General features: G+C 70.8%; 41 protein-coding genes and 2 pseudogenes (2 of these 43 cut by a window edge). 15 read left to right on the top strand and 28 right to left on the bottom strand.

Annotation, left to right across the window (positions count from 1 at the left end):
• Both MUY22_RS02055 and MUY22_RS02050 read right to left on the bottom strand, forming a co-directional pair.
• On the bottom strand, positions 1–277 hold the 5' portion of the coding sequence (locus MUY22_RS02055) for a nitroreductase family deazaflavin-dependent oxidoreductase (RefSeq protein WP_247056409.1). The gene continues 149 nt to the left of window position 1, outside the view; the window shows 277 of its 426 coding nt (coding positions 1–277); the start codon lies at positions 275–277; its stop codon lies off the left edge, out of view.
• 17 nt (positions 278–294) lie between these two features.
• Positions 295–1,017 carry an SDR family NAD(P)-dependent oxidoreductase gene (locus MUY22_RS02050; RefSeq protein WP_247056407.1) on the bottom strand — a complete coding sequence of 241 codons (723 nt, stop codon included), beginning with the start codon at positions 1,015–1,017 and terminating at the stop codon, positions 295–297.
• A gap of 134 nt (positions 1,018–1,151) precedes the next feature.
• On the opposite strand from MUY22_RS02050, the gene MUY22_RS02045 reads away from it, so the two are divergent.
• Entirely contained in the window at positions 1,152–1,745 is a 594-nt protein-coding gene (locus MUY22_RS02045) for a TetR/AcrR family transcriptional regulator (protein WP_247056405.1), read from the top strand.
• A 170-nt stretch (positions 1,746–1,915) separates the two neighbouring features.
• Positions 1,916–2,844, top strand: a pseudogene (locus tag MUY22_RS02040) (fatty acid desaturase).
• On the opposite strand, the gene MUY22_RS02035 reads toward MUY22_RS02040, so the two are convergent.
• Positions 2,836–3,279, bottom strand: coding sequence for a DUF5994 family protein (locus tag MUY22_RS02035; RefSeq protein ID WP_247056403.1), 444 nt, complete (start codon positions 3,277–3,279; stop codon positions 2,836–2,838). The pseudogene MUY22_RS02040 and the gene MUY22_RS02035 overlap by 9 nt on opposite strands.
• 148 nt (positions 3,280–3,427) lie before the next feature.
• Between MUY22_RS02035 and MUY22_RS02030 the strand changes: the two genes are divergently transcribed.
• The 5 genes from MUY22_RS02030 to MUY22_RS02010 all read left to right on the top strand — a co-directional run bounded on the left by MUY22_RS02030 (position 3,428) and on the right by MUY22_RS02010 (position 7,026).
• Positions 3,428–4,579, top strand: coding sequence for a N(5)-(carboxyethyl)ornithine synthase (locus MUY22_RS02030; RefSeq protein WP_247056401.1), 1,152 nt, complete (start codon positions 3,428–3,430; stop codon positions 4,577–4,579).
• A 112-nt stretch (positions 4,580–4,691) separates the two neighbouring features.
• Positions 4,692–5,411, top strand: coding sequence for a GAF and ANTAR domain-containing protein (locus MUY22_RS02025; RefSeq protein WP_247056399.1), 720 nt, complete (start codon positions 4,692–4,694; stop codon positions 5,409–5,411).
• Between the two features lie 51 nt (positions 5,412–5,462).
• Positions 5,463–6,197, top strand: coding sequence for a GAF and ANTAR domain-containing protein (locus MUY22_RS02020; protein ID WP_247056396.1), 735 nt, complete (start codon positions 5,463–5,465; stop codon positions 6,195–6,197).
• A gap of 130 nt (positions 6,198–6,327) precedes the next feature.
• Entirely contained in the window at positions 6,328–6,558 is a 231-nt protein-coding gene (locus tag MUY22_RS02015) for a hypothetical protein (protein ID WP_247056394.1), read from the top strand.
• 135 nt (positions 6,559–6,693) lie between these two features.
• Positions 6,694–7,026, top strand: a complete 333-nt coding sequence (locus MUY22_RS02010; RefSeq protein WP_247056391.1) for a hypothetical protein — start codon at positions 6,694–6,696, stop codon at positions 7,024–7,026.
• A 519-nt stretch (positions 7,027–7,545) separates the two neighbouring features.
• Here MUY22_RS02010 and MUY22_RS02005 read toward each other — a convergent pair.
• The 3 genes from MUY22_RS02005 to MUY22_RS01995 form a co-directional block, all read right to left on the bottom strand.
• Positions 7,546–8,181, bottom strand: a complete 636-nt coding sequence (locus MUY22_RS02005) for a PaaI family thioesterase (RefSeq protein ID WP_247056389.1) — start codon at positions 8,179–8,181, stop codon at positions 7,546–7,548.
• Positions 8,182–8,307: 126 nt separating this feature from the next.
• Positions 8,308–9,798 carry an alpha/beta fold hydrolase gene (locus MUY22_RS02000; RefSeq protein ID WP_371827646.1) on the bottom strand — a complete coding sequence of 497 codons (1,491 nt, stop codon included), beginning with the start codon at positions 9,796–9,798 and terminating at the stop codon, positions 8,308–8,310.
• 163 nt (positions 9,799–9,961) lie between these two features.
• Positions 9,962–10,924 carry a ferritin-like domain-containing protein gene (locus MUY22_RS01995; protein WP_247056385.1) on the bottom strand — a complete coding sequence of 321 codons (963 nt, stop codon included), beginning with the start codon at positions 10,922–10,924 and terminating at the stop codon, positions 9,962–9,964.
• Between the two features lie 265 nt (positions 10,925–11,189).
• Between MUY22_RS01995 and MUY22_RS01990 the strand changes: the two genes are divergently transcribed.
• Both MUY22_RS01990 and MUY22_RS01985 read left to right on the top strand, forming a co-directional pair.
• Entirely contained in the window at positions 11,190–12,161 is a 972-nt protein-coding gene (locus MUY22_RS01990; RefSeq protein WP_247056382.1) for a hypothetical protein, read from the top strand.
• Positions 12,162–12,218: 57 nt separating this feature from the next.
• Positions 12,219–13,964, top strand: coding sequence for a hypothetical protein (locus MUY22_RS01985; protein ID WP_247056380.1), 1,746 nt, complete (start codon positions 12,219–12,221; stop codon positions 13,962–13,964).
• Positions 13,965–14,721: 757 nt separating this feature from the next.
• On the opposite strand, the gene MUY22_RS01980 is transcribed toward MUY22_RS01985, so the two are convergent.
• The 5 genes from MUY22_RS01980 to MUY22_RS01960 form a co-directional block, all read right to left on the bottom strand.
• Entirely contained in the window at positions 14,722–15,114 is a 393-nt protein-coding gene (locus tag MUY22_RS01980) for an STAS domain-containing protein (protein WP_247056378.1), read from the bottom strand.
• 63 nt (positions 15,115–15,177) lie between these two features.
• Positions 15,178–15,651: a sigma factor-like helix-turn-helix DNA-binding protein gene (locus MUY22_RS01975; protein ID WP_247056376.1), complete on the bottom strand. Its 474-nt coding sequence runs from the start codon at positions 15,649–15,651 to the stop codon at positions 15,178–15,180.
• A complete protein-coding gene (locus MUY22_RS01970; RefSeq protein ID WP_247056374.1) occupies positions 15,648–15,827 on the bottom strand; it encodes a hypothetical protein in 180 nt (59 codons plus the stop codon). Before MUY22_RS01970 ends, MUY22_RS01975 begins: the two co-directional genes overlap by 4 nt.
• A gap of 101 nt (positions 15,828–15,928) precedes the next feature.
• A complete protein-coding gene (locus tag MUY22_RS01965; protein WP_247056371.1) occupies positions 15,929–19,399 on the bottom strand; it encodes a ricin-type beta-trefoil lectin domain protein in 3,471 nt (1,156 codons plus the stop codon).
• Positions 19,400–19,779: 380 nt separating this feature from the next.
• The gene (locus tag MUY22_RS01960) at positions 19,780–20,733 is read right to left on the bottom strand and encodes an alpha/beta hydrolase (RefSeq protein ID WP_247056369.1); all 954 of its coding nucleotides are present in this window, start codon (positions 20,731–20,733) and stop codon (positions 19,780–19,782) included.
• Between the two features lie 77 nt (positions 20,734–20,810).
• On the opposite strand from MUY22_RS01960, the gene MUY22_RS01955 reads away from it, so the two are divergent.
• Entirely contained in the window at positions 20,811–21,374 is a 564-nt protein-coding gene (locus tag MUY22_RS01955) for a TetR/AcrR family transcriptional regulator (protein ID WP_247056368.1), read from the top strand.
• A gap of 56 nt (positions 21,375–21,430) precedes the next feature.
• Positions 21,431–22,924, top strand: a complete 1,494-nt coding sequence (locus tag MUY22_RS01950; RefSeq protein WP_247056367.1) for a serine hydrolase — start codon at positions 21,431–21,433, stop codon at positions 22,922–22,924.
• Between the two features lie 6 nt (positions 22,925–22,930).
• On the opposite strand, the gene MUY22_RS01945 is transcribed toward MUY22_RS01950, so the two are convergent.
• From MUY22_RS01945 to MUY22_RS01920, 6 genes are all read right to left on the bottom strand, one after another.
• Positions 22,931–24,145 (bottom strand): cytochrome P450, encoded by a 1,215-nt coding sequence (locus MUY22_RS01945; protein ID WP_247056366.1) that lies wholly within the window; start codon positions 24,143–24,145, stop codon positions 22,931–22,933.
• 45 nt (positions 24,146–24,190) lie between these two features.
• Positions 24,191–25,204 carry an ABC transporter substrate-binding protein gene (locus MUY22_RS01940; RefSeq protein WP_247056364.1) on the bottom strand — a complete coding sequence of 338 codons (1,014 nt, stop codon included), beginning with the start codon at positions 25,202–25,204 and terminating at the stop codon, positions 24,191–24,193.
• Positions 25,205–25,598: 394 nt separating this feature from the next.
• Positions 25,599–28,316 carry a hypothetical protein gene (locus MUY22_RS01935; RefSeq protein ID WP_247056362.1) on the bottom strand — a complete coding sequence of 906 codons (2,718 nt, stop codon included), beginning with the start codon at positions 28,314–28,316 and terminating at the stop codon, positions 25,599–25,601.
• A 139-nt stretch (positions 28,317–28,455) separates the two neighbouring features.
• Positions 28,456–31,242 carry a hypothetical protein gene (locus tag MUY22_RS01930; RefSeq protein ID WP_247056360.1) on the bottom strand — a complete coding sequence of 929 codons (2,787 nt, stop codon included), beginning with the start codon at positions 31,240–31,242 and terminating at the stop codon, positions 28,456–28,458.
• A gap of 69 nt (positions 31,243–31,311) precedes the next feature.
• Positions 31,312–31,710 carry a DUF5684 domain-containing protein gene (locus MUY22_RS01925; protein WP_247056358.1) on the bottom strand — a complete coding sequence of 133 codons (399 nt, stop codon included), beginning with the start codon at positions 31,708–31,710 and terminating at the stop codon, positions 31,312–31,314.
• 150 nt (positions 31,711–31,860) lie between these two features.
• Positions 31,861–32,418 (bottom strand): ester cyclase, encoded by a 558-nt coding sequence (locus MUY22_RS01920; RefSeq protein WP_247056355.1) that lies wholly within the window; start codon positions 32,416–32,418, stop codon positions 31,861–31,863.
• A gap of 105 nt (positions 32,419–32,523) precedes the next feature.
• Here MUY22_RS01920 and MUY22_RS01915 point away from each other — a divergent pair, with 105 nt between their 5' ends.
• On the top strand, positions 32,524–33,147 hold the full coding sequence (locus MUY22_RS01915) for a TetR/AcrR family transcriptional regulator (RefSeq protein WP_247056353.1): 624 nt from the start codon (positions 32,524–32,526) through the stop codon (positions 33,145–33,147).
• 276 nt (positions 33,148–33,423) lie between these two features.
• On the opposite strand, the gene MUY22_RS01910 is transcribed toward MUY22_RS01915, so the two are convergent.
• Genes MUY22_RS01910 through MUY22_RS01900 form a run of 3 tightly spaced genes read right to left on the bottom strand, consistent with a single transcriptional unit; the run spans position 33,424 to position 37,306 of the window.
• The gene (locus MUY22_RS01910) at positions 33,424–35,454 is read right to left on the bottom strand and encodes a hypothetical protein (RefSeq protein ID WP_247056351.1); all 2,031 of its coding nucleotides are present in this window, start codon (positions 35,452–35,454) and stop codon (positions 33,424–33,426) included.
• Complete coding sequence (locus tag MUY22_RS01905; protein ID WP_247056349.1) at positions 35,451–36,578, bottom strand: 5'-methylthioadenosine/S-adenosylhomocysteine nucleosidase; 1,128 nt, start codon at positions 36,576–36,578, stop codon at positions 35,451–35,453. The genes MUY22_RS01910 and MUY22_RS01905 overlap by 4 nt, the downstream gene beginning before the upstream one ends.
• The gene (locus MUY22_RS01900; RefSeq protein ID WP_247056348.1) at positions 36,575–37,306 is read right to left on the bottom strand and encodes an NUDIX domain-containing protein; all 732 of its coding nucleotides are present in this window, start codon (positions 37,304–37,306) and stop codon (positions 36,575–36,577) included. The genes MUY22_RS01905 and MUY22_RS01900 overlap by 4 nt, the downstream gene beginning before the upstream one ends.
• Before the next feature lie 318 nt (positions 37,307–37,624).
• On the opposite strand from MUY22_RS01900, the gene MUY22_RS01895 reads away from it, so the two are divergent.
• Complete coding sequence (locus MUY22_RS01895; RefSeq protein WP_247056346.1) at positions 37,625–39,556, top strand: hypothetical protein; 1,932 nt, start codon at positions 37,625–37,627, stop codon at positions 39,554–39,556.
• Here the strand turns inward: MUY22_RS01895 and MUY22_RS01890 are convergent.
• From MUY22_RS01890 to MUY22_RS01860, 8 genes and pseudogenes are all read right to left on the bottom strand, one after another.
• Positions 39,490–41,679, bottom strand: a complete 2,190-nt coding sequence (locus MUY22_RS01890; RefSeq protein ID WP_247056344.1) for a DEAD/DEAH box helicase — start codon at positions 41,677–41,679, stop codon at positions 39,490–39,492. The genes MUY22_RS01895 and MUY22_RS01890 overlap by 67 nt on opposite strands.
• A complete protein-coding gene (locus tag MUY22_RS49430; protein WP_256475371.1) occupies positions 41,654–42,250 on the bottom strand; it encodes a BREX system ATP-binding domain-containing protein in 597 nt (198 codons plus the stop codon). The genes MUY22_RS01890 and MUY22_RS49430 overlap by 26 nt, the downstream gene beginning before the upstream one ends.
• A gap of 113 nt (positions 42,251–42,363) precedes the next feature.
• A pseudogene (locus MUY22_RS49425) lies at positions 42,364–42,993 on the bottom strand (BREX system ATP-binding domain-containing protein); the annotation flags it as partial.
• Positions 42,990–45,161, bottom strand: coding sequence for a TerB N-terminal domain-containing protein (locus MUY22_RS01880; protein ID WP_256475984.1), 2,172 nt, complete (start codon positions 45,159–45,161; stop codon positions 42,990–42,992). The pseudogene MUY22_RS49425 and the gene MUY22_RS01880, both read right to left, overlap by 4 nt.
• A gap of 290 nt (positions 45,162–45,451) precedes the next feature.
• Positions 45,452–45,841, bottom strand: coding sequence for a hypothetical protein (locus MUY22_RS01875; RefSeq protein WP_247056340.1), 390 nt, complete (start codon positions 45,839–45,841; stop codon positions 45,452–45,454).
• A 73-nt stretch (positions 45,842–45,914) separates the two neighbouring features.
• On the bottom strand, positions 45,915–47,006 hold the full coding sequence (locus tag MUY22_RS01870) for a Dyp-type peroxidase (protein ID WP_247063571.1): 1,092 nt from the start codon (positions 47,004–47,006) through the stop codon (positions 45,915–45,917).
• A gap of 5 nt (positions 47,007–47,011) precedes the next feature.
• The gene (locus tag MUY22_RS01865; protein WP_247056338.1) at positions 47,012–47,668 is read right to left on the bottom strand and encodes a hypothetical protein; all 657 of its coding nucleotides are present in this window, start codon (positions 47,666–47,668) and stop codon (positions 47,012–47,014) included.
• Positions 47,665–54,939 (bottom strand): RHS repeat-associated core domain-containing protein, encoded by a 7,275-nt coding sequence (locus MUY22_RS01860; RefSeq protein ID WP_247056336.1) that lies wholly within the window; start codon positions 54,937–54,939, stop codon positions 47,665–47,667. The genes MUY22_RS01865 and MUY22_RS01860 overlap by 4 nt, the downstream gene beginning before the upstream one ends.
• A gap of 184 nt (positions 54,940–55,123) precedes the next feature.
• On the opposite strand from MUY22_RS01860, the gene MUY22_RS01855 reads away from it, so the two are divergent.
• The gene (locus MUY22_RS01855) at positions 55,124–55,909 is read left to right on the top strand and encodes an AfsR/SARP family transcriptional regulator (RefSeq protein ID WP_247056333.1); all 786 of its coding nucleotides are present in this window, start codon (positions 55,124–55,126) and stop codon (positions 55,907–55,909) included.
• Positions 55,910–56,023: 114 nt separating this feature from the next.
• Positions 56,024–57,671: the 5' portion of a glycoside hydrolase domain-containing protein gene (locus MUY22_RS01850; RefSeq protein ID WP_247056331.1), read on the top strand. Its footprint extends 653 nt past the window's final position; 1,648 of the gene's 2,301 nt are visible here — the first part of the coding sequence; it begins with the start codon at positions 56,024–56,026; its stop codon lies beyond the right edge, outside the window.

Here is a 57,671-nt window from a genome sequence, read left to right as displayed (position 1 = left end):
CGTCGTGGTCCTGCACGCGCACGAGCGGATCGGCGAGGATGTTCCGGTACCAGGCGGGGTGCTCGGGCGCACCCCCGGCGGACGCGACCACGGCGTAGACACCGTCGTGCTCGATCCGGATCAGCGGGGTCTTGCGGACCTTGCCGGTCTTGGCACCGGTGGTGGTGAGGATGACGACGGGCCGGCCTTCGAGCGTCCCGCCCTCGCGGCCACCGGTGGCTTCGTACCGCTCGACCTGCTCGCGGACGCGCTCACTGGGGCTGGGTGCGTAGTCCATGGTTCGTGCTCCTGTCTTCAGATGGCGGTGCGGCCGCCGTCGGCGGCGATGGTCGCGCCCGTGACGTAACTCGCCTTCGGGGACGCCAGGAACGCCACCACCTCGGCGATCTCCGCCGGGTCGGCGGCCCGCTTCATCGCGGTCGTCCCGGCGAGCGCGTCGAACAGGTCGCGGGCCTCCGGGCGGGTGTACACCGGGCCCGGCGCGACGGTGTTGAAGCGGACGCCCCGGCCGCTGTACTCGGCGGCCCAGCCGCGGGTCAGGGCGGCGAGCGCCGCCTTGGTCGCGCCGTACGCGGCGCCGTTCACCAGGCCGACGCTGCCCGCCATGCTGCCCAGCGAGATCACGCTGCCCGACCCCCGGGCCGCCATCGCCGGGGCGAACGCGGCCACCAGCAGGAACGGCGCGCGGACGTTGCCGGCGAACATCGCGTCGTAGTCGGCGAGCTTCAGGTCCTCGGTCGGCGCCCAGACCGACTGGCCGGCGTTGTTGACCAGGACGTCGATCTCGCCGACGCCGGCCGCGAGCCGCTCGATGGCGGCCGGGTCTTCGAGGTCGGCCTCGACGAACCGGGCCTGACCACCCGCGGCGGTGATCTCCTCGACGGTCTCGGCGCCGCGGCGAGCGTTGCGGCCGACCGCGATGACGGTCAGCCCGTCGGCGGCCAGCTTCTTCGCCACCGCTTTGCCGATCCCGGACGTCGCGCCGGTGACCAGGGCGGTAGCAGGTTGTACGGACATGATCGGCACCTTCCGGAGTTGTCATCCAGACCGGTCTGTCTGGCAAGAATCAACCTAGACAGACCGGTCTGGATGCGTCAAGGGTGACGCTCGCCTCAGCCCAGACAGACCGACCTGTCTGCTATGGTGTGCGCATGTCCGATAAGGCGCCGTCACCCCGGGAACGCAGCGCGGCCGCGCGAGCGCGGCTGCTGGCCGCCGCCGACGAGCTGTTCTACGCCGAGGGCGTCCAGTCCGTCGGGATCGACCGGGTCATCGAGCACGCCGGCGTCGCCAAGGCGACGCTCTACAGCGCGTTCGGCAGCAAGGACGGCCTCGTCCGCGCGTACCTGGAGGCGCGGCACGCCGCCACGGCCGACCGGATGGCCCGCGAGCTCGAAACCCGTTACGTCACACCGAAAGAGCGCCTCGTCGGCGCCTTCGAAGTGCAGGGGCTGTCGTTCACCGAGCCGGGCTTCCGGGGCTGCGCGTTCGTCAGCGCGAGCGCCGACGCCGCGCCGGGCGGCGTGGTCGAGGAGACCGCCGCCGACTACCGCACCTGGCTGCACGACCTGTTCTTCGACCTCGCCCAGCAGGCGCACGCGACGGACCCGAAGCTGCTCGCGCGACAGCTGGTGCTGCTCTACGACGGCGCCGGGATCAGCGCGTGGATGGACCGCGACCCGAGCGCGGAATCGGCCGCCCGCGGCGTCGCGGCCGCCTTGGTGAGCGCCGCCGTCCCGGACTGACCAGGCCGGCCGGAACCGTCGGCGGCGCAACGGCCGCCGCACGTTACGCGCGTGTGGAAACGATCCGGGACCACCCGCCTGGCCGAGCGCGGGCGCGGTGCGCGCGCCTACGCTGGGGGCGCGCCCCGGACCCAGGTGACCGCAGCCGAACGGCCCGAGGAGATCCGCCGATGACCACCACGCACCGGGAGCTCGACCCCGTCGAGATCGAGCAGATCGGCACGGAGCTGGACAAGCTGCGCACCCGCGTCGCCGGTGAGCTCGGCGCGGAAGACGCCGACTACATCCACAACGTCGTTGCCGTGCAACGGTTCTGCGAGATCGCCGGCCGGGTGCTGTTGTTCGCCGGCTGGTTCCCGCCCGCCTGGGCCGGCGAGGTCGCGGCGCTGACGCTGTCGAAGATCCTCGACAACATGGAGATCGGCCACAACGTCATGCACGGCCAGTACAACTGGATGAAGGACCCGGCGCTGAACTCGCGGACCTTCGAGTGGGACATGGTGTGCCCGGGCGAGCAGTGGCGCAGGCGGTGTTCTTCGAGTACGGGATCATGCTGCACGACCTCGAAGTCGACCGGATCGTGCAGGGGCGCCGAGGCTGGCGTGACGTCCTCCCGCTGCTGAAGCCGATGCTGCACAAGACGGCGCGCCAGGCCGGGCGCGACTACGTCGTCTACCCGCTGCTCACCGGGCCGCTCGCGCCGCTGACCCTGACGGCGAACGTCACGGCCAACGTGCTCCGCAACCTCTGGGCGTTCTCGATCATCTTCTGCGGCCACTTCCCCGACGGTGCCGAGGTTTTCGCCGAGGAGGAGAGCGCGAACGAGAGCCGCGGCCAGTGGTACCTGCGTCAGATGCTCGGGTCGGCGAACATCACCGGCAGCCCGCTGTTCCACGTGCTCTCGGGCAACCTCAGCCACCAGATCGAGCACCACCTGTTCCCGGACCTGCCCAGCCACCGCTACCCGCGGATCGCCGCCGAGGTGCGGGAGATCTGCGAGCGGCACGACCTGCCGTACAACACGGGATCGCTGTCCCGGCAGCTGGGCTCGGTGGTCCGCAAGATCTTCCGCCTCGCGCTCCCGGGGCGTCTACTTTAGACGGTCCAGCAGCGTGTCGACGGTGTCGGTGCCGTCGCGGTGCGCCGCCGCCATCTGCACGTCGTGCGCGGCTTCCGGGTTCGCGTCCGGGGGAACGGTCAGCAGGGTCACGCGGTGGCGGTCCGACGCGCCGATCACGGTGAGCGTGCCGGCTCGCTGCGAGCGGAACCCCTCCAGCCGGACCCGCTCGCCGTCGTACTCGATTCGCCTTGGCGGGTCGGCGAAATCGCCGAGGTGGAAGGTGACGCGCTCGATCCGGCCCAGCCGGACGGCCAGTACGGCGAACAGCTCCGGCAGCTCGCCGACCAGGTCGGCCGAGCGTGGCCACCACGCGCCGTCGACGTAGCCCGTCGTGGGTCCCTTCGGCTTCAACCGAAGCCGGAGGGCGTGCTCCTCCGCCGCGGGGGTGGTGACAGTGCTGGGGGCCGACGTCATGCCGGGACTCCCGTCCCCGGCCGCCGATCGCGACCGGTACGCGCCCGAGGACGGCGCGGGCTCGAGCGCCCGCGCGCGAAATGCTCTCGGTCACCACAGACACTACACGCACTGTGTGTTAAGACTGGGGTCTACCGAAGGGGCCCTCGTGGACCAGCTCACCCTCGGCGTCGTCTCCCGTTCACGGAAAGAGAACGAACGCCGGCTTCCCATCCACCCCCGCCACTTCGAGCGGATCGATGCCGATCTGCGCGAACGCATCTTCCTCGAACACGGCTACGGCGAGAACTTCGGCGTCGCGGACGAACAGCTGGCCGGCCTCGTCGGCGGCCTGCGCACCCACGAGCAGCTCGTCGCCGAGTGCGACGTCCTGTTGCTCGCCAAGCCGTTGCGGGAGGACGTCGCCGAGCTGCGCCCCGGCCAGGTGCTGTGGGGCTGGCCGCACTGCGTCCAGGACACCGGGCTCACGCAGCTGGCGATCGACAGCAGGCTGACGCTGATCGCGTTCGAGGCGATGAACCACTGGAACCGCGACGGCTCGTTCGGGCTGCACGTCTTCCACAAGAACAACGAGCTCGCCGGCTACTGCTCGGTGCTGCACGCGCTGCAGCTGGCCGGTGCGACCGGGGACTACGGCCGCCGGCTGAACGCGGTCGTGATCGGTTTCGGCGCGACGGCACGGGGTTCGGTGACCGCGCTCAACGCGCACGGGGTGCACGACGTGCACGTGCTCACCGGCCGGGGGATCGCCGCGGTCGGCTCGCCGATCCACTCCGCCACGATGGTGCACTTCGAGCACGACGAGAACAACCCGGGTGACCTCCGGCGCAGCCACGCGCTGACCGAGCGGGGCCGAGTTCCGCTGGCCGGGTTCCTCGCCGAGCACGACATCGTCGTCAACTGCGTGCTACAGGACACCGCCGAGCCCCTGACGTTCCTCATCGAGGAAGACCTCGCCGCGTTCGCGCCGGGCAGCCTCATCGTCGACGTCTCCTGCGACGAGGGCATGGGCTTCAGCTGGGCGAAGCCCACCACGTTCGCCCGGCCGGCCTTCACGGTCGGCGACGGCATCACCTACTACGCCGTCGACCACAGCCCGTCCTACCTGTGGAACTCGGCCACCTGGGAGATCAGCGAGGCGCTGCTGCCGCTGCTGCGGCCGGTGCTCGGCGGACCGTCCGAATGGGACGGTCACGAGACCGTGCGGCGCGCCGTCGAGATCCGCGACGGCGTCATCGTGAACCCCGCGATCCTGGCCTTCCAGCACCGGTCGGCGGCGTACCCGCACGTAGCGGGGTAGGGTGCGGTGCGGCCGCGATTGCGGAGCTGATCCGGACCCAGTCCTTTCCGAGTCGGTGTGGCGGTGCAGGACACCGACCCGGAGGAGGCCCGCATGTGCCGGCGTGTGGTGGTTGGCTGAACTCGACGCCTTGCGCAGCGGCGTCCTGGCCGCGCTCGCGGACGGCCGGGCGGGCAGCGGCGTCGACACGGTCGGCCGGGTGTGCCGGGCGTGCGTCGAGCTGCTCCCGGTCGACGGCGCCGCGGTATCGGTGATGGCCGGCGCCGGGCACCGCGAAGTCGTCTACACGAGCGACGAGGTGAGTTCCGTGCTCGCCGAAATGCAGTTCTCGCTCGGCGAAGGCCCGTGTTTCGAAGCGTTTTCCCAAGGCGGGCCGGTGCTCCACCCCGACCTCGCCGCCGGGCTCCCGCCGGCTTGGCCGGTGTTCGCCGCCCAGGCCGCCGAACACCCGGTGGCGGCGTTGTTCACCTTCCCGCTGCAGATCGGGGTCGTGCGCGTGGCGACCCTCGACACCTACCGGTCGACCCCGGGCTCGCTCACCGCCGTCGAGCTCTCGACGGCCCTGCAGGTGGCCGACATCGCCGCGCTGGCGCTGTCCGGCCTGCTCGGCGGCGACCGGTGGCTCGACGGTGACGGCCGGTGGATGGAGGGCGCGGGGATGCGGCACCGGGAGGTCCACCAGGCCACCGGGATGCTGATCGCGCAGCTCGACGTGCCGGCCGAGGCGGCGCTGGCCCGGATGCGCGCGCACGCCTTCGCCGACGGCCGCCCGCTGCTCGACGTCGCCGCCGACATCGTGGCCGGCCGGCTCCGGCTGGACCGGGAGCCCTGATGAGGACCACCACTGTGAAGACATCCGACGAGCAACCAGGAGATGCCGGCCATGCCCGACCGTGAACGACAGGTGACCCGGACGTTCGTCGCACTGGCCGACACGCTCGTCGACGATTTCGACGTCGCCGACCTGCTGCACACGCTGGTGCGACGGTGCGTGGACCTGCTCGACGTCGCCGCGGCCGGCCTGACGCTGGTCGACGAGCGCGGCAGCCTGCAGGTGCTCGCGTCGTCGACCGAGCAGGCCCGCCTGCTCGAACTGTTCCAGCTCAGCAGCGACGAGGGCCCGTGCGTGGAGTGCTTCGCGAGCCGGACGCCGGTGCTCGTCGCCGACGTGGCCGCGCAGGCCGCCCGCTGGCCGCGGTTCGCCGCCGAAGCCGGCCGCCAGGGGTTCGCCTCGGTGCACGCCCTGCCGATGCGGCTGCGCAAGCAGACCATCGGCGCGCTGAACCTGTTCGGCTCCCGGCCGGGCGAGCTCGGGGCCGACGACGTCTACCTGGCGCAGGGGCTGGCCGACACCGCGACCATCGGCATCCTCCAGGAACGGGCCGTCCGGCAGGGGGAGACGATGTCCGAGCAGCTGCAGACCGCGTTGAACAGCCGGGTGACCATCGAGCAGGCGAAGGGCGTCCTCGCCGTGACCGGCGGGCTCACCATGGACGACGCCTTCGCCGCGTTGCGGGGTTACGCGCGCAGCAACAACCTCCGGCTGAGCGACGTCGCCCGCGCACTCGCCGAACGGGCGCTGGACCCCGGCCTGGTGCTGGCGCGCCGCAAGGCCTGATCACCGGCGGGTGCGAGCGACCGGCGGAACCACCCGGCTGGAGCTGCCGCGGTGCCGCGGCGCTCACGTAGGCTGGATCATCGCCCCGGACCTCGGCGACGAGAGTTCGTCGACGAATCGGGGCTGTGCGGTGGAATCGGCAAAAGCGTTGGACGACGAGTACCCGGTGGGCTGGGTCCTCACCTACCGGGACCGGCGGGTTCCCGGCTGGTCGGCCGGGGTGGTGCTCGGGTCGCCGGTGCGGGATCCGCGCACGGGCCTGGAAACGATCCCGCTGGCCCCGCTGGGCGACGGCCCACCGGTCTGGGTGCCGGACGCCGACGTCGTCGGCATCGAACCCCGGCGCCCACCATCCGGGTGACGTCCGTCCTCAATGGACTGTCCCGGGATGGAACCACCCACCTGGCCGAGCCCGCCGAGCCCCGCCCGGGCTTAGGCTGGACGCCGCGCCCCAGCCCCCGGCGCCCTTCGACGTTCGAGCGAGCGGGGTGACGAGATGGCCACGGCCGAGGATGCCGAACCCGGCGTGTACCCACCGGGCTGGCAGGTCCGCTACCGCGGCCGCCGGGAGCCGTCGATGCCCGGGTTGCGAACGTCGCGGGAACGCATCGGCACGATCGCCGGCCCCACCCTGCGCGACGAGCACACGTGCACGACGTGGGTCCGGGTCAGACCGTTCCGCGCGGCCCCCGGCACCCCGCTGAGGCTGGTGCGCTCGACGGACATCCTCGACGCCCGCCCCCCGGGCGAACCGATGCCCCCAACCCCCGCGAACGACGACGACGAAGGCCGCACGGTGGTCATCGAACTACCGGACCGCGGCCCGTGAGCTGTCGGTCGGTCGCTGCCGCGTGAGCTGATGACGCGGGCACGTAAGCGCTGGCGCAGGCGGCCGGTGGTCGCCGGGCCTTCGGAGCCGGGCCCGGGGCCAGGTCGCGTGCCGAGAGGGTCGGCTCACGTACTCGGACGGTCGGCTCACGTACTCGGAGGGTCGGCTCACGTACTCGGAGAGTCGGCTTGCGTCCTTGGAGGGTCGGCTCACGTACTTGGAGGGTCGGCTTGCGTCCTTGGAGGGTCGGCTTGCGTCCTTGGAGGGTCGGCTCGCGGCACGGGAGGCCGGGACTCGCGTGATCTGGGCCGGGACTCGCGTGATCCAAGTCGGACTCGCGTGACCAGAGTCGGGACTCGCGTGATTCGGGCCGGGACTCGCGTGATCCGGGCCGGGACTCGTGTGATTCGGGCCGGACTCGTGTGATCTGGGCCGGGACTCGTGTGACTGAAGGCGGGATTCGCGTGATGGGGAGCCGACTCGTGTGATTGGAGGGGCGACACGGTGGGGCGTGGCGGGTTAGGGAGGTGTGGGGAGGTGGCCGGGGCGGAACTGGACCAGCAGGGCCGTTGCCGTTGCGCAGACCACCTCGCCTGCTCGGAGTTCGCCGGTGGCGTGGAGCTTGCGGCCGTCGCGGCTGGTGAAGCGGCCCTCCGCCGTCAGCGGGACACCGTAGGGCGTGCCCTGGTGGTAGTCGACCGTCAGGGAGGCCGTCATGCCGGGGAAGCCCGCCGCCGCGGTGGCGCGGCCCAGTACGTGGTCCAGGACCGCCGCTACCCAGCCGCCGTGCACCCGGCCGGGTGGTCCCTCGTGCGCCGGGCCGAGGAGCAGCTCCGCCCGCACCGAGTCCGGCCCGACGTGCACCCACGACAACGGTGGCGCCAGCGGGTTTCCCGGCCCTTCGACCGGGTTGTTGATGCTCAGGTGCCCGCCACCCTCGAGCGCGGCCAGCAGCAACGGCGACGCGCCGCCGGCGGCGCGCAGGGCTTCGGTGACGGCCTCGATCCGGTCCGCCGCGGCGACCAGGTCGGCTTCGTCGTCGCGCACGCACACGGCGGCCTCGATCAGGTCCCGGATCCGCGAGCCGAGCAGGGCCCGCGCGGGTGGGACGCCGGGGACCACCGGGTACGCGCTCCTGAGCTGCGGTTCGGCCATCGTCCTCCTGCCGCCGGAACTAGAACACGTTCCACATTAGCAGGATCTTCACCGGCCGCTACGGCGCCAGGTGACAAGGCACGGACGGAGGCGGGCAGGCCGACACCGGCCTGCCCGCCGACGGACTCACCCCGTGACGAACGGGTTCGCGTCCAGCCCGCAGGTCTTGCCCGCCGCCGGGAACGTGCCGGCGATCAGGTAGTTCCGCTTGACCTGCTCCGTGCACGTGCTCGGCGCGTACATCGACGAGTGCCCGAAGCCGTCGGTCACGAACACCTTGGCGCGCGCCAGTTCCGCGGCGCCGTCCTGCGCGCCGTGCAGCGGTGTCGACGGGTCGTACCGGTTGTTGACCACCAGGATCGGCGCCGACGTCCAGCGGTTCCACGGCCCGGTGTACCGGTCGGTGTCCTTGGCCTTCCAGTAAGCGCAGCTCATCATGTCCAGCGCGCCGATCCGCCCGAAGTACGGCACCCGCTGGTCTTCCGACGCGGCGTACCGGCTGTAGATCGCCGGATCGGTGGGGACGTCGCTGTCGGTGCACTGGATCGCGTTGAACGCCTCGGTGCGGTTCGAGGTGTACTGCTCACCGGTGGCCGCCGACAGCCGCGCGACCGTGTTCTTGGCGTTGTACAGGCGCTGCAACAGGTCCGCGATGTCCGGCCAGCCACGGAGGTCCGAAAGGTCGCCCGCGGTGTTGATGATCCCGGAGTACGTCCAGGTTTCCGGGCCGTCGGCCCCCGGGACGGTGATCGGGCCCTGCTTCGCCCGCGCCATGATCGCCGTCCACTTCGCCTTCGGGTCACCCGAGGAGAACGCGCAGTCCGGCCCGGCCGCGGTGCACTGCTTCAGGAACTGGTCGAACGTGTCCGCGATGCCGCGCGGGACGTCCTGCCGGGTGTCGAGCGGGACCGTCGGCCCGGTGCCGTCGTGGCCGGTGGCGCTGCCTGCGAAGTCCATCGACCCGTCGAAGACCATGGCCCGGATCCGGTCCGGGAACAGGTTGGCGTAGACGGCGCCGAGGAACGTCCCGTACGAGATCCCGTGGTAGGTCAGCTTCGGGTCACCGACGGCGCGGCGCAGCAGGTCCAGGTCCCGCGCGGTGTTCGCCGTCGAGACGTGCTGGAGGATGCTCCCCGCCTGCCGTCCGCACCGGTCGGCGAGGTCCTTCGAGGCGGCGTAGAACGGCGCTTCGCCGCTCGGGTCGCCGGGCATTTCCGGGAACGAACCGAAGAACGCCTGCTGGCCGGCTTCGGTGTCGAAGCACCGCACGGCCGTGCTGTTGCCGATGCCCCGCGGGTCCCAGGACACGACGTCGAACCGGGACCGCAGCTCGTCGGAGAACAGCCACGGCCACTTGCCGCGCTCGCGCAGCCGCTGCAGCCCGGACGCGCCGGGGCCGCCGAAGTTGACGAACAACGTCCCGATGCGCTTCGCCGGGTCGGGTGCCGGGAGCTTGATCAGCGCCAGCTGCACCTGGGCGCCGGTGGGCTGGTCGTAGTCCAACGGCACCGGCGCCGTCGAACACTGGAAGCCGTCCTGGCAGTCGGACCAGGTCAGCTGCGGTGCCGCCGGTTCCCGTGGGGTGGCGGCGGTGGCCGGTACGCCGGGCAGGGCCAGGGCGGTCGCCAGCACGGCGACCACGAGCCGGCGCGCACGGCGGGGGAGAAGGGTGGGCAAGGGGGAGTCCTCCAGTTTTGCCGCTTGTGTGTCGCCTCCTCTTGCCCGCAGCCGTGAAAGGTGTTCACGCGGGTGCCGGACCGCCCGGCACCCGCGTCGGAGATCAGTTGGCGGCGCTGGTGTTGACCTCGCCGTTGACGCCCTTGGGGAAGAAGCCGCCGGACTTGGCGGCCTTGTTCGTCAGGTAGACGATGTTGAGGACCTGACCGGGTGAGCGGCTGTAGGCGATGCCGTTGGCGTCGGTGGGGACGATGTTGGCGTTGCCGTGGCTGTCGATGACGCCCTGGTCGTCGTCGGTGGGGCCGTCGAGGCTGTCGCGGGCGGCCGAGAGCTTGACGGTGGCCTTGCCCTCGCCGCGCTGGTAGAGCGCGCTGCGGATGTTCGCCGCGTGGTACGCCTCGACGGCGAGGATGCCGGCGGCGGCTTCGAGGTAGGTCTTGTTGGTGATCAGCGGCGCGGCGCCCTTGTAGGCCGTGACGCCGACGTCTTCGAAGAGGAACGCGGCGAGCAGGAAGTTCTCCTCGCAGGAGAACGCGTCGAAGCCCTGGCCGGGCTTGACGAGCCCGGCGGCCTGGGCGGCGGCGGTGAAGCTGGAGCGCAGGTCGATCGCGGGGCGGCTGACGGCGGCGGAGCCGAGGGCGGAACGCAGGAACTGGACGTGGGCCTTCTCGTCGCCGGCGATCTCCTGCGCGTACTGCTTCGCGGCCTTGGTCTGGAAGCGGACGGCCCGGCCGCCGGTGACACCGCCGCGGGCGCCGGTTCCGGTGGTCATGGCGTCGTCGAGGCCGCGGCCGGTGACGGCGTGCAGGTAGAACTCGGCTTCGAGGTACTCGAGGTTGAGGGCGAAGTTGAGGACGGCGGCGTCGCTGACGCCGCTCGGTGCGGCGGCCGCGGCGGCGGGCCGGGCGGTGGCCGCGGACGCGGTTCCGGCGGTGAGACCGCCGAGGGCCCCGGCGCCGACGACGCCGAGCCCGGTCATGCCCGCCGCTTTGAGGAAGCGGCGGCGGTCCTGGTCGTTCTCGGCACTGCGGTTGATCATGGCTGCGGCGTAGCGTTTGCCGAACACGGGCGAACTCCTCCCCGCCCGCACGCGTACGGCGGGCGAAACCCGCTCGCCGGGCCTCCCGGCGGCGGGGCGGATCCTTCGTGGACATTGCGCTTTCGAGGCCGTCGGCGCCGCGGATGGGTCGGAAATCCGCCCCACTACCCGCTACTCAGCGGTAGGAAACCCTTTCGGGTAAAAGAAAATAACTGGGATCTACCCCAATCCGGTGATGACGTTCGCCCCGAAAGACGACTGACGGTGAAGTCGCCACTCGAAAGGGGGTGAGATGATGGATACTTCCCTGACGGACACAACGCCGGCCCCGCACCCGTTCGTGCTGCGGATGCTGATCTTGGCCGGCGCGTTGTTCGGGTTCACCGTGCTGGCCCTGCTCGTGTCGGGCACCGCGAACGCTGCCGAAGGTTCGCCGCCACCCGACCGGCCCGGCCTGCTCGACCAAGCCGGGCAAACCGTGCACGGCGTGCTCGAGCCCGTGGAACCGGCCCTCAAGCCGGTGACGGGCACCGTGCACGCGGTGACAACGCAGGCGGAACCGGTGCTCAAGCCGGTGACGGGCACCGTGCACACGGTGACGTCGCAGGTGGCGCCGGTGCTGAAGCCGGTGACGGACACGGTGCACGCCGTGACGTCGCAGGTCGCGCCGGTGCTGAAGCCGGTGACGAGCGGGCTCGAGCCCGTCGTCGCGCCGCTGATCCACGCGGTGAAGCCGGTGACGAGCCCGGTGCTCTCGGCCCTGCGGCCGGTGACCCAGCCGGTGCTGCACGCGCTTTCTCCGGCGACGGAGCCGGTGCTGCAGTCGCTGTCGCCGGTGACGGAGCCGGCACTGCACGTCACGGCGCCCGTGGCCGCCCAGCCGGTCCGTCCGATTCGGACGGACCAGGTGGTCCCGGTCGTGACCGGGCAACCGGCCGTGCCCCAGCCGCGTGAGGGTGCCAGTGCCTCGCCGGTGCAGGCGCGGGTCTTCGCGGTGGTCCACAGCGGTTCTCCCCGGGCGGTCGCGAAGACCGCCGGCACCGCGGTTCCGATGTCCGGATCCGGCGGTGGCGGGTTGCCCGCCGACGTGTCCGGCACGAGCGGTGCGATGTCGGCGAGCCCGGGTGGTCAGCACGGTGGTGAAAACGCCGTGACGTCCGCCGGTTCGCGGGTGCTCGGCACCGACCGGGCCTGGCGCGCGCCACCGGGCGCCGCGTGGTCGTTGTACTGGCTGGTCTTCTACGGAAACGACCATCCGAGCTGACTTTCCCTTTCCACCTCCGGAAATCCATAAAGGACAGATGGTAAGGAAAGGGAAGTCATGCACAAGTACGTGCGACGCGGCCTGACCGCCGCATTCATCTCCGGCGGGTTCGTCCTGCTGGGCAGTGCGGTGGCCAGTGCGGACACCGGCACCACGAACCCGCTCGGCGGGCTCGGCAACACGCTGCACTCGGTCGTGACCGGCACCGCCACCGGCGGCAACGGCGGGACCTCGGGCAACGGCGGCAACGCGACCAGCGGCAACACCGCTGTCAGCGGGAACTCCGGCAGCTCGGGCAACTCCGGTTCCACCGGCGGCAACAGCGCCTACGGCGTCTGTGTGCTGGCCAAGTGCAACACCACGGTGTCCTCGGGCAACTCCGGGAACACGGGCGCGACCGGCTCGACCGGGAACGCCTCGAACACCAGCACCACCACCGGTGGTCACTCCGGGAACGCCGGTAACGGCGGCTCCGGGACGTCGGTGGTCTCGGGCAAGAACACCGCGGACTCGCGGGGCGCCCGCGGTGTCGGCAAGGTGCTCGGGACCGTCACGGGTACCGCGAAGGGCGGCAACGGTGGCAACTCCGGCGACGCCGGGAACGCCACCAGCAGCAACTCCGCGACGTCGGGGAACTCGGGCAACTCCGGGAACTCCGGCTCGACCGGTGGCAACAGCGCCTACGGCCTGTGCCTGCTGGCGCAGTGCACCACTTCGGTGACCTCGGGTGACTCCGGGAACACCGGCGCCACCGGTTCGACCGGCGACGCCACGAACACCAGCACCACCACCGGCGGGAACTCGGGCGGCGCGGGCAACGGTGGCGACGCCACCGCGGCCGGCACCGGCCACAACTCCGCCACGAACAACGGTGGGCACGGCTGGGGCTGGAACCGTCAGGGCGGCGACACGGGCGTCCTGGGTTCGGTCACCGGCACCGCCAAGGGTGGCAACGGTGGCGGCTCCGGCGACGCCGGGAACGCCACCAGCCACAACTCCGCGGTGACCGGGAACTCCGGCAACTCGGGTGACTCGGGCTCCACCGGCGGCAACACCGCCATCGTGTGGACCCTGGGCGGCCAGGACAACGGCCGCGGCCACCAGAACGGCGGCTGGAACCACGGCGGCTGGAACAACGGTGGCTGGGACAACGGTGGCTGGGACAACGGTGGCTGGAAGCACGAGGGCACGAAGTCGGCCACCACGGTGACCTCGGGCAACTCGGGTGACACCGGCGCCACCGGCTCGACCGGCGACGCCACGAACACCAGCACCACCACCGGCGGGAACTCGGGCTGGGCGGGCAACGGTGGCGACGCCACCGTCGTGAGCACCGGCAAGAACTCCGCCACGAACAACAACGGTGGGCACCGCTGGAACCGTCACAACCAGGGCGGCACCAGCAGCGTCTCCGGCACGGTCACCGGCACCGCGACCGGCGGCAACGGTGGCAACTCCGGCGACGCCGGCAACGCCACCAGCGGCAACGACGCGGTGAGCGGCACGTCCGGCAACTCGGGCGACTCGGGCTCGACCGGCGGCAACACCGCCGTCACGTCGACCCGTGGACACGAGCAGCAGGGCCGCCACCACGGTGGCTGGAACGACGAGAGCGGCACGAAGTCGGCCACCACGGTGACCTCGGGCAACTCGGGTGACACCGGCGCCACCGGCTGGACCGGCGACGCGGGCAACACCAGCACCACCACCGGCGGCAACTCGGGCTGGGCGGGCAACGGCGGCGACGCCGGCGTCATCGCCTCGGGCTGGAACACCGTCGCGCACAGCCCGCACACCGTCTGACGGACGCGGGAGAACGACCGAGCGGGGGCACCGGAATCCGGTGCCCCCGCTCCGTGCGTGTCAGGGTGTCGGCCGCACCGAGCCTGGCCACACTGACTCTGGCCGCATCGAGGCCGGTCGCGCCGAGTCTGGCCGCACCGAGTCGGGCCGCATCGAGTCTGGCCGCATCGAGGCCGGTCGCGCTGAGTCTGGCCGCATCGAGGCCGGTCGCGCTGAGTCTGGCCGCATCGAGGCCTGGCCGCACTGAGCCTGGCCGGCATCGAGGCCTGGTCGCATCGAGCTTGGCTGCGCCGAGTCTGGCCGCATCGAAGGCGGTCGCATCGAGCCTGGCCGCATCGAGGCTGCCGCACCAAGGCCGGTCGCACCGAGCCTAGCCGTAGCGAGGGCGGTCGCATCGAGCCTGGCGGCACCGATCCCGGTCGCATCGAGGCCGGTCGCGCCGAGGCTGCCGCACCAAGGCCGGTCGCGCCGAGCCCGGCCGCGCCGAGGCCCGGTGCATCGAGCCTGGCGGCACCGATCCTGGTCGCATCGAGGCCGGTCGCGCAGAGCCTGGTCGCACCGAGACCAGGTGCACCGAGCCTGCCGCGCCGAAGCCGGTCGCATCGAGCCTGGCCGTATCGAGCCCGGCGGTACCGAGCTTGGCCGCACTGAGCCCGGCCGCGCCGAGCCCGGCGGCATCGAGGCCAGCCGCACCGACGCCGGCCGCGCCGAGCCTGGCCGCGCCGAGCCTGGCCGCACCGATCGCGTCAGGGCCGGGTCAGGGCAGGGCCAGGGCGTCGTCGACCGTCGGGACCAGGGTGATCAGTTCGTGCGCGCCGGCGAGCTGGATGGTCTTGAGGACCGTCGGGCCGTCCGCCACCACCCGTAGCCGCGTGGGGTTGTCGTCGGCGTCGCGGCTGGCGCGGACGATGGCGTTGATGCCGCTCGAGTCGAGGAAGGTCACCGCCGTCAGGTCCAGCACCACGGGCCCGGCCGCGGCCGCCTGGATGGCGGTCAGGGTCCTGCTGAACTCCGGGACGGTCAGGAGGTCGAGCTCGTCGGCCACGGCGACGACGACCGCGCTGCCACGGCGGCTGACACTGCACTGCAAGGCCGGCTGCTCGTCGGGGATCACCAGCGGCGGCGGCTCAGAGGGTTCGTTGCTGGACACGGGTCAAGTCTCTCCCGGCCGTCCGGCGTCCGCAGCGTGGTCCCCGAGGTCGAGTGCCGGTTCTCACTCCGGGAGCGTCGCGCTCGAGGTCACGGTCCGCAGCGCGGCCCGCAGCAGCCGGGCGATCTGCGGCGGCGTCCAGCCCGTGCGCGTGGCGAGTTCGGCGGTCGTGAGGCGGTCGACGGCGGTGGACCACAGGGCGAACCGCTGCCGCGGCGGCAGCTGCGTCACCTCGTCGAGCAGGACGGCGTCGCGCAGGGCCGCGTCCAGCGTGGCGCGCTCGATCCGCGGCGCCAGGTCCGCCCGCAGCACCACCAGCACGCGGGCCCGCACCTGCCGCTCGGCGGCCGCGTCCCGGCACCGCCGGTCCACCTCCGGGGCCGCGGCCAGCACCCGGCGGCACAACGCCGTGCTCGTGCGCTGGGAGCGCCCGGTCTGCTTCGCGACGCGGTAGACCAGCGTCAGCATCCGCCCGGGAAGATCGGTTTCGGCGGACTGCCAGGTGAGCACCGGCCGCGTGCGGCTGTCGGTCGTCATCCGTCCACCTCGGCGCCGGTCCGGTCGGCCGGAACGCCGGGCAGGTGGCTCAGCAGCCAGACGAGCTCGGCGGCGTCGATCAGCCCGGCGTCGGCCGCGCGGATCCAGGCGCCGGCGGCCCGGCGGGTGAACTCTCGCGTGAGGAGGGGTCTGGTCGCGTGCTGAACGCTGTTCATCAGCTGCTCCCGATCGGCGAGTGGTGCGTGTTCGGCCACCGGGGTCCGGGGGTGCCGCGACTTGGTGTGATTCTAACCCGCGCCGGTCGCCGCCGCAGTGGTCAGGACCCCAAACCGAACCGTTGCGCGGCGGAGGAGTTGCAGTCGTAGATCCGCAGCCGGTCACCGGCCTTCCCGGCGTTGTCCGGGTCGTCGAGGCACCGCCCGGAGCCGACGTTGCGCAGCGCCCCGCCCGCACCCGCGACCCACTGCTGCGCGGCGCTTCCGTTGCAGTCCCACAGCTGGACCGGGGTGGTGTTCGCGGTGCCGGCGTTGACGACGTCGAGGCACTTCCCCAGCGTCCGCAGCGACGCATCACCCGGCGCGGACCACCGCTGCGCGTCGGTGCCGTTGCAGCCGTAGAGCTGCACCCCGCTGCCCGACGCGGGGTAGGCGTCGACGACGTCGGCGCACAGCCCGGCCGGCCCGGTGACCGGCGCCGGCGGGAAGCGCCAGGCCTGGTCGGCGGTGTCGGCGCAGTCGGCCAGGCGCATCCCGTCGCCCGCCGTCGTGGCGGCCAGGCACCGGCCGGCGTTCAGCAGCTTGCCCGCCGTGGTCAGGCTCCACGCCTGCGCGGCCGTCCCGTTGCAGGTGTAGAGCTGGACCGGCGTGCCGGCGGCCGTCGAGCCGCCGGCGAGGTCGAGGCACTTGCCGAGCACGCGCACCGTGCCACCACCGCTCGGCGGGGTGAGCTGCTGGCCCGCCGAGTGGTCGCAGGCGGCCAGTTCCAGCGCCGTGCCGTCGGCCGACGCGCCGCCGTGGACGGCGAGGCACAGGCCGCCGCGTCCGGTCACCTGGCCCGCCGCCGGGTTGTCGGCGGCGGTGCCGGTCAGGGTGACGGTGTGCCGGGCGTTCGACGGCAGGCTCGCCGTCGTCACGGTGACCGTGCGGGAGTGCGCGTTGTACGCCCACGCCGTCTCGGGCAGCCGCTGCCCGTCGACCGAAACCGCCGTCGGCGCGGCCGTGTTGGCCAGCCGCAGGGTGTAGGCCTTGGCCGGGGAGGTGCCGGCGGCCGCGTCGACCGTCAGCGTCTTCGCGGCGTCCTGCCAGCCGAACCGGGTCGTCGACGACGCTCCGGCGCCTTCACCGGAGTCCTCGTACAGCGAGAAGTTCCCGTCGGCGCCGGCCGTCACGTTCAGCGTGAGCTGGTCGAGCGGCGCGGCGGCGTTGTCGGCGTAGTTCGTGCGCAGCGGCACCACGCCGCCCGCCTTGACGAGCACCGGCATCTCCGACAGCGGCTTGGTGATCGTCGCCGTCGACGGTCCCGTGTAGACGGTCCCGGTGAAGTAGTCGGTCCAGGTGCCCGGCGGGATCCACGCGGAGACCGAGCCGCTTGCGGTGGTGATCGGCGCGACGAGGACGTTGTCGCCGTACAGGTACTCCTGCGGGTGGGTGTAGGCCGCGTCCTGGTCCGGGTAATTCAGGTAGAGCGGCCGGGTGATCGGCACGCCGGTCTGGTTCGCCTGCTTGGCGAGGGTGTAGGTGTAGGGCACCAGCGATTCGCGCAGCCGCAGGAACTTCTCCGCGCTGTCGCCCGCCGCGCCGGGGTAGTCCCACGGCAGCCGGTCGCCGTGGTCGGAGTGCAGCCGGTCGATCGGCTGGAACGCACCCAGCTGCAGCCACCGCGCGTAGAGGTCGTCGGGCAGGTGCCCGCCGTGGAAGCTGCCGATGTCGTGGCTGACGTTGCTGAGCCCGGCGGCCGCCTCGTCCGGCGTGAAGCGGGCTTCGTAGGCGAGCATGTCCCAGCTCAGCGGGGTGTCGCCGGTGAACTGGAGGGTGTTGCGGCGCTCCGACCACGGGCCGAGCGGGTAGCTGCTGTGGATGCCGCCCTGTTCGGCGCCGCCGATGCGGCCGAAGGAGAAGCCGCGCAGGCCCTGGGCCGCCGCGTGGTCGGCGTAGGCCTGGTTGATGAAGTTGTCCGGCGCGACACCGGTGTCCGACGCCGTCGACCGGCCGCAGCCGGAGCAGTAGTCCAGCCACCACGTCCGGACGCCCTGGGCGTCGAACGGCTTGTGCAGGTCGAAGTAGGAGCGCAGGTGCGCCGGGTTCGACCAGTCCCACACGTAGTTCGAGCCGTCGGCGATCAGGCCGCCCGCCGTGGCGTTCGCCGCCGCGAAGCGCGGGTCGTTGCCCGCGATGGACGTGTGGATGTTGAGCGAGACGGCGAGGCCCTGCTGCTTCGTCCAGTTCAGGAACCCTTGCGGGTCCGGGAAGAGCCCGGTGTTCCAGTTCCAGCCGTTCCACTGCGACGGCGACTTCCAGTCGGTGTCGACGACCAGCCAGTCGATCGGGGTGAAGCTCGAGCGGAACTTCGGCAGCAGCGAGGTGCGGTAGTCGTTGTCGGAGTAGGCGAAGTAGCGGGAGAACCAGACGCCGTAGGCGGACCGGGGCAGCAGCGCCGTGCCGCCGGTGAGGGCGTTGAGATCGCCCAGGCCCTGCTTGAAGTCCTTGCCGTAGCCGAAGAAGTAGCCGTCCTGGTAGGGCTGCGCGCCGTGCGACGCCCGGTCCGTGACGGTGCGGTCGGCGTTGAGGACCGCCGAGCGCGTGTCGTCGAGCAGGTACCAGCCGTCGCGGTCGAGCAGGCCCGGGTGCTGCGGCGTCGGGACGGCCTCCGGGTTGTCCAGCGAGCGGTCCCAGCCGCCGAGCACGGACTTGGGGCCGGCGCCGTAGGCCGTGGTGAGCAGCGAGGTGTCGGCGGCGGGGTAGGCCCCGGTGGCCGTGGTGACGGCGAGGCTGTCGAGGTTGACGTTGCCCGAGTCGCCGGATTTGCGGTCGATCCGGACGGCGTTCGTCCCGGCGTTCAGCGGGACCGTCACCGACGCGGTCACCCAGGTGTTCCAGGACGACGTCGCCGGCAGCGAGAGCTTCGGCCCGGGCGCGCCGTTGACGGTGGTGGACAGCGTGCGCGTGGTGGTCTGGCCGTCGCCGCCCTGGGCGTTCGCGTAGCGGACGGTGAGCCGGTACTGCCCGGCCGACGGCACCGCCGAGACGTCCTGGGCGAGCGACGCCCCGACCGAGGTGAAGCCGGCGAGGAAGCCCGAGCCGGTGTTGCCGGTGTGGTCGTAGGCGGTGGCCGCCGACCCGCCCGGGACGCCGTTTTCGGCTTCGCAGGCCGTGCCGAAGGCGCAGTAGGACGGGAACAGGGGAGCGACGGTCACGTTCGTCGTCGTGAGCAGCACCGACGTGTTGTCGCGGGTGAACGGGCCGCTGTTCTGCCGGTACCGCAGGGTCAGGCCCGCGGTCCTGATCTCGCGGACGCCGCCGGTCACCGTGGTCGTGTAGGCCGGTGCGGGGAAGGACCGGTTGACGGCGTTGAAGGTGGTCAGGTCCTGGAACCGGTCGTCGCCCGCGTATTCGAGCCGGATCAGCGTCGGCGTCAGCACCTCGAACCGCGCGTGCCCGTCCTGGACGACGGCTTGGTCCACCTGCTGGGGTCCGAGGTCCTGGGCGGCGGCGACACCGGTGACCGTGGCGACGCCCGTCACGACGGCGACCAGGGTGTGGATCAGCTTCAGCGACGGTGATCGGAACACGCGCACTCCCTTGTCCACGCAGACCTGCTGATCCACTGTCAACGTTGTCCACCGGACATGTCAGCCGCCGAATGCAGCAGAACCGGCCGGAGCGTCCACAATGGACGGACCACGGCGGGGCGCTGGTCCGGTGCGGTGAACTCTTTCGGGTACCGGCGGTTCGCCCGGGCCCGTGCGGGGTAAGCCGGGGGCGAGACGGTCTTCGCCGGTCAAACAGCCGGCCGGTGAAGACCGTCTCGGCCGCTCCGGTCAGGCCGCCGCCACGACAGCGTCACGGCCGGGAGCGCGCTGCTCCGGTCCAGCTCAGCGGCGGCGCAAGCTTGTGTCGCCGGAGGTGTCCTCAGCGCGAGACGGCCGAGCCGCCCCGCGCTCGGTGCGGGTCACCGGTCCGCTCCCGCGTCGAGGGCAGTGCGGAGGAACTCGAGGATCTCCGCCCGCGCGGCCCCGGCCTGCGGCGCCACGCCCGGCATGCTGAGGAACGCGTGCCCGGCGCCGGGGTATTCGCTGAGCCGCACGGAAGTCCCGGCCGCGCGCAGCCGCCCGGCGTAACGACGGCCGTGGTCGGCCACCGGGTCGTCGGTCGGCACCACCACGAGCGCCGGCGCCAGTCCGTCGAGGTTTTCGGCGTACAGCGGGGAAACCGCGCGGGCGTCGGCGCCCGGCGGCACGGCGAGCCGCTGGAACAGCCGCAGCTGCCCGGTGGTGAGCGTCGGGCTGCCGTCGTACTCGGTGGCCGACGGGTAGTCGAGCATCGTGGCGGTCGCGTCGACGGCGGGGTTGACCAGCACCTGCGCCCGCAGCGGCAGGCCGGCGTCCTCGGCCCGGATCGCGGCCAGCGCGCAGATCAAGGCACCGCAGCTCTCGCCGAAGACGGCGGTCCGCGCCGGGTCGATCCCCCACGGCCCGGCGTGGTCCAGCAGGTGCCGCAACGCGTCCCAGCCGTCGTCGACGGCCGCCGCCAGCGGGGTGACGGCGTCGAGGAGCCGGTGCTCGACCGAGACGACGACCGCGGGCAGCCGGGCGGCGACGTGGCTGGTGACCCAGTCGCACTGCGCCGCCGTGCCCACGAAGCCGCCGCCGTGCACGTGGAGCACGAGCGGCAGGACGTCGTTGCCCGCGACCGGCCGGTGCACCCGGACCGGCAGGTCGCGGCCGGGCAACGCCAGTTCCTGCCACGCGATCGCGGCGCCGGGATCCGGTTCCCCGGTGATCACCCGCGCCGCCGCGGACGCCCGGACGCGGTTCTCCGCCTCGCGGTAGGCAACCAGTTCCTCGTCGGTGATGGCCGACCAGTCGGGCTCGGGCGGCCGCTGGGCCAAGGTGGTTTCGCTCATGCGCTTCTCCTCGCTTCGCCAATTACGCTACCTCAGGTATCGATACCAAGGGTAGCGAAAACCGGTATCGTCCGGCCATGAATTCCGCCCGGCCCCCCGGCCGCCCCCGCACCGGCGTCAACGAGGTGGTCTTCGCGGCCACCTTGCGCACGGTCCACGCCCTCGGCTACGCGGCCACGGTGGAGCGCATCGCCACCGCGGCCGGCGTCGCCAAGACGACGATCTACCGCCGCTGGCCCTCGAAGGGCGAGCTGATCGTGGACTGCCTCCTGGACGCGTTCGGCCCGCTGCCCCTGACGGGCGCGAGCCGGGTGGAGCTGATGGCGTCGTCGATCCGCTGGATCGCGGCGAAGATCGCCGAGCCCGGGGTGGGCGACGCGTTCGCGGGCGTGTTCAGCGACGCCGTCAGCGACCCGGCCCTGCGCGAGATCCTGGCCGCCCGCCTGCAGGACCCGTACCGCGAGGCGCTCCAGGACGCCCTCGACGAGCCGGCGAACCGGGTCCTGTTCTTCATCGACGTCGTCGTCGGCACCCTGCTCCACCGCATGGGCATGACCGGCGAACCCATGGCGGACAACGACGTGGCGGCCCTGGTGGAGATGGTCCTGCCCCACTTCACCGCGGGGAAGCGCACCGGATGATCACCTTCCGGACGGGCCGCGACTAGGGCATCCTTGGCGGCCTGACGAGGAGGATCATGCTCGACGATGTGATGACGGCGCTCGACTCCGTCCTGCCGCGGCTGGCGGCGGTCACCGGCACGCCCGGGGTCGCCGTCGCGGTGGCGACGAGCACCGAGCTGCGCACGGCCGCGACCGGGTTCGCGGACCTGGCCGCGGGCGCGCCGATGACCGCCGAGACCGTGGCGCCGGCGGGGTCGCTCACCAAGCCCGTCACGGGACTGGCCTTCATGCAGCTGGTCGAGGCGGGCGAAGTCGGCCTGGACACGCCGATCGACGCGCTGCTGCCCGCGGGGCTGCGCGGTCCCGGCGCGGCGCCCGTCACCACGGCCATGCTGGCGGCCCACCAGGGCGGCTACTACAACGACATCGTCACGGCCACGGCGTTCGAGGCGCCGGCCGAACCGGTCCTCGACTACGTCCGCCGTCGCCACGAAGCCGGGCGCGCGGTCGAGTACGGCGGGGCGCTGCCGCTGGTGACGACGCCGGGTCCGTACTCGTACTCCAGCTTCGGCGTCGGCGTGCTGGGCGGTGCGCTCGAGCACCTGACCGGGGACGCCTACGGCGCGCGCGTCCACCGGGACGTCTTCGCCCCGGCCGGGATGACCGGCACGAGCATCGACGACGGCACGCGGAACCCGTGGGCGACCGGGGCGCCGGGCCGGGGCACCGACCGGGCGACGGGGTACATGGCCTTCGGCGACTGGTGCGTGCCGAGCCCGCCGCTGCGCACCTCGGCCTACCCGGGCGTCGGGATGCACACCAGCGCCGCGGACGCCGGGCGGCTGCTGCAGTCCTTGCTGCGCACCGCCCGCGGCGACCGCGGACTCGTCCGGCCGGAGTCGCTCGCGGCCATGGTGACGCCGCGGGTCGCCCGGCCCAGCCACGGCGCGCCGTCGTTCTCCGGCCTGACGCTCGAGCTCGCCGACCCGGCGCTGGGTGACGACTGGTGGTGGGGCCACACGGCGGCGTTCCCGTGGGGCTTCTGGTGGGAGGCGCGGGTCTGGCCGCACCGCGACCTCGCCGCCGTCGCGGTCGGCACCCGGTGGGACATGGCCCGCTTCCACAACCCCGCCACCCGCAGCGCCCCCGGCCTGGCCGTCGAGTGGGCCGGCCGCTGGGCCGTGTCCGGCGTCCCCGAAACTCTCCCGGACATGGACGCGCGCCCCCGCTGGACCGGACCCAGCCCGACGCCGGACACCTCGCGCTGGATGGGGGTGCTGGCCGGGGAGCGCACCCACGGCCTGCTCGGCGTCACCGACCCGCTACCGGCCGCGAAGCTGACCGCGATGACCGAGGGAGCGCGCTGCCTCGGCGACGCCGTCCCGGACGGCTGGGACCCGGACGCGTTCACGCGCGGGGTGGCGCAGGCGCGCGCGGTCGCCCCCGATCCGGACGCCCTCGGCGCACTGGGCCGGGACCTCGGGCCCGCCGCGGCGCTGTGGATGCTCGAGTGCGGGGCGTCGAGCGCCGAGGTGACGATGCCGGTCGGCTTTTACGCGCGGGCGTAGCGACGATCAGCGCAGGCGGACGTCCAGGTTGACGCGGTGGCGCCCGCGCGGCAACGGCACCCACGCCGGCTCGGTCACCGGGGACACCTCGGGAAAGCGGGCGAACAGGGTGCTCAGCGCGACCTCGGCTTCCAGCTTCGCCAGCGCGACGCCGAGGCAGAAGTGCGGCCCCCAGCCGAATCCGACGCTGCCCTCGCGGCCGCCGTACAGAGCCTGCCACCGCACGTCGGTGTCGTGGGGGTGGGCGAACTGCGCGGGATCGCGGTTGGCCGCCCCGAGCACCGCCTGCACGGCGTCACCCGCGCTGATCCGCACGCCGCCGACCTCGAGGTCGGTCGCGGCGTAGCGCAGCCGGGCGAGCTGCACCGGGCCGTCGGTGCGCACCAGCTCGCGCACCGCGGCCGGCCAGAGCTCGGGCTCGGTACGCAGCAGCTCCCGCTGGGCGGGGTCGCGCATCAGGGCGAGCGCCGCGTTGGACAGCATGTGCGCCATGGTTTCGTGCCCGGCGAGCACGAGGAACACCAGGACGGCCACGGCGTCGACGTCGGTCAGGTCGTCCTTGGCGACGACCTGGCTGATCAGGTCGTCGCGCGGCTCGGCGCGGCGCCGGTCGATCAGCGCGTGGCAGAAGGCGAACATCTCGCCCAGCGTCGGCGTGATCTGCGCCGGGTCGCCGCCGACGAGCACCTTGCCCCAGCGCCACCAGTCCGCCCAGTCGGCTTCGGGGACCCCGACCAGTTCGCAGACCACGGCCATGGCCAGCGGGTAGGCGTACTCGTCGAGCAGGTTCACCGTCTCCGCCGCGGCGAAGCCGTCGAGCAGCTCGTCGACGATCTCCTGCACCCGGGGCCGCAGCGTGGCGACCTGGGCGGCGCCGAAGGCGTGGCTGATGCTGCGGCGCAGCCGGGTGTGCTCGGCACCGTCCAGGCTGAGCAGGCTCGCCCGCAGGTAGGGCAGGTGTTCCGGGGGCGTGCCCAGCGCGAGGAACGCCTGCTCCTGCGTCTGGGCACCCACCCCCGGCAGGCCGGTGGGATCGTTGCGCACGGCCGGGTCGGAGAGCACGGCGCGGACGTCGTCGCTCCGGGTGACCAGCCAGCCCTCCTCGCCGCCGGGCAGCCGGGCCCAGCAGACCGGTGACTCGGCGAGGATGCGGTCGTAGCCGGACAGGGGGTCGTCGAGGATGGCCGGATCGCGCAGGTCCACAACGGGTTCGGGCGGCACCCGGCCATCCTGCCACGAAGATCGCCCCGGGCGGAGCGGCCCGCGTCACTTGCCCGGCTGTGGCCCGAGCATCGTGTTCACGTCGATGGGCGACGGGATGGCGCCGAGCTGCAGCAGCAGGTCCGGCACCCGCTGCAGCCGCCGTGAGTCCAGGCTCGACCCGTAGCCCGGCAGGGTGAGCAGCTTGGCCGTGTCCTCGTCGATCTTGGCGAACCGCACCAGCAGCGGCTCGACCTTGGCGCGGTCGTTGGTGGCCTCGTGGGTGGCCTTCTGCATCGCCCGCTGGAACGCGGCCAGCGTCTTCGGGTTTTCCCGCACCCACTTCTTCGTCGCGCCGAAGCCGGTCAGCGGGAAGTCCTGGGTCGCGCCGGTGTTGATGTCGATCACCGGGATCGCGCCGGCCGTCTTGGCGGCCTGCGTGATGTAGGGCTCCGGCAGGTACGCGGCGTCGGCCTCGCCCTGCTGCAACGCCGCCGCGATGTTCGGCAGCGGGATCAGCACCCACTTCACCTTGCCGAAGTCCACGCCGTGGTCCTGCATCACCGAGCGGGTGAGCAGATCCGACGCGGTGTTCTTGGCCGTGATGGCGATCTTGCTGCCCGCCAGGTCGAAGATCGTCTTCACCGGCGAATTCGGCACGGTGACGATCGCGTTGGTCTTGGCGTTGACCGACGTCGCGTCGGCGACCAGTTCCATGTCGGCGGCGCCGGTGCTCTTCGCGATGAAGAACGGCGGGTAGGTCGAGAACGCGATGTCGGCCTCACCCGAGATCGCTTTGGTCAGCGAGGCCTGCCCGCTGGCGGCGACCACGGACTGGACGTCGAGGCCCTCGTCCTTGAAGAAGCCGCTGTCCTGGGCCAGCCAGAACGGCCCGAGGTCCGTGGTGGGCAGGATCGAGACCTTCAGCGCCGTCTTCTCCAGGCCGGTGCCCGCAGAGGCTTTCGAATCGGTCGAACCGAGTGCCCCGCAGCCGGTGACGAGGGTGACGACGGTGGCGGCCGCGAGGGCGAGGGTGGCGCGAAGAGCGCGATCCCGGCTGCTCCTGGCGATTCCAAACAAGACCTGCTCCTTGACGGAGATGATGGTTGATGTACCGAATCCAAAGAAGCCGGGTGAATAATTCCCGGAGTCAGGCAGGTGACTGTAGGGACCTGCGAACCGCGTGGCAATGCGTTGGTGCGCCCCAAAACCGGGATTTCACCAGAATGGCGGTGCGTATTCTTGATCGACGATCATGAATTGATCTTCGCTGCGCACGGCGTAATTCTACGGATCGCTGCGGCCGATCGGCGGGGCGCTGCCGATTCCTCCGGCCACGGCCGCCGGGATCGCGGATTCGCGAAGGAGCCGGTGGTGGCGGGTGGTGACCGGTGGTGTGCGGTGGCCACCCATCCGGCCCAACGGTGCCGACTCCCGCTCACCATGAGAGTCCACTGTGGACTCCGCAAAGTGCCTAAGCGGTGACGCGAAAAGCGTCGATCATGCCGACGGACGTGCTGCGGTTGACGATCCGGACGGTGTGCTGCGCCGCGCTCAGCCCGCTCTTCTGCCAGACCACCTGCTGCACCTGCCGCGCGCCGTCGGCGTGCAGGTCCACGGTCGCCTGGAAGGTGTTGTCGAGGTAGACGTCGACGGTGCCCATGTCGCCGTTGCGCTCGGAGAGGTACTGGATTCCGGTGCCGGTGAAGGAGTAGTTCGCGGTGGCGCCGACGACGGTCGAGTGGTGCGTGTCGTCGTTGTAGTCGCCGTAACCGCGGTTGGTGGTGGCGAACCAGTTGCTGTCGTAGCCGGCGGCGGTGTCGTTGACCAGACCGCCGCCGCCGGCGTTGAGGCCCAGGGTGGAAGCGGTGCCGCTCAAGGCTTTGGCGCCCTGGTTCGGGCTGCCGGTCAGCCGGGTCGTCGCGTACGAGGTCAGCGGCTTCGCGGTGCGCTCGACGACGTAGGTGGTGCCGCCGGCCGTGGGGAACTCGAACTCCGCGTCGGTGGTGGTCAGAAGGACCGTGTTGTCCGACGCGCGCCGCACGCGCACCTGCTGCCCGCTCCAGGGGTTGACGACGTGCGCGGTGGCGCCCCACTGGCTGCGCAGGCCGACGTACTTCGTCTCGTTGGCCTCGCGCTCGGCGCTGACGAGGAAGCCGTTCTTCGCCAGCAGCGTGAACTTCCCGACGAACGCGGAGTTTCCGGGCACGGCCGGGAAGACGCGGATCTTGTCGTTGTACGACTGCAGCAGGGCCTCGTTCATCGCGGAGAGGGTGACGCCGTGGTACTCGAAGACGCCGTTGGTGTTGCTGGTGAACCCGTTGGGGTAGTTCTGGTACTGCCGCAGCATCCGCTTCACGCCGTCGAAGGTCTGGTCGCCGAGCCCGAGCCGCGCGGCCTGCACGGCGTCGTTGGCCCAGACGTTGCCGTAGGGGAACGGCCGGCTGTTCCAGGCGTTCAGGGCGGTCTGGTAGTCGGGCGCGCCGATGCCGGTGACGTTGTAGGGCCAGATCAGCTCCGCGGCGACGTTCTCGTTGTTGCGCGTCTGAGCCAGTGGCGGCTGGTGCGGCTGGTACGCGCCGTTCTGCTGCGGGTAGGCGACGAGGTTGCCGAGGACGCGCTGCCACTCGGGGCGCAGGTTCGCGTCGGCGCCGAGCTGCTGGGAAACCTGGATGGCGATGGGGAAGATGCTGCGCACGGCGGCGAGGTCGGTGATGGCGTTCGGGACGTTCCAGTACGTTTCGTGCGCGTTTGAACTGGCCATGGAGTACTTGCCGTTGCCGTCGACGGAAAGCATGCGTGAGTAGAACTTCGCCGTTTCCCGGATGAACGGGTAGGCGACGGTGCGCAGGTAGTTGTCGTCGTTGGTGTAGCGGTACTGCAGGTACATGTTGTACGCGGCTTCGTAGCCGGTGGAGAGGATGTTCTTGGTGTAGTCGCTGCCGACCGTACCGCGCGCGTTGCCGTCCCAGCCCATGGTTTCCGGCACCCACAAGCCGTCGACGCCGTACCGGGTCCGGGTGTAGGACTTCAGCGCGGTGTAGTTGCGGCTGTAGAGGTTGTTGAAGGTGTTCATGAGGTCGACGTGATTCGAGGCCAGGAAAGAGTTGTAGACGTCGCGCTGGTTCCAGTACCAGTAGGCGTTGCTCCACTTCGTCTGGTCGCCGGTCGCGCGGAAGACGCCGTTGATGAAGTGGTACGGGTAGTTGCCGTAGCCGCCGGCGGCGATCAGGTACGTCGAAAGGTAGTAGACGTTCTCGAGGTAGTCGGCGTCGCCGCCGAGCCCGCCGTACTGGACGAAGGACTTGCTCCAGAAGCTGTGCCACCAATTCCGGTAGGCCGTGTAGGTGCTTTGGTAGCCGGTGGCTTTGACCGCGTTGAGCGCGGTTTTCGCCTGGTTGACGGAGTTGTTGCCGGCGGCGTTGAGCCGGGTGCTCGCTGTGAACCACACGGTGTAGCTCGACGTGGGGGTGATGGTGAGGCGCACCCGGCTGTTGTTGACGACGGAGGCGCTGTAGTTCGCGCCTTCGACGGTGGCCGCGAGGGTGTAGCCGAACTTCTGCGGGTCGGCCTGGCCGCGGCTGATCCCGGCGCCACTGGCGTCGGCGTAGCTGGACACCTGCCGCCAGGTGCTGATGTCGGGCACGTCGCCGCTGTTGGCCAGGTTCGCGACGTCCCACAGCGACAGTTCGAGGGTCACGCTGCTCACGCCGCCGCGGGTGTCGTCGACGTGGATGCCCATGACCTCGGAACCGGGCTGGCCCATGATCGTGACGGTCCGGTTGGCGTCGTACTTCGTCGTCAGCGTCCCGTCGTAGAGGGACAGCCGCTGCTGGTAGGAGGTGTAACCGGAGTCCATCGCCGGGGTGGTGGCCAGGTTGACCAGGCCGGCCCCGAACGCGGTCTGCTGCGACGCATCGACGTTCGACACCTGCATGGTCAGGCCGCCCGCCTGCCACACCATCGCCCCGGTGCGGCCGTTGCCGACGGTCAGGCCGTAGTCCGGGTTGGTGTTCGGCCGGTTGTAGACGATGTCGTGCTTGGCCAGGTAGCCGGCGTAGTCGACGTCGAGGCGGCCGGCCGCGGGGGAGAACGCGGCGTCACCCGGGGCGGCGAGCGCGGGCGAGGTGACGGGGACGGTGAGCGCGGCACCCAGCAGCACGGCGACGGGCAGCAGGCGGTTCGACCTCATGGAGCACCTTCCGGAGCCAGAGATATGATGAATCGATCAAATCTTGAGCGCGGAACCGGGCTATGAGCTTGTTTAAGGTTGTAGCAGACGTCAGGCATCGCGTAAAGAACCGATGTCTGGACCTTTAGGCGCTGGAGGCTTACGGATCGGGCGGGCACCAGGTGTCGGACGTCGGGCCGTTGGCGGCGCCGCAGAAGCCGTGCACCGACTTGTCGACCTCGCCGCCGGCCACCCCCATCACCGCGACCGGCTTGTTCTGCGGCACGTTCCGGCTGATGTCGCCGCCGTAGTCGATGATGCCGGTGACGCCTTCGAGGTACTTGTTGACCTGCTTGCCGTCCGGGCGCGAGGTGTGGATGGCGGTGATCTCGCGCCAGATCGCCCCCGGCGTCACCGGGATCTCGGCGGCGGTCTCCCGCAGGTACGCCGCCGCGACGATCATCACCTGCGCGGCGTCGTAGGCGAGCGCGGCGTGGCCGTCGTACGAGCGGCCCTCCGGCGTCCGCTCGAACGGGAACAGCGTCTGGTCCAGCGTCGTGTAGAAGTCGAGCGCCGCGCCCCTCGGCTCGGTGACCGGCGCGGTGGCGAACGACATGAAGTAGTACGGCAGCGCGCGGTTGCGCTGGCGTTCGCCCTGGTCGGCGACGAACCGCGTGACGTCGTCGTCGCCGATCACGGTGGCCCGGCTGCCGCACAGTGCGGCGCTGCTGATGAACTGGCCGAAGTCGGGGACGCCCCGGCCGGCGAAGAACACGAAGCCGTCGTAGGAACAGGTGTCGCGGCCCGCCGCGCCGGCGTTGCCCACCAGCGTCTCGCCGTACCGCAGGTGCGACGGCGGCCCGCCGGGACCGCCGTCCGGTGTGAACGCCCGCGCCTCGACCTGGAAACCCTTGTCCCGGAACGACTTCAGCGTGTCGTCGCGCAGGTTGGTGCTGTAGACGTCGGCGTCGTCGTCGGAGTAGTAGACGCGGATCACGCGCGGCCCCGGCAGCTGCTCGACGAACCCGGCCGCCACCGCGGCCTCGCGCCGGTTCTGCGGCGTGACCTGGAAGTACATCGGGTTCAGGTCGGCCAGCGGGTCGGCGGACAGTGTCGAGGCGACCATCGGCAGCCCGGCGTTGGTCAGCGCGGCGATGGTCTGCTGCGTCGGCTGGCTGCTCAGGTCCAGCCCGACCACGCCGACGATGCTGCGGTCCTGCTCGGCCTGCTGCCGCAGCTGGTTCGCCACCCGCACGCCCTGGCGCATGTCGCGGCCGGCGTTGGCGATGAGCAGCCGGACGATCGGGTCGGCCGACCCCGGGGCGTTCAGCTGCCGCAGCTGGGCGACCGCGAAGCCCTCCAGCGATTCGCGCTCGCTGGTCAGCCCCTCCGCGAGGTCGTTGGACGACGTCAGCGCCTCCAGCGCGACGAGCGTGATGTACGGCCGCTCCGGGTGGGCCTCGTGCAGCTTCTCCGCGCGGTGGTTCTGGTCCAGCACCACCGCTTCGACCTGCCGGATCGTCGCGTCCGACGGCTGGAAGAGGTCCTGGGCGCCGTCCGTGGTGCCGACGCACTCGCTGCCGGTCCAGGTCAGCCAGGGGTTGTCCGAACCGCAGTGCTCGGCGTAGGTGTCGTGGCTGCGGTAGGCGACGAACCCGGCGACCAGCGCCACCACCACGACCGGCACGCCGATCCGCGTCCACCGGCTCGCCCACCACGGCGGGCGGACCTGCCGCCGGAACCGGTAGTCGCTGCCGAGGGTCTGCAGCATCTGCTGGACCTTCGGCTCGTCGGCGTCGGCGGGCGGCCGGACGCCGATCGGCAGGTACCACGCGGTCGGCTGCCGTTCCCGCCGGTCGCGTTCGAGCTGGTTCTGCCAGGCCACGTAGGCCGCGCGCGCCTGCTCCGCCTGGAACTGCGGGCGGCGCGCGGTCGGCACCGCGTCCGGCGGCGGCGCCGGGCTGGCGCTGACCACCAGCAGCGGGTCGAACAGGCCGACCTGGTTGCGGACCGAGTTGACCAGTTCCAGCAGGCGGTAACCGCCGTTGCCGACGCTCACCTCGTCCAGCAGCAGCACCGGGTAGGTCATCCGGCGCCGCCGCCACACCCGCCACGGCCGCAGCCGGTAGGCGCGCCGCAGGTCCTCGAGGAACGCGTTGAGCAGCAGGCGGCAGACGTATTCGGGCGCCTCCTCCTGCCACTGCCCCTCGGTGAGCCGCCGCGCGAACCGCACGAAGCTGCCGGACATCTCCGGCGCCAGGTGCGGCTGCCGCAGGAACCAGCGGTACCGGCCGGACAGCAGCGGGACGCGCCCGGTGACCGCGATCCGGAAGGTCAGCAGGGTCAGCCCGCGCACGAGCAGCGAGAAGACCTTCCAGATGCCCTGGTTCTCCGGCAGCTGCTTGACCGCGTCCTCGGCCGACGAGCTGAACCGTTCGGCGAGGCTGATCCGCCGGATGGCCCGCCGCAGCACGCCGTCGGGATCATCACGGCCGTCGTGGTCCTGCAGCATCAGCCAGTAGACGAGGTCGAACAGCGGGAACGGCAGCCGGCTGGTGTGCGCCGTCGCGCTGTCACCGAGCTCCTTGCGCGCCTCCCGCAGGACGTCCCGGACGACGGTGACGGAGTCCGCGGTCGCCGCCCCCGCCTCGTCCCGGTCCTCGTGCTCGGCGAGCCCGGGCCGCGCGTACCGGATGCTGCCCTGCGGTTTCGCGGTCTTGAGCCGATCCGCGACGGCGGCCAGCACATCGGCGTTTTCCGGCGGCCGGACCAGGCACACCATCGGCAGCCCGCGCCGTTCGGACCGCTCGTCCTGGTAGTCGGTCCACTCGCACTGTTCGTCGAGTTTCCGCGGCCGATCCCCGAATCGCGGCCGCAGGCACAGCGCGCCGAGCAGTTTCACCAGCGCGTCGGCCCCGAGAAAGCCGAGCGGTCCCGTTCTCCCCATGGGCTCAGAATGGCACATTGGGAGCGCGGCTGGTCCCGGAAATGTACCGACAATGCCGGAACCGAAATCCTATCCCCGCTGGATGTCGGGCCCGCCGGCGGCGGCCGGACCGGTGTAGCGCGCCCCGCCGAAGCCGAGAATCAGGTAGCCGATGATGGAGAACACGAACAGCCCGAAGAACCCGAAAACCCCGCTCTTGCCGAACGCCTTCGCGACGTCGATCGAGACGATGATCGCCACGATCAGGTTGACCAGCGGGATCAGCAGCAGGAGCAGCCACCACCCGGAGCGGCCGGCGATCTTCAGCAGGATGTAGGCGTTGTAAATCGGGATGATCGCCGCCCAGCCGGGCCGCCCGGCTTTGGTGAACACCTTCCACAGCGCGATGATCGTGAGCACAGCGAAGATCAGGCCGGAACCGAACCCGATGCCGAGGCCGAAGACGGACGTCGAGTTTTGATCGTTCATGGAGCGGGAGTGTCCTTCCGGGAGCGTCAGTCGTGACGAGCGACCTTAGCGTCGACCGAATCGGCTCACCGCAGGTGGGCGGTCATTTCCCGCGGCTCCGAATATCGGGCGGCCCACCGCATTCGAACGCGCCGGGATCACGGGCGTTGCTCAGCCCAGCCGTCCGGCTTCCGCCGCGGCCCGGGTCACCGACTCCGCCGCGCGGCGGGACGAGCCGGTCAGCTTCCCGCGGGCCATCGCCAGGAGCACGGCCGGCTTCGGCGGGAACGCGCCGAGCTGGCTGAGCATGGTCAGGTCGTCCCGCACCGCCTCGTGACTCGTGACGCCGTCCGGGCCGACGCGCAGCACGTGGATCTGCTCGAAGTCCATGGCCCGGCCGGTGGCGGGCAGGATCTTGTCGGGCTTGCCGTCCCGGAAGCGGACGAACGGCCGGTTCTGCACCCCCTGCATCCGCAGCCGCACCCAGGCGACCCCGGCGTCGAAACCCGCGTCGAGCACCGGGAACCGCAGGTCGTCGAAGGCGGCGCGCATCCAGGCACCCGAGGCGAGCAGCGCGCCGGGCCCGGGCACCGAGCAGGCGGGCGGGGCGACCGCGGCCTCCCGGTTGACGAACGCCGGCGCGGCCACCGACCGCGCGAGATCGGGATCGCCGGTCACCAGGACCCGGAAGACGTCGATCGCGGACTGCAGCTCGGTGCTGGTGGTCACGGTTCCCTCCTCGGACCGGACCGCGTTGATCCGGCGTAGCTCCATCTAATGATAGTAATGCGTTCCAGTCAATGTGAAGCATGACGGTGAAGTACGCTGAGCGACGTGACGCGCCCCTACAAGTCCGCCAGACGGACGTCCGCGGCGGCGGAGACCCGCCGCGCCGTGCTCGCGGCCGCGCTCGCCCTGTTCGAGGAGCGGGGCTACGTCGGGGCGACGCTGGCGGAGATCGCCACGCGCGCGGAGGTGGCGGTCAACACCGTCTACACCAGCGTCGGCGGCAAACCGCAGCTGCTGATCGAGCTGATCCGCGAAGCCGCGAACAACGACCAGATCGACGACTCACTGCGCAAGCTGAACACCGCCCGGTCCGGCCGAGAGGTCATCGCCGAGGTCGCGGAGGGCACCGCGACAGTCTTCCGCGACCGCGCCTGGCTGTTAGGCGCGCTGTACGACAACGCGGGCACCGAACCGCTGCTCACCGAGGCGGTGGAAAGCGCCGAGACGGCGTACGCCGACAGACTCGCCGAGGCGGCGTCCCGCATAGTGGCCCTGGGCGAACTCCGCGAGGGAGTCGACATCGCGACCGCGTCGGACATCCTCTGGTTCCACTTCGGTTTCCGCCCGTGGCGAGACCTCCGAACACGAGGCTGGTCCTGGCAAAGAGCGACCGCCTGGCTGACCACCCAGGCGGGCCACGCACTGCTCACCGAGCCACCAACCGACTGAGCGTTGGTTTCACCAGGCGGCTTCGATCCACAGCCGCACCGAGTGGCCGATGCGCAACGACCTGGGGAGCGAGGGTGCGCCATCAGGGGCTCGAACTTGCTGGTCAAGCATCCTCTTCGACCCGAGTCGGATGGTTTCGAGTGATGCCGGACAAGGCCGTTCGTAGGAGGTCGGGTCGCGGCGATGTGTGCTTGTGTCGAGGTTTGTCGTCGCGTCTGTACGGCCTCGGGCTCGCAACAGCCGGGCTGGCCATCGCACCAATCGTCAGCTGTTTGATCAGGGCTGGTGCGTAGGTGCAGCCTCTGGTGGCAACGGAGGCTTGGTGAAAATCTCCCCGGTGACGCTGCCGGCAGTGCTGGCGTTGATGTAAGGGTCCCGTCTGATCCAGTTCTTTCCCTCGGCGGCGATGCCTTCGAGGATGTGCAGTGTGTTGGTGAACCCGGCGGCTTCCAACGACATCTTCGCCAGGGCGAGCGGGCTTTCGCCGGGCGTGGCTTCGCTGGATTCGTGGTCGGTGATGTCGATGTTCTGCGGTTCGCCGTTCATCAGCACGAGTTCCATGCTGTAGCTGAGCTCCGAGGTGGTGGCGACGTGGACCGACGAGACGGCGTCGAAGCGGAAGTTGTTGCGTTCTTCTCCGCGGAACCCGGCGTTTTCGAAGTCGAGCTCGGTGCTGAGTTCGCGCACACCGTCCCGGGTGATGAGGAAGAGCCGGATGTCGTACTTGGAGTAGCGCCACGGCGCGCCGTTGACCCGGGCTCGCTTGCAGGACGCGGCCGGTGTCTGCAGGAACGCGTGTGTGAGGATGTCCCGCCACGCGATCCTGTAGTGCTTCAAGGCTTTGTCGAGTAACTTGATCTTGTCGGCGTTCAGCCACCGCTCCATTTCGGTCTCGGCGGGTCGCGTCGAGTCGAGCCGGTGCTTCCAGCGGAGGTACGCGGCTTCTCGCGCGGCCAGCAGGTCTTCGTAGTCCTCCCGGTCTTCGACGAGCCGGCGGCGTTCCCCGAGGATTCGTGACCAGCCCACGCCGGCCGCGAAAGATCCTGCAGCCGCGACCACGGTTGCGGCTGAACTGAGGATGGGACTGATGGCGGTCGTGGTCGCGATGACGTAGCCGACGGCTGCGCATAGAAGGAAGGTCGCGATGACGCAGCGCAGTTTGGTCCTGGGCGCGACGCGGTACCGCGTCCGGTACTGGAACAGCTCGCCGGCCTTCCACCGACGTAGCACACTGCTGGTTTCGTAGCGGATCAGCCACCTGATGCGTCCGATGGGGATGCGGCTCTCGCGGTAGATCTCGACGATCTCGTTGCGCAGGGCCACCCGGAAGCCCGACGTCTCCCGCAGGCACTCGTGATGGGTGTCATCTCGTGGCGCGTACCGTGCGGCGTAGTGGGTGAACGCATGGTCCACGCTGCGGGCGAACCCCTCGTCCAGGCGGGCTCCGCCTGCCGGCCGGGGGTGGTAAAGGCGGTCCTTGGCGGCAGCGCGAGCAGAGCGGTAACGCCAATCGTGTCCGTCACGAATGGCAATGACGGCTGTGGCTGCGGCGGCGAGGTAGGCGAGTATCGGCGGAATGCGCCCCTCCAGCACGACTATCTGTCCCAAGTAGACAGCCGCAACAAGGAAAGCCAGCGTGCCGAACGCGGCTTTGGCGCGGTCGCGTGAAGTCGTGGTGGACGGCTCGGGCAGCCGGACGCGGGGCCGGGCCGGGCGAGGGTGGAAGTAGGCCCAGACGCGTTTCGCGCGGTCGTTGTTCAGCTGGGTGGCCTCCGCGTTCTTACGGATGTCGGCCCAGTAGCTGTCGCGCAGTCCGCCGATCAGGACGAGATCGAGGTGACGCAGGATCTGCGCGCGTTGCGGTGGGTCCAGCTCGGCGAGGGCGTCGATCGCCGGTTGCGGGTCGCTGTCGTGTGCTGCGAGGCAGTCCAGCAGGGTGCACAGGGCGCGGAGGGCACGGGTCCACGCGTCGCTCGGGAGCGCCGCGCATATCGCGGGTAGGCCCGCCAGCTGGTGGCGTTCCTCGGTCGAGAGGTCGCGGTAGGACCGCTTGGAGAGCATCGCGAGAGCCCAATGGAAGTGGACGTTGCCGCCGGTGAAGCCGTCTCCGCGGGCTTCTTCGATGAGTTCGCGTGCCCGGTTCGGGATGCCGTCGTCCAGATACCGCAGGCCGACGTCGTACTTCTCGGCTGGGGAGGCTCCGGGGAGTACTTGGTAGACGGACGAGTTGTGGACCTCCGTGGCGACGATGCCGACATGTGAACCCGCACCGACGGTGGCGTGGGTCGTCGGATGTGGGATGTTCATACGAGACCCTTGGCCGCGCTGACCAAAGCGGTGACTTTGGCGGCCAGTCCGGCGAGGTCTGCGATGAGGCCGCCGAGTCGTTTGAGCGCGAGGACGAAGGTTTTCCGGCCTTCCGGGGTCGGTGACTCGAGTGCTCCGCCGGCGATGTCGAGCTCGACCTGAGCGGCGTCATAGGTCTCGCCGTCGAGCCGGCCCCCAGCGTGTTCGTGCGAAAGCTGTTCCCGGAGTGAGGCGAGCTCGACGGCGAGGTCGGCCGTGGTCGGCGAGGGAGGCCTGCCGTTCTGGTAGACCGTGCTACCGGTGACGTTGACGGCGTGGATGCCGACCTGCCCGTGGGAGGTGGAGTAGATCGTGCCGGGGGTGGTGTTGTCCTTCATGGTGGGCTGCTTTCGTTCTCGGACGAGCTCGGTGGCCAGACGGACCGCGAAAGCTGCGGCGTTGGCGGCGGCCTGTGGCTGCCAGTTACGGTCCGCTGCCGTGGTTTTGGTGCCGTCAGCCTTGTCGCTGATGCCGCGGACGACGGCGACGGGTGAACCGCTGAGGTGCCCGGCCTGGGCGACACCGGCAGCTTCCATCTCGATCGCCATGGCGTCGTTGTAGTGCTCGCGGATCCAGCGAGCTTCGGCTGACAAGCGGGAGTTGTGGACGACTTCGCCGGCCGCGATAGCGCCGAAGTGCACCGCGGTCCCCGGTGGGACGCCCGGTTCCCACGTGCCGGCACGGGCGATGTGCTGGGCGATCTGGCTGACGCCGTGGTCGGCTTCCCAGACTCGTGGGCGGGCCTTGAGACCGTCGTCTTCACTGGTGCCGCCGTGGTAGGCGTAGACGTGGGTGGCGACCACGACGTCGCCGAGCGGCGTATCCCAGAGAGCACCGGCAACGCCGACGAACACGAGCGCGGCAGGGGAGAACTCCTGTATCGCGCGTTCGGCGAGCACCGCGGCGGATTGGGGACCTTTGCCAGTGAGGCCGAGTGCGACGCGGCAGGAGGTGCCGCGGACGGTACCGATCTCGAAGCGGGTACCGCGGTCGTGTCGGTGCAGGGTGACGTCGGTCAGCCGCTCGTGCACCGCCTTGTACTCGGCGTTGAAGGCCGTGAGCATCACTACCAGGTCGTCGGTCATCGTCTCGCCTCGGTTGTCGTGGTCGGAGTGGGACGTACCAGGGGTGGGAAAAGCGTGGATCTCTTGCCGGGGGCGAACAGGCGGGCCGGACGGCCGCGGCCGACGCGGCGTTCGGCGCCGAGCGGGACGATGAAGTCCTCGACCGCTTGGACTTTGCGATAGAAGTTCCGCGGGTCGAGTTCGACACCCCAGACCGCCTCGTAGACCTGCTGCAGCTCGTTGATTGTGAAGGGCGGGGTGCAGAAAGCGGTGGCGAGCACGGTGTGTTCGAGCTTCGACCGGGCTCTCTCCAGGCCGTCCTGGAGGATCCGTTCGTGGTCGAAAGCCAGGCGTACGCGGTGGCTGAGGACATCGGAAACCGGGGTCCACGTCGCATCGGCCGCGTCGGTGCCGGCGCGGGGCTGGGGTAGCTCCGGCGCGATGGCGAGGTAGGCCACGGAAACGACTCGGCCCCTCGGGTCGCGATCGGGAGTGCCGTAAGCGCCGAGCTGCTCCAGGTGCAGCTGATCGGCGCCGAGGCCCGCTTCCTCGAACAGCTCCCGGTGGGCGGCCGCGAGGATGTCTTCGGTACTGGTGGCGAGGAACCCGCCCGGTAGCGCCGACGCGCCCTCGAAGGGGTCGACGCCGCGTTCCACGAGGAGAACCTGCAAGACCGACTCGCGCAGGGTGAAGATCACCAGGTCGACGGCGAGCAGTACGGGCGGGGGTGTCCAGTCGTCGGCGAGCATGGACCCAGATTAATTAATGTCAGATAGACAGTAAAGGTGAAGTTTCCGTCTTCTTCTGTCACGGTGGGTGCGCAAGACTGCGGCATCCGGGTGGTCGGGTGCCGCGCACCGGATGGCACGTGGAGGGCTCATGGGACAGATTAACCTCGTATGTGACAAAAAGTAGCCATCTTGTGGTCGTATTTCCGCAGCTCATGGGGTCGACGGCCGCTTGGCGCTCGATCGCGACCGCCCAGCGTGACAGAGTTAAGTTGATCTATCTGCCGTGTCACGCTTGTTGCATTGAGTTACTGACTCCTGCTTCGGTGGTGACGGATCATGACGAGCCAACCTGACGTCGCGTTCGAGGAAGTGCCGTGGGGCGACCTCAAGCCGTTCATGTCGGTCATCGTGCTGCGGTGCGTCGGGGATCCGGCACTAGGCTTCGGTGCCCTGGTGCGACTGCTGAGGAAGCCGGGACGGGCGCGCCAGGGAGTGAGCGTGCGAACCATCGCCGAAACCGAACTGAGTGTGGTGACGGGGGCGGTCGTCCCTGGTGTGGGTTCGTTGGAATCACTGCAGGTCGATCAGCTGTTCGGCTGCGTCCGGCGGCAGCAGAGCCGGCCGGGGTGGGTGCTTGCGTCCTCGGACTACGTGAACGTGTCCCACGAGTTGATCGTCGTGCTGCGCCAGGGAGAACTGATCGCGGTGCGCGCCGAGCGCACCGTACTCGACCGGCTGCAGAAGCAACTGAACACCGCACCGCTTCCTCCGCTCCGGCGACTCGGGTCAGGCGTCCTCGAGGAAGCCTTCATGCAGGGCGCGGCGAAAAGCATCTGGATGAGGTCGATCCAGCGTCGTAGCGTCCTCAGGCCGACCAGCAAGGCGATCGGTGGCGACGACCTGAGCGTCGCGCTCGATCCGGTGGAAGACGGTTTCTTCGCCTGGGAGGCGGCGCGATGCGAGATGCCGGACGATCCCGAGGTCGTCTACCTCAAGGGGAAAGTCGGTGTCACGGTCAGCAACTCGCAGATCTGGTTCAAAGACTCGCCCGACTTCCGCACGTACGTGCTTACGATGGGCGAGATCCTCGGCATCACCGCCGAGGTGATCGAGGCACCGACGGGCTTCTCGGCATTTCCGGTTACCGCTCGGGAGGTATTCGACGTCGCCGAGGTGTCGGAGGCCTATGAGGTGCTCCCGATCGACGTGGATTCCTTGCCGGAGTCGATGCGCGGCGGCGACGATGCCGAAGAGGCCGCGCTGGTGCTCCGGGACGCCGTCCTGAACGTCCGAGAAGGCGCGAAAGGGACCAAGTTCAAGCTCGATGTCGGCACCGGCGGCGTGATCGGCGGTCAGCTCGCCGCGAACCTCAAGAAGCTCGACGATCGGTTCGAACTCGACGTCGGGTTCGATCGAAGCGCTCGCGAGCCGCTGCCGTCGGCTCGCGAAGTCTTCCAGGCTGTGAAGGCCGGGCAGCCGCTCGAGGTCTATTTCGCATCCGGCCACAAGTACTCGGCGGGGCGGCTCTGGAAGCAGGACTTCACCCCGACGCCGTTCACCGGCTGGGCCTGGGAGGACTTCACCGATTTCGACATCACGAAGGAGAAGCCGGGAAAACTGCAGTCGACGCCGTTGATCCACGACGCGATCGCCAAGTCGGGTGACGACTCACTGTTCGCGTGGATGGTCGACTACTGCAGTGAGGGCTGGCTCATCTGCGACGACAGTTCCGGTGAGGCGGCCGACTTCTTCCACATCGACGACGAGAACCTGTTGCGGGTGTTCCACGTGAAGGCGTCGAGCAACAAGTCGGACAACCGCGGTGTGAAGGTCGGCGACTACGACGTCGTGCTCGCCCAGGCGCAGAAGAACATGCTTTACCTGGACAAAGATCTGCTCGCCGACCGGTTGGCGAACACCACGCTTGCGGAGCCTGCTTGCTGGGTCGACGGGGAACGCGTCACGGACCGGCGGCAAGGGTTCCTGACGAAGCTGCGGGGGAGCCGTTCCAAGGGCACGACCGAAGTGGTTGTCGTGCAGCCGAATCTCAGCAGGGCGCTCTACGCTAAAGTGTCGGAAGATATCGCGAACGGCGTCGTCAACCAGAACACGCTGCGCCTTCAGCTGCTGGAAATGCAACTGAAGATGGCGCGGATCGCGGCGGTCAAGTACGTGACCGATCTGACGGTGATCGGCAGCGGTCAGGCCGTGAGAACCCGTGCGGCGTGGACGGCTCCCGGGCAGTCGAGGACGGCCGATGCGAACTGAGCGCAGAGCAGATCGTCGCTCAGCCACCTGTCGAACTTCTCGGTAGCCTTGCTCTCGATCTTGCGGGCGAGTTCGCCCGGGTCGGGCACAGGCCCCTCGGCCACCCTCGTCAGCGCGGTCAGCGCCGCTTCGCGGGGCGTGCCGACCAGTCGAAGAGCGGCTCCGTCGACTGCGGCCTCCATCCTGGTGTCGTTGAGGATAGCGGCGAGAGTGTGCAGCCGGCGGTCGCCGGTCCACGGGAACAGCAGGGTGTCGGAGCCGTCGGCGATGACCGGGCGACTGTCGAGTTCGAGGGCCGCGTACTTCCGCCGGGCTTGCTCGAGCAGCGTTCGCGACTGCTGGTCGAGGTAGGCGGGAGCGTGGTCGCCTTCGAGGAGCGTTCGCATCTTCGCCCGGACTTCGCTGTGCACCAGACCGCCGGAGTCGCCGAGGTGCGGAGGCTTGCCGCCGGGCGCCGGGGTGAGCTGGACGGCTTTGTCTTCTTCGTGGACGGCGACCACGCGCCATCGTTGGCCGGCGAAGACCAGCAGGAGTCCTTCGTAGAGAGGGAAGTCGATCGGCATGGTGCCGAGCTGACGTCCACTGTGGACAAGACGGTACTCCTCGGGAGTCTGGAAAGCGGCGTAGAACGTGTAGTGGTTGACGGTCGGCTCCCCGCATCCGCCGAGGAGCAGGGTGCCGTCGCCGGCCTGGGTGAGCACGTCCTTGGCGCCGAGCGTCTTGAGCAGGTCCGCGAACTGCGCTGTGGTGACTGTCGAGAACGGACTGCCGGCTCCACACAGCACGCGATAAGCCTCGGCCGGCCGCGCCCCGCCGTGCTGGGCGATCAAGGACAAGAGCTGCTGGATCAGGGTGGACAGGTGCAGCCGGGACGGCTCCGGTGGCTCACACCAGCGTTCGAGCAGCAGGTCGATCGACGCAATCGTCTGCACCAGCGGCAACTGCAGGCTGTCGAGGAGCGACGTCTCGGCGTCGATCGCCACCGTGGCGCAGTAGGCGCGGAGAATCGCCGGCTCGTCGCGACGTCCCGAGCGGCCGAGCCGTTGCCTCAGGGAGGCGACCGACGGCGGTGGGCCGATCTGCGCGACCTGGGCGATGGCGCCGATGTCGATCCCCATCTCGAGCGTCGTCGTGCAGACGGCCGTGGTCGGCTTGGTGGGATCCTTGAGCATCGCTTCGACGTCTTCGCGGAGCTCTTTGGCGAGGTTGCCGTGGTGGGCGTGAAACTCGTTTGAAACCCCGGCGGTGACGCTGCGGTCGGCTAGTTCGGCCGCGTACAGCTCGACACGCGACCGTGCGTTCGCGAACACCAGGTTGGTCCTGCCTCGCAGGTTCGCGAACAGATGGTCCGCGATGCTGCGGACCGCGGTGTCCGAGGATTCCTCGGAGTCCGGTCGTTCGTCGACGTAGCTCCTCAGCTGCAGTCGCAGCTCTTGACCGGTCGCAGCCGATTCGAGGACCGTCACCCGGTCGCCGTTGTCAGGACGAAGCTGATCGGCGGCCAGGGACATGTTTCCCAATGTCGCCGACAGCCCGATCCTCGGAACTCGTCGCTTGACAGCGATTTCGAGGCGGTGAAGCTGAGAAAGCAACTGGGCCCCGCGCTCGGTGCCCAGGAACGAGTGCAGCTCGTCGACGACCACGTACTGCAATGACCCGAACAGCCGCGTGATCTGCGTCCCGCGCAGCACGAACATCGCTTCCAAGGACTCCGGGGTGATCAGCAGGATTCCGGAGGGATCGCGCAGCAAAGCCTGCTTGCGGGTGCCCGCGACGTCGCCGTGCCAGCGGTGAGTCCGGATGTCGAGTGCTTCGCACAGCTCTTCGGTTCTCCGGAACTGGTCGTTGATCAGTGCCTTGAGCGGCCCGACGTACAGCGCCTGAATTCCCGGGCCCGTGTTCTCAGCGAGCTTCGAGCAGATCGGCAGGAACGCGGCTTCGGTCTTACCCGCGGCGGTAGCCGCGCCGATCAGGACATCGGTGTCGCCTTCCAGGATGGCGGGGATGGCCGAGTCCTGGACGTCACGCAGCTCGCTCCACCCTTGTTGCCACACCCACCGCTGCACTTTCGGATGCAGCAGGCCGAAGTTGACGGCTTCAGATGCGGAGACTGGTGAGTTCATCGGTGCCGTTCGTGTTCGAGGCGTCGAGTTCGTCGGGCAGAGGCTCGAGATCGGGGTTCGTCTCGGTGTCGATCGAGACATTTCCGAGCAGCTGCCGCCAGTCGGCACCGGGGTTCTGGTCGAGCACGGCCAGGAGGTTGACGAACTCCTTGATGGTGTTGCGCGGGGTGCGGAAGTACGCGTCGCCGATCCGGCCGGCGCAGTGCTGCATGAACGCGGCCAGCGCCTCGTCTGGCACGAGGTAGGCGGCGGGGTCACCGCCGGCGTAGACGTGGCGGAGGTGCTCGAGCAGCACGTGCATGTCTTCCGGGGTCAGGTTCGCCAGCCGCAGGACGGGACCGGAGTAGTCGACGAGGCCGCCGACGGCGAAGTTGTTCTCGGCGAGACGGCTGCGGAGAGCTTCGTAGCTGTAGAGCCCGCGGCGGGTGTCCATCAGCATTTCCGGGGTGCCGCCGAAGCAGAAGCCGAGACCTTCGACGTTGCCCTGGAGGCAGTCGTTGACGATCCGCAGCACCTGCTCGTAGTTGGACTTGCGGGCTCCGGTGTGAGCGAGCTTGTAGAGGTTGACCATCTCGTCGAGGCAGACGAGCAGACCGGAGAAGCCAGCGAGCCGGACGAACCGGGGATCAGCTTCAGGTGGTCGTAGAAGCTCGTGTCGTCGACGATGGTGCGCACACCCAACGCGGCCCGGGCATCGGTGCGGGTCGTGAACTCGCCACGCAGCCAGCGGATCGCGTCCGACTTCAGCTGCTCGTTACCCGTGTCGTGGCCCTTCCAGTAGGCGGCGATGACCTGGGCGAAGTCGTACCCACCGACGCTTTCCGACAGTTGTTCGAGCCGGCCGGCGATCACTGTGGCTGGCGAGGTGCCGGCACTCGTGGCCTCCTGGATCGCCGAGGTCACGAACCGCTCGACGATGCTGGGCAAGGCGTTGCCGTCCGGAGTCGAGCGAGTCGCGATGTTGCGCATCAGCTCGGCGTAGAGCGAGCGTGCCTGACCACCGCTGGCGTGCAGCCGCCGATCGGGGCTGAGGTCAGCGGAGGTCGTGACGAGCTTGCGCTCGGCGGCGATGGACCGGACCAGGTTGAGGAAGAACGTCTTGCCGGCGCCGTACTCGCCGATCACGAAGCGGACCGCTGAACCGCCGTCGGCGATCCTGGTGATCTCCTGGCTCATCGCCGAGACCTCGGCGGCGCGTCCCACCTGGATGTGCTGGAAGCCGGTGCGGGGCACCACTCCGGACCGCAGGGAAGAGATGATCGCGTCCCGGTCGCGGGGGCGCAGACGAGCGGGTTTCTGAGCGGGTGTGGTCATCCGAGCATGTCCTTCACGATGTCCTGGTCGATCTCGATGGGGTCGGAGCCCTCGCACAGCGGCTCGTCGGTGCGGTCGTAGGCCGCGTCGTTGAGGACGTCGAGGGCGCCGTCGGGCAGGAGACCCGCCTCGGCGGCCAGCGCGTCGAACTCGGAACGGCTCCACGAGTCCCGCTCGACGAGCCGGTGGAACAGCTGTGCGTGTGCGGGGTCCAGCCCGCCGACGGTCGCTGTTTCCGGCGGCGGGGGTGGCGGCGGAGCCGGATCACCTTCGGCGAAGATCTCGGCGAGTTCGGCGGCGACCCGGACCGATTCGGCCCGTGTCCGGGCGAGCCGGTCCGGGTCGAGGGTCAGCGTCGTGGTCGGGCTGGTGGGTGGCGCGGGGATCGTGCGGCCGGATCGGGGTGTACCGGGGATCCGGGCGCTGGTCAGCTCGTCCGTCGAGGTGGCTGCCGCGTGCAACGTGCCGTACACATCGGCGGGATCGAGGCCGAGAGTGGTGAACAGCCGCTCGAGGGTACGGATCTCGTCCGGGGTGACCTGGCCATCGGCTGCCGCGATGGTGGCGAGCAACTGCCCGACCGTGGCCTTGCGGGAGGTCGGCAGGGACTCCAGCCGCCGGCGCAGGACCGCGGGGGTGGGTGGTTTGGTCAAGACAAGAGCGGCGTGGGCGTCGAGCCGGAGCCGCTCGTCCTCGCTGAGATCGAGGTCGTCGATCGCCAGCTCCCGCAGTGCACGTCGTTCGGGTTCGCTGACCGTGCCGTCCGCGGCGGCGACGAGCATGCCGAGGTTGATGATCGCGAGCGCGGCCGCGTACTCGGCGCCCGGGGCGCTGACCACGTGGTCCGCTCGCCGGAACAGGACGACCGAGGACGTCGGTGTCGGGGTGCTCCCGCCGAAGCGCACGTCGGGTTCGATGCCGAGCCCGCGGTTCTCGAGCAGCTGAGCCACCGCGACGGCATCGGACTTGGCGAGCTTGCCGGTCTTCGTCGGCCACCGTGAGATCAGCTCCTGAGCAGAGGTGACGCCGCGGCCGTCGCTGTCGATGCTCTGCGCGGCCCACGACCACAGCGCCTCGGTCTCGGGGCTGGGCTTGTGCGTGACACCCTCCGGCAGCAGCGCGATGGCGGCGGGGGAGCCCGCGCCGTCGGGATTGCGGCCGAGGTAGCGACTGTAGGCATCGAGATCGCTGGTCACACCCTCGACGATGTCCCGCAGCTTGGTGATCGGGCCGGTCAGCTTGCCGACGTCGGGCAGCTTCGTGTTTTCGAGCGTGACGTGCCCGTAGAAGCCTCTGCTGGCCGCGTAGTAGCCGACGGAGAGGCGCGGCTTGTTCGGCTTGACGACCATGCCGTCGCCGTACTTCGCGCGGTACCGCTTCGTGAACAGCTCCAGGAACTCGTTCGCGCAGCGCACCGCCGGCGTGCGCAGGTACGAGTCCGGGTGGTGGCCGTACCAGGACAACGCCCAGTCCGCCGGGACCGGACGTCCCTCGACAGCCAACTGCGCCAACCCCACCTTGAGGTCCACGGGAAGCTCGTGACTCCACTCGCCGACCGGTGGCGCCGCGCGGTCGTACCGCACCGTGGGGTCGAGCAGGGCGACCGCATCGAGCAAGCCTTCGGCATACCCGCGGAAGGATCGGTTGCCGCGGTAGATGTCGAGCAGCCGGCGGACTTCGCTCACCAGGGCCGCGAACTCCGCGCTTGCGTCGTCGAGGTCGGGAACCTCGGTCAGCAGGCGACGCTCGAGACCGTAGAAATACAGGAACACGTAGCCGATGTAGGCGTTCGGGTTCGCGCGGCCACCGGCCAGCCATGCCAGGTAAGCGCCACGTGCCCGTGGCGAGATATCGGCGTAGCTGGGCCAGTAGCCCATCGATTCGCCCGGCCAGTCCGGGTTGCGCAGGTCGACCGGCAGGGCCGGGTCGATCAAGGCGGGTTCGATCCCGACACCGGCGGCGTCGGGCATACCCGTGCCGAAGTAGAGCAGTCCGCCCGGCAGCGTCGTGCCCGCGACCACAACCCCCCGGCCCGGAGGAACCCAGCCATGGCCACGCGCTGGTCGGTCCGGTCGAGGTGGGGGCGGAGCAACGGCCTGTGTGCTGGTCGGTCGCGTGGTCGAGGGTCGACTGTTCAGCGGCCGTGAGGGGGCAGGCTGCGCCCGCACCTCTGGTCGGATCGGTTGCGGAGCCGCCCGGAATTGAGTCGGCAGCTGTTGCGATGCCGGAACCGCGCGCGGCTGCGGCGTCGCCTGCGTCCTTTCAAGGCCAGGGGTTCGCCTGATTCGCCGAACCAGCCAGATGACGATCACCAGCACGACCAGGAACGCGATCAGCGCTGCCAAAGAACCCCCTTGGTCGAATAGCTACAGGCGTCGAACCCCTCCAGGTCGGTGCCGCCCGGCCTCGGGTGATGATCGGTGCCCGCCGGACGAGAGTTACCGGCTTGACCGAAATGTCACCGAGAAGTGTGGTCCGGAGCGGCAGCGGCTGCCTGTCGAGTCGTGGGAGCGAGCGGCGCGTTCTGGTGGGTGAGCGCCGCCGCGGTCGCGATCTTGATCGCGGTTTCGTCCTCCACCGACACGTTCGTTCCCGCCACCTCCGCTCCCGTGTCGGGTTCGATCTGCTGCCGATGGCCACGTTCGATCCGTCGCCGCGGGCGGTGCTCGGGTTCGCGCATCAACTGGGGCGTGTGCGGCCGGTGCACTGGTGGGTGTCGACGTCCACGGTCGGGGTCAGCACGGACCCGGAGTTCGGGAAGATGGTGATGAGCGTCGAGGGACGTGAGTCGGTGACCGGTGTTCTGAACAAGCTGGCGTATCCGGACGTCGAGATCCAGCGCGCTCAAGGTGAAACGTCCTTCGTCGGCGACGAGGGTGAATCGTCCTCGCCGCGTTCCGGCCTCGGCCGGCTTCGCCGGGTTACGGTGCCTGAACGAGGGCGCGGCCGATGTAGTCGTCTGGGGCGCCTGTCGTGCCAGGTAGGACGAAGAAATACCCGCCGCCTACCGGGAGTACGTACTTGTCCAGGGCCTGGCCGGCCAGACGGCGCTGCACCGTCGCGAAACCCGTCTCGATGTCGCGCTGGAAGCAGACGAACACGATTCCCTCGTCGCGGTCGGTGGTCGGGGTTGCGTTCGTGCGGAATGAGTAGCCGCGGCGCAGGATGCGGTTCGGCTCCGTCTCCGGGGTTCGTGGGTTCGCCCGCCGGATGTGGGAGTCCAGGGCGATCGATTGCCCGGCCGGGTCGGCCGTGTAGTCGAACGCGGCGTCCTCGCGGTCGTGGCCCAGTGGGGCGCCGTCGGTTTTGCGGCGGCCGATGACCGCCTCCTGGCGGGCTGTCGGTTCGGCGTCCCACAGTGCCGGCGAGAAGCGGATCCGGCGCACTACCTGGTAGGTGCCGCCCGCGGCCCAGGCCGGTTCGCCGTCGCCGGTCCAGACGAACCTCGCGGCGACGGCGGGGTCGCGCACGTCCGGATTGCCTTCGCCCTCGCGGAACCCGAACAGGTCCCGGGTCGCCGCGCGGCCGTCGGCGGTGGTCGTGTTCTCCTCGCGGAAGCCGTCGATCCGCCAGCGCGGGCGCAGCGCGCCGCCCACCGGCGCGAGTGCGCGGCGCAAGGCGGCGTCGGCGGTCCGCGCGTCGTGCGAAGCCACCTGCAGGAGCAGATCCCCGTGGCACAGCGCGGGATCCAGGACGTCGTTCGGGAACGCGGGCATCGTGCCCAGCCGCCGCGGCGCGCGCTTCGCCAGGCCGAACCGGCCGTCGAACAGCGACGCGCCGACCGCGACGGTGACCTCGGCGTCGGCCGCGCGCGTCCCGGGGGTCAGGGCCCGGAAGATCGCCTCCGGTGTCCCGGAAGCCAGGTCGAACGCGGCGAAGACGGCGGCCGCGGGCGGTGCCGTCACCACGCCCGGCTGGTGGGGGACCGGCGCCACCGGCGGCGCCGGGGCCGCAGGCGCGCAGGCCGCCACCCCGAGCAGGCTGGCGCCCGCGAGCACGGTTCGCCGTCGCACGCTGGTCAACAGCCCACGGCGGCTAGCACGTGCTCGTACCGCGGGCGCGACGGCGAGTCCGGCGGGTACGCGGTCGTCAGCAGCTCCTTCGCCCGCTCGGGCTCACCCAGCACCAGGAACGCGGCCGCGACGACGACGGGTTCGGCGCCCCACTGGCCGTCGTTGCCGCCGAGCCGGGTGATGACCTCGGCCTTCGGCTCGGCGAAGGCCCGCACCGTGCGCCGGGCGTCGAGGTGCGGCAGGACGCCGGTCCGCAGGTACCCCTCGATCGTCGGCACGTGGGCGGCCAGCTCGGCGGGCGTGCGGAAGGTGAGCACCGGCGGGTTGCGCACCAGCGTGCCCAGCAGCTCGCGCTGGACCAGGTCCGGCTTGCCGCGGACGAACGGCTCGCCCCGCAGCTCGGCGGCCTTCGCGCCCACCTCCGGCAGCAGCAGCGAGGTGAACAGCGTGAGCTGCACGGCGTCCTTGGCGTACCGCGGGCGCATCACCAGGTCGAAGTCGATCCGCTGCTTGCCGCCGTCGATCTTCCGCGTGTAGGCGATGCTCTTCGCCGGCCGCGTGAAGCCCTCGGCCCGCAACGGCTCGTCCAGCCGGGCCGCCAGCACCTCGCGGGTCCAGGCCGCCGCCGTCGCGCGGTCGAGGGGACCGCCGTCGCTCGTCATGGGACGTTCCACTGGTACACACCTACCACCTGCCGGCCCGCATTCCTACCGACGCCGACGGCTTCCGCACCCGGTGTCGTGTTGAGCCAGGTGTCGAACGCCCGCTGCTCCGGGGTCAGCCGGGCCGTGCCGCTCTTGACCTCGATGCCGATGAGCTTGCCGTCGTCGGGCCGCACGATGGCGCCGTCGAAGATCCGGGTCTGGCCGTCGTTGCCGGTGACCGTCACCGGCTCGCGGATCACCTCGTGGCCCAGCTCTTCGAGCCGGTCCCAGACGTCCGCCTCCGCCTGCGAGCCCGGCCGCGCCCCGGTGGTGCCGACGAAGTGCCCGGCGTGGTCCCGGATCGAGCCGTCCGGGTACTGGAAGGTGCCGTCGCCGAGCGCGATGCGCCGCGGCTTCTCCGGGATGGCCGGCTTCGCCGACGTGCCCAGCGGGTCGACGAACGTCGTCGGGGCGTCGCCGACGTAGGCGTACAGGTTGGTGTCACCGCCGCCGAAGCCCAGCGAATCCTGGCTGAGGAAGCGCTGGTCGGTGGTCGAGTAGTACCGCGAGCGGTACTGGTACAGGCCGTTGCCCTCGTCGTCCCGGCCGGTGAAGCGGGTCGGGTTGCCGCCGTCGTCGCCGGTCAGCGTGGTGGCCCCGAACGGCTGGTAGGTGTACTCGCCGGTGACCGTCCCCGCGCCGTCGGCGACGGCGATCGTGCTGCCGAGCCGGTCGGTGAGCAGCGAGCGGGTGGTGCCGCCGGACGTCCGGGCGAAGACCTCGTCGACGCCGCCGGTGAGCAGGTTCGCGCTGGGCGTCCCGCCGGTGAGTTCCTGGACGACGTTCAGTCCGTCGAACAGGTACCCGGTGGTCACGCCGGCGGTGGTCTTGCCGGTGCGGCGGCCGAGGCCGTCGTAGGCGTAGGTGGTGCTCACCCCGGCCCTGGCCGACGACGCCAGCTGCCCGCGCGCGTCCCAGACGTAGCTCGTGGTGCCGTCCGAGGTGGGGTTCCCGTCGGCGTCGTAGGTCCGGGCGACCCCGGCCAGGCTGATCAGCTGGTTCGCCGCGTCGTACACGGCGGGCCCGTAGGCCGCCGGGACGTCGCCGCGGGCGTAGCTGCCGCCCGCCTGGGTCAGCCGGCCGGCCGGGTCGTAGGCGTAGGACAGGTCGCCCAGCGCCGTGCCCGCCCTGGCGTACCCGATCGCGGTGATCCGGTCGTCGGCGTCGTAGGTGTAGTTCTGCGCGATGCCGTCGGGCAGGGTGACCGCGCTCCGGCGCCCGGCGGCGTCGTAGCCGAGGGTCACGGTGTCGGTGCCGCGCTGGAGCTGCGTCAGCTGGCCGTCGGCGTCGTAGCCGTAGGTGATCTGCGGCCGGCCGGCGACGGTGAGGCCGGTGCGCTGGTCCGCCGCGTCGAAGGTGTAGTCGAGCTGCCCCTGCGGGCTCACCGCGCGGGTGATCCGGTCGAAGCCGTCGACGGTGAAGGTCGTGGTGCCGCCGGCCGAGTCGGTGATCGAGGTCGCCCGGTCGCCGGCGTCGTAGGCGTAGCCGATCTGGCTCTCGGCGGTGCTCCCGGAGACGCCGAACCGGGCCTGGGTCAGCCGGCCGAGCGAGTCGAACGCGTAGTCGCTCGCCTTGCCCCGGGCGGTGGTCAGGCCGGTCCGGTTCCCTTCGGTGTCGTACGACGTCGTCGTGACGCGGTTGAGCGGGTCCGTCTCCGTGGTCGCCCGGTTGGCCGCGTCGTAGGTGTAGGCGGTGACGCCGCCGCGCGGGTCGGTCAGCTTGACCGGGTTCCCGTTGGCGTCGTACTCGTAGGCGGTCACCCGGCCCAGCGGGTCGGTGATCGACCGGACGCGGTCGTCGGCGTCGTAGGTCGCGCGGGTGACGGCCCCGGCCCGGTCGATCTGGGCGACCGGGCGGCCCGTGCCGTCGGTCACCCGGCGGGCGACGCGGCCGAGCGCGTCCGTCACCGTGACCGGGTCGCCGAGCAGGTAGCCGTAGCTCGTCGCGTGCGAGAGCGGATCGGTCACCTTCGTGACCCGGCCCTGCTCGTCGGTGTCCACAGTGGTCACCCGCGTCAGCGGGTCGGTGGTGGTCCGCGGGGCGCCGTTCGCGCCGTAGCCGAACGTGGTGACCCGCCCGAGCGGGTCGGTGGCCTGGCTCAGCTGGCCGAACGGGCCGGCGTAGGCGTAGGTCCGGGTGCGGGCGGCCGCGGTCCCGGCCAGCTCGGTGGTCCCGGTGACGTCGCCGAAGGCGTCGTAGGTCAGGTCCGTGCGCCGCCCGAGCGGGTCGGTCGTGCTGGTCACCAGGTTGGTGGCCGGGTCCCGCGCGATGGTCGTCGTCCGGGCGAGCGCGTCGCCGAACGCGGCGGTGTCGGACGTGCTGTAGCCCGCCGCGTTGAAGGTGACCCGGCGGACGGTGCCGCGCGGATCGGTCAGCTTGGTCTCCGTCACCTTGCCGGCGGAGTCGGTCAGGTAGGCGAACTGGTAGGTGCCGCCGCCGGCGACGGTCTGCTTGCTGACGCGGCCGTTGGTGTCGTAGAGGTTGGTCAGGTAGACGGTGCCGCGGGGGTCCTTCGCCGTCGCGAGCCGGCCCTGTCCGTCGTAGGTGTACGTCGTGACCGCGCCGGTGGCGTCGGTGAACGTCGAGAGCCGGCCGCTCGCGTCGTAGGTGTAGCCGACCGCGCGGCCCGTGTTGTCCTCGGCGCGGGTGATCCGGTTCGCCGTGTCGTGCGCGAAGCTGATCCAGCGTCCGTTGGGCGAGGTGACCTGGGTGATCGGGCCCTTCGCCCGGACATGCCCGTCGGTGTCGGCCTGCGCCGGCCCGCGGGTGATCGTCACGGTGTTGCCGAAGCGGTCCCGGATCGCCTGCAGCGGCGCCTCTTCGCCGAACACCAGCGTGGTGCCGTCGCGCAGCCGGAGGTCGAACCCGTTGCCGTTCCAGGCGAGTACCGAGCCGGCGTACTTCGTCGGCGTCGGGTCGGCGGCGAACGCGGCCGTCAGGTAGTCGGTCGGTCCGGTGCCGCCGGGGGTGATCCGGTGATACTTGACCTTCGCGCCGTCGGGCAGGATCAGCTGCCCGTCGATCCACTGCTGCTGGGCGTAGAGGTAGACGTCGTAGTCCGAGCCGGTGCCGACGCCGAACGTGCGGCGCCCGGTGTCGGCCTGCTGGTAGGTGCGGGTGACGCCGATCGGCAGCGTGTCGGACACCGTGAGGTCGGTGTGGGTGTCGCTGAGCAGGCCGCTGCCCAGGTCGACGGGGTCGCCGCCGACAGTGTCGCCGCCGGGGGCCGGCGCGGCGTCCGGCGGGGCGTCGACGCCCGGCTCGATGAGCATCGCGCCGGTGAACTGGTAGACCTCGGTGCCGGGATCGGGCACGACCTGCTTGCCGTCCGGGGTCACCTTGCCGTGCCCGTAGACGAACCAGCCGCGCCCGGCCGGGTCGTAGTGCCAGAAGTCCATCGTCGCGCCGGGCGGGGCGTGCGGGTAGTTCGGGTAGATCACCCGCGCGCCGGTCGGGAAGACGTAGGAGCTGCCGGGCTGCACGGTGAAGTACGTCGGGACGTTCGACTTCGGCAGCGGGAACGGCGGCCGGTCCACCGGGATGGCCGTGATGCCGAGCTCGGTGACGACCTTGCCGGCGCTGTCGCGCACGACGGCGCCCTTCGGCAGCCGCACCTCCAGCCCGGGGATGGCCGGGGTCGTGACGACCACTTCGGCCGGCGCCGGCGACGCGAACCGCACCACGTGCTTCGTGTCGAGCGCGGTCATCCAGATCGGGTACGGCAGCACGGTGGTTCGCCCGGCGACGAGGTCGACGCCGTCGTCGTAGAGCCCGAACCGCCGGTCCGGGGTGCTCGCGCTCGCCCCGTCGATCCGCAGCACGCCGTGGCCGGGGGTGACGCCCTCGAGCAGGAACCGGCCCTGCGCGTCGCTCACCCCGCGGGCCGCGCCGACGGACAGGGTGACACCGGCCAGCGGGTGGCCGTCCAGGGTGCGCACCCGGCCGGACACCGCGGTCGAGCCCGGCTTCCCTTGCAGCGCCGGGGTTTCGTCCCCGGTGACCGGGGGCAGGTGGGTGGTCCAGTCGGCGCCGGACAGGTTGCGCGCGTCGGGGACCCAGGAGGCCCCGGCGGCCGGGCTGGTCTGCGTGCCGGTGCCGGTGCCGGGCCGCTCCGCCCTCGGCCGGTTCGCGGGCGTGCCGCCCTCGGCCAGGGCACGCGGGACACCGGGCAACGGCGGCGTCGCCGTGGCACGCGGGGCGGACGGCTGCGTGACGAGCGGCTGCAGCGCGGCCCGCGTGACGAGCTTGAGGGTGTCCGATCCGGTGTAGGAGTAGGGACTGACGACGATCTCGTAGGTGCCGGTGACCGGCAGCGTCGCGATCGGCACCGACGCAGCGCCGGCGTGCTGGGTCAGCACCGTGCCGTCCGGCTTGCGCACCTCGACGTACGGGTAGTAGGGCAGCGTCGTGCTGGTGGAGGTGAGCGAGAGGTTCTGGCCCGCGGTCCCCGCGTACGTCAGCCGGACGCTCTGACCGGCGCGGCTCATCGTCACGGTTTTCGCGGTGTTGAAGGCGATCGCGCCGCCGTCGAGCTGCTGCGACAGCGTCGCCGAAACCGAGCCGGTCGCGTTCGCCCCCGGGGCGAGGATCAGCCGGTACGTCCCGGCCGCGCCGACCTTGGTGTCGACGGCGCCGCTCTTGTAGACGAGGATGTCCGCGCTCTCGACGCCGTTCGCGTCGACCACGCGGGCGCGGAAGTAGCCGGCCGCGGGGAAGGTCCAGCTGGTGAACCCGATCGACAGCCGCTGGTTCGCCGTCGCGGTGAAGGACGTTTCGACGTACTTGCCCGCCTGCGCGACGGTCATCGTCTTCGCGGCCCCGCCGACGGTCGCGGTGCCGGCGTCGGTCCGTTCGGCCAGGGTCAGTTGCGCCGTACCGGTTTCGGCGAACGGGTACACCACGATCTGGTAGGTGCCGGCGGCCGGCAGCGGCCCGAGGTCGACCTGCGTGGCGGTGATCGTCCCGTTCCGCAGCAGCCCGCCGTCCGGCCGGATGACCATGACGCCCAGGTAGTAGGTGAAGCCGTAGGACGGGAAAGCCAGGCTGAGCCGCTGGTTCGCGGTCCCGGTGAAGCTCAGCCGGGTGGTCTGGCCGGGCCGGGTCGCCGAAACCGTCTTCGGGGTGCCGACGGTGACGGTGCCGCCCGCGGTTTCCGCGGACAGCGTCACGGCGGCGGAACCGGCGCCGGACCCGTCCGGGGTGAGCAGCAGGCGGTACGCGCCGGAAGCCCCGGGCACGAACCAGAACGTGCTGAGCGAGCCGACGTCGTAGGCCGCTTCGACCTCTCCCGTCGGCTTGATCACCTGCGCGAGGACCGTCCCGGGCAGCGTCCAGTTCGTGAAGGCGAGCGACAGCCCGCTGCCGGCCGTGGCGGTGAAGGCGAGCGACGCCGTCTGCCCCGACTGCGGGAGGTTCACGGTGACGGCCGGGCCGGTGGTGGTGAGGGTGCCCGCGTCCTGCCGGGTGGTCAGCAGCAGCGTCGCGGACCCGGTGGTGGACTGCGGGCTCACCGTGATCACGTAGACGCCGTCGACCGGCAGCGCGGGGAAGTCGGCGTGGTAGCCGGACGGGCCCGCGTAGAGCGCCGAGCCGTCCGGCTTGGTGACCGTGAGGTAGGGGAAGTAGCCGAAGGTGTACTGGTCGAAGTCGAGGCTGAGCTGCTGGCCGGCGACCCCCGCGTAGGTGAGCCGGGCGTCCTGGCCGGGCCGGGAGAGCGCGAGGTTCTTCGGCGCGCCGAGGGTGATCGCGCCCGCTTCGAGGGCCGGGGAGGCGGTGACCGTCAGCGAGCCGGTGGTGGCGTCCGTCGAGCCGACCACCAGCGTGTAGGTGCCGGTCTGGCTCGGCACGAAGTCGTAGTCGCCACCGCCGTCGGACTTGAGCAGGCCGCGCGTGGAGCCCTGCGCGTTCCACAGCAGCGGGGTGCCGTTGGGTTCCTTGACCGACAGCGTGAGCTGCGTGCTCGCGGCGAAGGTCGACCCGCTGAACCCGACACCGATGTGCTGGCCCGCGGTCACCGGCAGCGTCAGCTCCGCCTGCTGCCCCGCCCGGGCGAGGGCCACGGTGACCCCGGCGCCGGCGGGGTCGAGCGTGCCGGTGACGCGGCTGGACAGCGTCGCGGTCACCGAGCCGGTGCCGGCCGCGCTGGGGTCGACGACCACCTGGTAGACGCCGCTGCTGGGCAGCGGCGGCAGCTCGTAACCGCCGTAGAGGTACGTGCTCAGGCGGGGCGCGTCGTAGTCGTTGCGGGCGAAGGGCGCGCCGTACGGCGTGAAGACGGCGACCGAGTACTCGGTGGTGATCGTCGAGCCGGTGAGCCCGAGGCTCAGCCGCTGGCCCTTCGTGCCGGCGAACCGCAGCAGCGCGACCTTGCCCGACGCGGCCACGGACACCGTGGCCGCGGTGCCGTCGACCGCCAGGGGCGTCGCGGACCCGACGTCGGCGACGGCGTAACCCCTTGGCACGACGACGAAGTCGGTGCCGGACACCGCGGCGGTGCCGCTGGGCGTCGCGACGGTGATCCGGCCGGAGGTGGCCGCGTCCGGGACGGTCACGGTGAGGCTGGTGGCCGTGGCCGCGGTGACGCGGGCGCGGGTGAGGCCGAACGTCACGGTGTCGTCGGCCGCGACGGGGGCGAACCCGGTGCCGGTCACGGTGACCGCCGTGCCGGCGACGCCGGTCGCGGGGCTGAAGCCGGTGACCGCCGGGGCGGCGGTGACCGCGTCGACGGTGAAGGACTGCTGGCTGGTCGCGGTGCCCGCGGTGGTCGTCACCGTGACCGGGCCGGTGACCGCGCCCGTGGGCACGGTCACCTCGAGGGAGGCGGAGCTCGCCGTCGTGACGGTGGCGGTCGTCCCGCCGAACTTGACGGTGTTCGCGCCGGCCGTGGCGGCGAACCCGGTGCCGGCGACGGTGACCTTCGCGCCGGCGGCGGCTCGCGCGGGGACGAAGCTCGACACCGACAGCGCCGAAGCGACGGTGCGGTCGATGGAGGTGACGTTGCCCGAATCGTCGTAGTTGTACCGCGCGGCGGCGCCCGAACCCGTGCTCTGGGAAACACCCTTCACGCGGCCGGCCGCGTCGTAGGCGTAGTTCGTCGGGGTCGAGGGCAGCGCCGCGGCCCTCGCCGTGGCGGCGGCCGGCTCGGCGCCCGCCGGGTGCGTGAACCCGGCGATCTGGCCCGCGATGAGCAGGGCGGCCGCGAACGCGGCGAATCTGGACGACCTGGCCATGAGCTCTTAGTCCCCTCGTGCCGCATCCGGTCGGGGAAAGCATGCGCCGGGCCGTGCCCAGATCTTGCCCAGATTCCGCCCAGGCCCGGCACTGTGACGCCGGACCGCGTTTCCCGAACTGCCGTTGTGCGTTGAGGTACCGGCGTAGCACTATGCGTAACGAGGGGCAGACTAGGGGGACTCGATGCGATTCGACCTGCTCGGACCGCTGGAGGCGCGAAGAAACGGGCGGACCGCGGAGCTGGGCGGGCCGCGGCAGCGTGCCGTGTTCGCCGCTTTGCTGGTTCGTGCGAACAAACTCGCCAGCGTCGACTACCTGGCCGAAGCCGTCTGGGACACCCCGCCGGCCAGCCCGGAGTCGAACCTCCGCACGTACGTCGCCGGCCTGCGCCGCTGCCTCCGCGAAGCGGGTGACGTGGAGGACCGGTTGCTCACCCGCGCGGGTGGTTATCTCTTGCGCGTCGAGCCCGGCGAACGCGACCTGGACCTGTTCGACCGCTACGCGTCGGCGGCCGAGGCGGCCGCCCGGCTCCACCGGTATTCGGACGCGCTGGAGTACTACCAGCAGGCGTCGGCGTTGTGGCGCGGCCGCGCGGGCGAAGGCCTGCGGGTGGGGGCGTTGCTGCACGCCGAACTGCTCGCGCTGGAGGACCGCCGGACCACGCTGGCCGAGCGCCAGGCACAGGTGCACGCGGAACTGGGCGAACACGACCAGGCGGCGTCGGAGCTGCGGGAGCTCGCGGCACGCAACCCGCTGAGGGAAAGCCTGTGGGCACAGGCGATGCGGGCCCTGGCGCACGCGGGCCGCCGGGCCGAAGCGCTGGAGGCGTACCTGCAGATCCGCCGCCACCTGGTGGAAACCCTGGGAGTGGAGCCGGGAGCGGTCCTGCGCGAACTGCACCAGCGCATCCTCCGCGGCGACTTCCCGGGCGACGCGGTCTTCACGGCCCACACCCGGATCTTCGGCTGAAGTCCGACGCCGGCCACCCGGGTCGAGGGACGGGACCTGTCCTCGACGATCGGGACCGGTCCCGGGATCGCTCCCGCAGGCTCTGCGCAGTGCCGCGCAGCCCGAGGAGTGTCAGTGGTCGATCAGATGGTTCTTCAGGCCCAGCAATGGGTCAACGCGACGTACACGGCCGCGGCCGGCTACCAGCGGTGCCCTGAAGACGGCCGCACCGGGTGGTCGACGATGTACTCGCTGACGATGGCGCTGCAGCGCGAAATCGGCATCACCACGCTCTCGACGTCGTTCGGCCCGGGGACGCTGGCGGCCCTGACCGCGCGTGGCGGTGTCCCGTACACCGAAACGAACCGGAACATCGTCAAGATCGTCCAGAGCGCCTGCTACTGCAAGGGGTACAACGCCGGCTCGATCAGCGGCTACTTCGACTCGACGACGCAGTCCGCCGTGCTCGGGATGACCGCCAACGCCGGGCTCGGCACGTCGTGGTCGCAGAACTCGCCGAAGCTGATGAAGGCCCTGCTGACCATGGACGCCTACGTCGTGGTGTCCGGCGGCAGCCCCGAAGTGCGCGCGGTCCAGCAGTGGCTGAACGGCCGCTACCTCCCGCGCCGCGACTTCTTCGTCATGCCGTGCGACGGGCACTTCTCCCGTGACGTCCAGAAGAACCTGCTGATGGCGATCCAGTACGAGCTCGGGCTGAGCGACGACCTGGCGACGGGCACGTTCGGGCCGACCACCCAGAACGGGCTGCGCGTCCACACCGTGCAGCAGGGCTCGACCGGGATCTGGGTCCAGCTCTTCAGCGCGGCGATGGTGTTCAACAACCGGGGTGGCTTCACCGGCACGTTCGACGCGGACCTCGCCGCCGACGTCGCGGACTTCCAGGGTTTCTCGGCGCTGCACCTCACGTCCCAGGCCGACTTCGCCACCTGGGCCCAGCTGCTGGTCTCCACCGGGGACCCGACCCGGCCCGGCAGCGCCTGCGACTGCAGCACGACGGTCACCGCGGCGCGCGCCGCCGCGTTGAAGGCCGCCGGCTACTTCGCCGTCGGCCGGTACCTCGACCAGGTACCCGGCGGGCTGGACAAGAAGATCAAGCCGGGCGAGCTGCAGACCATCTTCGACGGCGGGCTGCGGGTGTTCCCGATCTCGCAGTACAACGGCGGCGAACGCGGCTACTTCACCCAGTCCCAGGGCGTCGCCGACGCGACGGCTGCGCACGACGCGGCGGCCGGGTACGGGTTCGCGCCCGGAACGGTGATCTACTTCGCGGTCGACTACGACGCGACGCAGGAGGACATCGACGCCTACGTCGTGCCCTACTTCCGCGGCGTCGTCGCCGGCTTGGCGAGCCGCGGAAAGCGCTACCTGCACGGCGTCTACGGCTCGCGCAACGTCTGCGCCGAGGTGACCCGGACGACGCTGGCTCGCTGGTCGTTCGTGTCCGGCATGTCGACCGGGTTCTCCGGCAACCTCGGGTTCCCGCTGCCGGCCAACTGGGCGTTCAACCAGATCCAGACGACCACCGCCGGCTCCGGGACCGGCGCGATCCAGATCGACAAGGACGTCTGGCAGCCGGGCACCGACCCGGGCACGGCCGTGGTCGGCGGCACCGGCGACGGCCAGGTCCAGCTGTTCCTCGACAGCCTCCAGCAGATCTACGACGCCGCCGTCGGCTACGGGCAGAATGATCCGAACCTGCTGGTCATGCAGTACCTGCGGCACCGGGACTACGACAACGCCCAGTTCGACCAGCTCATCGGGC

It is taken from the genome of Amycolatopsis sp. WQ 127309, assembly GCF_023023025.1.
Taxonomy (GTDB): domain Bacteria; phylum Actinomycetota; class Actinomycetes; order Mycobacteriales; family Pseudonocardiaceae; genus Amycolatopsis.
Note: the sequence above shows the minus strand (reverse complement) of the source record. Positions and strands in the feature narration are given on the sequence as shown.

Coding starts and splice junctions, on each gene's coding strand:
- MUY22_RS02010 (WP_247056391.1), top strand. CDS start 6,694: ATGGCCACGGCCGAGGATGCCGAACCCGGCGTGTACCCACCGGGCTGG.
- MUY22_RS02020 (WP_247056396.1), top strand. CDS start 5,463: ATGCCCGACCGTGAACGACAGGTGACCCGGACGTTCGTCGCACTGGCC.
- MUY22_RS01950 (WP_247056367.1), top strand. CDS start 21,431: ATGCTCGACGATGTGATGACGGCGCTCGACTCCGTCCTGCCGCGGCTG.
- MUY22_RS01865 (WP_247056338.1), bottom strand. CDS start 47,668: ATGACGAGCGACGGCGGTCCCCTCGACCGCGCGACGGCGGCGGCCTGG.
- MUY22_RS01970 (WP_247056374.1), bottom strand. CDS start 15,827: ATGAACAGCGTTCAGCACGCGACCAGACCCCTCCTCACGCGAGAGTTC.
- MUY22_RS01975 (WP_247056376.1), bottom strand. CDS start 15,651: ATGACGACCGACAGCCGCACGCGGCCGGTGCTCACCTGGCAGTCCGCC.
- MUY22_RS02050 (WP_247056407.1), bottom strand. CDS start 1,017: ATGTCCGTACAACCTGCTACCGCCCTGGTCACCGGCGCGACGTCCGGG.
- MUY22_RS49430 (WP_256475371.1), bottom strand. CDS start 42,250: ATGGTCAACCTCTACAAGCTCGCTCACACCGGAGCCCGCAAGTCCAAC.
- MUY22_RS01930 (WP_247056360.1), bottom strand. CDS start 31,242: ATGGGGAGAACGGGACCGCTCGGCTTTCTCGGGGCCGACGCGCTGGTG.
- MUY22_RS01890 (WP_247056344.1), bottom strand. CDS start 41,679: ATGAACTCACCAGTCTCCGCATCTGAAGCCGTCAACTTCGGCCTGCTG.
- MUY22_RS01955 (WP_247056368.1), top strand. CDS start 20,811: ATGAATTCCGCCCGGCCCCCCGGCCGCCCCCGCACCGGCGTCAACGAG.
- MUY22_RS01905 (WP_247056349.1), bottom strand. CDS start 36,578: ATGACCGACGACCTGGTAGTGATGCTCACGGCCTTCAACGCCGAGTAC.
- MUY22_RS02045 (WP_247056405.1), top strand. CDS start 1,152: ATGTCCGATAAGGCGCCGTCACCCCGGGAACGCAGCGCGGCCGCGCGA.
- MUY22_RS01985 (WP_247056380.1), top strand. CDS start 12,219: ATGCACAAGTACGTGCGACGCGGCCTGACCGCCGCATTCATCTCCGGC.
- MUY22_RS01935 (WP_247056362.1), bottom strand. CDS start 28,316: ATGAGGTCGAACCGCCTGCTGCCCGTCGCCGTGCTGCTGGGTGCCGCG.
- MUY22_RS01900 (WP_247056348.1), bottom strand. CDS start 37,306: ATGCTCGCCGACGACTGGACACCCCCGCCCGTACTGCTCGCCGTCGAC.
- MUY22_RS02035 (WP_247056403.1), bottom strand. CDS start 3,279: ATGACGTCGGCCCCCAGCACTGTCACCACCCCCGCGGCGGAGGAGCAC.
- MUY22_RS01960 (WP_247056369.1), bottom strand. CDS start 20,733: ATGAGCGAAACCACCTTGGCCCAGCGGCCGCCCGAGCCCGACTGGTCG.
- MUY22_RS02005 (WP_247056389.1), bottom strand. CDS start 8,181: ATGGCCGAACCGCAGCTCAGGAGCGCGTACCCGGTGGTCCCCGGCGTC.
- MUY22_RS01910 (WP_247056351.1), bottom strand. CDS start 35,454: ATGAACATCCCACATCCGACGACCCACGCCACCGTCGGTGCGGGTTCA.
- MUY22_RS01855 (WP_247056333.1), top strand. CDS start 55,124: ATGCGATTCGACCTGCTCGGACCGCTGGAGGCGCGAAGAAACGGGCGG.
- MUY22_RS01860 (WP_247056336.1), bottom strand. CDS start 54,939: ATGGCCAGGTCGTCCAGATTCGCCGCGTTCGCGGCCGCCCTGCTCATC.
- MUY22_RS01895 (WP_247056346.1), top strand. CDS start 37,625: ATGACGAGCCAACCTGACGTCGCGTTCGAGGAAGTGCCGTGGGGCGAC.
- MUY22_RS01990 (WP_247056382.1), top strand. CDS start 11,190: ATGATGGATACTTCCCTGACGGACACAACGCCGGCCCCGCACCCGTTC.
- MUY22_RS01925 (WP_247056358.1), bottom strand. CDS start 31,710: ATGAACGATCAAAACTCGACGTCCGTCTTCGGCCTCGGCATCGGGTTC.